Here is a 57,671-nt window from a genome sequence, read left to right on the forward strand (position 1 = left end):
TTTCTTCGCCGGCACCGTTAGCGTTGCCGAATACGACCTCTTCCACCGTCCCGGGGTCAATCTTCGATCGTTTCACCACTTCGCTGATGACGAGTGCCGCGAGGTCGTCGGGACGAACGCTCGCGAGTGCACCGCCATACCGGCCAACCGGGGTGCGTACCCCATCAACGATGAATGCCTCGGGCATATGACTACTCCTTTGTGTCTCGATACTGAGCACTACATTACTGCCCATGCGGTCAGGAATCACCCTGCAGTCAGAGAGTGTGCGGGCTTACCACCAACAATGCGGGCCGATGAAGAACGGCCGGACACCATGTGCCCGACCGTTCAGATTCTCGCTGAGTTGCTAGCTCTTTGATTTCGCGCCGCCGCGAGTGATTGCTTCGTAGATCGCGGTGACAATGAGTGCACCGACGAAGGCAAACAACCAGACCCAAATGTTGAAGAAGCCCGAAAGTGCTTCTGGTCCGACAACGAGGCCACCAATCCAGCCGCCGACAATACCGCCGACGATTCCCAAGATTGCGGTCAGCCACAGCGGGTGGCGACGTTTGTCTTTCGTAACCGCTTGGGCAATAAGCCCAACGACAAGTCCAATAATGATCCAACTAATCCAGCTGAGTGACATAACGCCTTCTCCTATGTGATGGAATTTGGAGTCTCAATGCGAGGCTCGCATCAAGTCAAGGCTACCGAATGCGAACAACCACACCTGGCATTGCTACTCAGCCGATTGGGAGCCTGGCGAGGTGCGTGCGGAAGGCTTTCGTCCATGCACAAGGACATACACGAGGGCAATCGCGATGATGAGTCCCACGAGCAGCCCGAATAGCTCACGATAGGCAACCCCGAGCCCGACCACGGTACCGAGCAGAATTGGGCCGATGCCCATGCCGGTATCGAGACCGATATAGAACGTTGAGATGGCCATGGAGGTTCGCGGTGTGGGGGTATCGCGAACGGCGATCGATTGTAGGAGGGAGATCAACAGGCCGTAACCAAAGGCAATCAGCACCGCGCTGGCAAAGAAACCAATAACGCCGAGATCGAGAGCGAGCAGTAATAGTGCCAGCAGATACGGTACGAATGCGGGCAGCACCACCGCGTTGTCGCTATAGCGGTCGAGGAGCGACCCGCCAATTGGTCGACTCACCGCAAGCGACACCGCATAGACAATGAAAAACACACTCGCGAACTCCAGCAACCCCACTTCCGTGGCGTAGCCGTTCATGAACGTGAGAATCCCGGAATACGGCAGCGCCAGCAAGAGCGCAAGGAGGCCCATGGGAAGGGCGTTCGGCTCCAAGATCCGATCCAAGCGCCAGCTGCGCAGGTGAATCTGCTGCGTTTCGCTCACGGTCACCTCTTGCGTGGGGAGCAAGAATGAGACCAGTGCAGCAATCAGCGACAGGCCCACCCCGAAGGCAAATACCGCGTTGTGATCGCCCGCAGTCACAAGCCAAAGGCCGAGAGCCGGGCCGAGCGCCTGCCCCAACGTGAGCGAAAGCGTAAACCAGCCGGTCCCCTCGCCGCGTCGACTCGCGGGGATCATGCTCATCGCCATAGTGTTGACCAGGTTGCTCACCGAGCCGAACGCCGCTCCCTGCATGATTCGCACGACGAGCAATAAGACAAAGTGGTTTGCAAAAAAGTAACCGATCGACCCGAGAAGCAGGATGCTTACCGAGATCACCAGCATTCGCTTGCGACCGATGACATCGGTGTACTTGCCAACAAACACACGGGCAATCAGCGCCCCAAACACAAACACACCGGCGGCCAGCCCGGCTTCTGCCTCACCGACCCCGAATCGGTTGACGGCGTATCCCGTCATGTAGGTCATGAGCAGCAGAAAGTTCAACGCAATAGCGGCGTTCACCACCATCACGCCGATAAACGGTCCCGTCCACAACCTTGGTTGCGGGGTCTCCTGGCTAACCTGCAAAATGACGGCCCTCTTCAACCGCCTTCTTCCATCCTGCGGAGTAGCGGGGCATGATCACGGCGAATGAGAAGAACAGGCCTAGGAAAAAGGTCCACGCGAGCATTGCGAAGAGATTCTCCATGAGGATCATCGGGACAAAACCAATCGCGTACCCGCCGCAGGTACTCGCCAGCGACTCGGCGAGGGCAAGCCGGAGCACCTCGCGTTCTTCATACGGTCGTTGTCCCTGCGACAGGCTGCGAAGGATTGCGTAGCCAATCCCGTATCCCAAGCACACCAGGGCGGCGACGAACAACCAGCTGAAAAACAGGCTGAGGAAGCTGCTCGCCTCGAGTTGTTGCCTGCCGAGGTCGCTGCCGTAGGTGAATAAGAAAAACGAAGCGACCCAGGCGAGAAACGTCACGCCAACGATCGCGAAACCCGTTTGCCGAGCCGGAGTCCTAAACTCCCACGCGACTACCTGCGTGCCGGGTTCACGGGAATCACGACGTTTGGCCATTCCTGAAGTGTAGGCCTATTCGGCAAACCCGGATTCCACGAGAGCTACGAGTGCATCCACGGCTTCCGTTGCCTGTGCACCGCTCGCAACCAGTTCGAGTTCCGTTCCTTTCTTCGCGCCCATCGCCATGATGCCCAGCAGGCTCTTGGCATCCACGCTGTTCACTTTGATCTCGGCGTCAAAGGAGCTTGCGGTCTTCACGAACTCTGCCGCGGGACGGGCGTGGAGTCCGGTCTCGTTGACCAGGGTGACGGTACGGCGGATCTCATCAGACATGTCTATTCCTTAGTGGGTTTGGATGGATCGGGCTGTGGTGTGCGTGGACTATTCGTCCGTGGTGCGTACACGATTCGTTGCGGCCACGAAACGATCGAGTTGCTGTAATGCTGCACCCGAATTGATCGTGCCACGCGCGACCTCAATCTTTTCGATGAGCCGGTCACGAATCGGTCGCTCGATCGTGTCGGAGTCCCTCGCAATGTCATAGGCGACCATGCCGGCAGCGGAATTGAGCAGCACAATGTCTCGGACCGCATCCTTGCCGCCGCCCGCGAGCGTCTCACGCGCAATTGCGGCATTCTCCTCGGGTGTGCCACCGAGTAGTTCTTCCAGCTCGTAAGTGCCCAGACCAAGGTCGCGCGGATGGATATCGTGCTCGGCGACATCTCCGCGTGCCACTTCCCAGATGTGGGAGTAACCGGTCACCGTCAATTCATCGAGCCCATCGTCGCCCCGGAACACGAGTGCGGCAGCGCCTCTAGTGCGAAACACCCCGACAATCAGCGGGATCGCTTCGCGCTTTGCCACTCCCACGGCAGATGCTTCCGCACGCGAGGGGTTCGTCAGCGGACCGAGGTAATTGAATACGGTCGATACCCCCAGTTGCTTCCGCACGCCACCGGCGTGCGCGAATCCGGGGTGGAAGAGCGAAGCATAGAGGAAGGTCATCCCCGTCTCCTCGAAAATCTCCTTTAGCGCCTCGGGCCGGGAACTGTGGTGAGCGCCGAGCGCGGTCAAGACATCGGATGCACCAGATTTTGCGGATGCCGCGCGGCCACCGTGCTTGATTACTGGGACTCCGGAACCCGCAATTACGAAGGAGGACATCGTCGATACATTGACTGTGCCGATCATGTCGCCGCCAGTACCGACGATATCGAGTCCCCAGGGGGTGATATCGATAGGAAGCGCATTGGCGAGCACCGCATCCCGGAACCCCACCAGTTCTTCTACCGTTTCGCCTTTCGCGCGCAAAGCGATCAGCCACGCGGCTAGCTGCGCTTCACTCACTTCCCCCTGCATCACCTGCTGCATCGACCACGTCGCTTGTCGAACCGAAAGATCTTCACCATTGAGCAGTGATTCGAGCATTTGGGGCCAATTCAGCAATTCCGTCATGGCCAGAATTCTAGTCATAGGATGGCCCCACAGTGCCGCGCCGGACGGCAAGTGCAACCTGAAACGCCTATAACGAGACTCGCCAGGCGTTGCAAACTTTGCGAACCTGGGAAATCGGTCATAATGGATGCTGTGACTTCCCTAAATCCTGCATCTTCGGCACCACGCGTGCACCGTCCAAACACCGTAGCCATTGGCACCATCGTGTGGCTTGGCTCGGAAGTGATGTTCTTCGCCGGTCTCTTTGCGATCTACTTCACTCTTCGCGCGATGGCTCCAGAGCAGTTTGCTGCTGGCCACGACATCATGAACATTCCGTTCGCAGCGATCAACACCGCGATCCTGGTGAGCAGCTCCGTGACCTGCCAGCTCGGCGTCATGGCGGCCGAGCGCGGTCAGAAGACTCGCGACGGCAAGCGACTGGGCACCATCGAGTGGTACTACATCTCGGCCATTCTCGGTTCGATCTTTATGGGTGGTCAGGTCTGGGAGTACGCGACACTCGTCAGCGAGGGTTACGTGCTCAACTTGAACTCCTTCACCAGCGCATTCTTTATGGCGACTGGCTTCCACGGTCTCCACGTTCTTGGTGGCATCCTCGCGTTCTTCGTGGTGATTGTGCGCCTCTACGCAGTCAAGAGGATGGGGCAGCGCGAGCAGCAGAGCGCGATGGCCATCTCTTATTACTGGCACTTCGTTGACGTGGTCTGGGTAGGCCTCTTCTTCGTCATTTACATCCTTCCGTTTATCGCTTAGTTGCGCCGTCCCCGTCGAGAGAGTTTTTCCAATGTCACTTGCAACGAAGTCCCGACCGTCCGCGAAGAAGTCACGTAAGCGTTCGCGTCGGACCCCGCTCGCAACTGCCGCACTGCTCGGCGTAGGCCTCCTGCTTTCCGGTGGGGCGTACGGTGCCGTCGATTCACTCGTCGCGAATGCTGCGACGGATGAAACCGCCGAGGTCGACATGACCGCGACGGAGACCATCGCCGAGGGTGAAGCGCTCTTCAACGCAAACTGCGCCACCTGCCACGGTATGGATGCAGTGGGTACTGAAAACGGTCCGACCCTCATCGGTGTGGGTTCCGCTTCGGTTCACTTCCAGGTTGGTACCGGTCGTATGCCCATGCAGATGAACTCGCCACAGGCCCCGGCGAAGCCGAACCAGTTCACTGAGACGCAGACGCTGCAGATGGCGGCATACGTTGCCTCCCTCGCTCCTGGTCCCGCAATCCCCGATGCGCAGTACACGCAAGCCGATGGCGATGCTGCCCACGGCGCTGAACTCTTCCGCATTAACTGCGCGATGTGCCACAACGTGGCTGCCGCCGGTGGTGCGCTGACCGAGGGTAAGTACGCACCCGAGTTGCAGACGGTTGATCCCGTCCACATCTACGAGGCAATGCAGACCGGTCCCCAGAACATGCCCGTCTTCAGCGACACGAACCTGACGCCGCAGGACAAGGCCGACATCATTACCGCAATCACGTGGATGACCGACAACACCAACATGGTTGGCGGTTATAACCTCGGTGGCGTCGGCCCCGTTGCCGAGGGTCTCTTTATCTGGGTGTTCGGAATCGGTGGCGCTGTAGCCTTCGCCATTTGGCTCACCTCCCGACCGAACTAGTTCTTCTCACTTTTAGTTTTTACTCCTCATCTCAACCCAGAAAGGGATAACCATGGCTGAAGACGAACACGGCGGGGAGCTCCGTACCGCTAATTCGTCCGATCGCTCGGGTAACTCCGGAACGGCACTTATCGCCACTGAAAGTTTCGAAGACCCGGGGCATCCGGAACACGGACACCGCGTGACCGACAGCGACCCCAAAAAGGCGAAGGGCGCAGAACGTGTCGTCGTCGTCCTGTTCTGGGTATCGCTCGTGTTCTCGATCTTTGCGATCGCTGCGTATTTCATCTGGCCCATCGACCGAGAAGACATCACCTCAGTCCGTTGGAACAGCCTCTTTGTCGGCTTAGGAATTGCCTTCGGCATGCTCGCGCTTGGCTCGGGAGTCGTCGCCTGGGCGAAGTACCTCATGAAAGACGAAGAATTCGCGGAAGCACGTCACAAGACCGGCGCATCCCCCGCCACCGGCAAACGCGTTGTCGAGATTTTTGCGCAGGCAGATGAGGAGTCCGGCTTCAGCCGCCGCAAGCTTCTGCGTAACTCGCTCATCACCGCGGTGCTCGCTCTCCCTCTGCCGGGAATTGTGCTGCTGCGTGACCTCTACAACGGCAACAACGAGCATCCCGTAGATCTACTGCACGAGACGATGTGGGATGAGGGCGTTCGCCTTGTGCGTGACCCTTCGGGCACACCGATCAAGGCTTCCGACGTCACCATTGGCTCCGCCTTCCACGTTATTCCTGATGGCCTCAACGACCTCGGTCACGACGAGCTGCTGAACGCGAAAGCAAAGGCTGTTGTGTTGCTCATGCGTTTGCCGGAAGAGAAGCTGAACGAACGTCCCGACCGCGAGGGCTGGTCGTACCACGGTATCGTCGCCTATTCGAAGGTCTGCACGCACGTCGGTTGCCCGGTTGCGCTGTACGAACAGCACACGCACCACCTGCTTTGCCCATGCCACCAATCGCAGTTCGACGTGACCAACCACTGTGAGGTCATCTTCGGACCAGCCGGCCGCCCGCTACCGCAGCTGCCAATCGCCGTCGACAACGAGGGTTACCTGGTTGCGCAGAGCGACTTCCTCGAACCTGTTGGCCCGACCTTCTGGGAGCGTCGTAATGACTACAACGTATAAGTCACCTGTCGCAGAGGACAGCGCCATTGCAAAGGCCTCCGTCTGGATTGATGAGCGCACGAGTGTCTCGGGTGCGGTCAAGGAATTCGGTCGGAAGATCTTCCCCGACCACTGGTCGTTCATGCTCGGTGAGGTGGCGCTCTATAGCTTCATCGCAATCCTGCTGTCGGGAACGTTTCTCACATTCTTCTTCGACCCGACCATGACGCACACGACCTACAACGGGCAGTACGTGCCGTTGAAGGGTGTTGGCATGTCCGGCGCAATGGCCTCCACCCTGGACATCTCCTTTGATGTCCGCGGTGGTCTACTGATGCGCCAGGTTCACCACTGGGCTGCGCTCTTGTTCGTGGCATCGATCATGTTGCACATGGCCCGCGTATTCTTCACCGGCGCCTTCCGTAAGCCACGTGAACTGAACTGGCTCATCGGCCTTGTGCTCTGGATCCTCGCAATGCTCGAGGGTTTCTCGGGCTACTCGCTCCCCGACGACCTGCTTTCGGGTAACGGTCTTCGCATCGTGGACGGCATGATCAAGGCGGTTCCACTCGTCGGAACTTGGATTTCGTTCTTGATGTTCGGTGGTGAGTTCCCGGGCACCGACATCGTTGGGCGCCTTTACTCGCTGCACATCATGATTTTGCCCGCGCTGTTGATCGCGTTCCTCGCGCTGCACCTCATCCTGATGGTGGTGCACAAGCACACGCAGTGGCCTGGGCCTGGACGCACTGAAAACAACGTTGTCGGTAACCCGGTGCTGCCAGTCTTCGCTGGTAAGGCCGTTGGCTTCATGTTCCTGATCCTCGGCATGATCTTCTTGATCGCCTCGCTCTTCCAGATCAACCCGGTGTGGAACTACGGCCCGTATGACCCGTCCCCGGTTTCTGCCGGTACGCAGCCTGACTGGTACATCGGATTCGGTGACGGTGCACTCCGCCTGATTCCGCCCGGTTGGGAAATTGCGCTCGGCAACTTCACGCTGTCACCGGCAATTCTGGTGCCGTTCGTGCTCATGGGAATCTTCGTGATCGGGCTGTTTGTCTATCCGTTCCTCGAGTCGTGGGTCACGGGTGACAAGCGTGAGCACCACCTGCTCGACCGCCCCCGTAACGCTCCATTCCGTACCGCACTCGGTGCCGCGTGGATTAGCTTCTACGCCACGATGTGGGGAGCGGCGTCTTCGGACCTCATTGCGACGCACTTCTCGATGGCAATGGAACACGTCATCCACATCCTGCAGTTCTGGTTGATCTTCGGAACGGTCATCGTGTTCTTCATCACACACCGAGCCTGCATTGCGTTGCAGAAACAGGATCGCGCAACTGCGCTGCACGGTCACGAGTCCGGACGCGTCATCCGACTCCCCCACGGTGAGTTCCAGGAGATCCACGTGCCGCTCACTGAAGAAGAGCAGTACGAACTCAACGCATTCGAGACGTATGCGCCGGTCAAGCCTTATGTCGATCCCGAAACGGGTAAGACCAAGGGCAAGCTGCGGGCACGCCTGTCGCGTTGGTTCTTCGCGGACCGCGTCGAGGCCAGCACTCCGGCTGAGGTCGAAGCGGCGAAGCACCACCACGGTGAACTGAACTAGCGACCATCGCTCAAGCGAAAGCGCTGGGGTTCCGAGTATTCGGAACCCCAGCGCTTTTTCGTGTTCTCGGCACTTTTCGAGATCGCGCTTTCCGGATGTCGTTGCACCTAGTCGTTGCACCTAGTCGTTGCACCTAGTCATGGCACGTAGTCATGGCACGTAGTCATGGCACGTAGCGCTCATCATGGTTGAAGTACGACCCATGATGAGCGCTGCCAACCATGATTACGTAAGCTACGAACCATGTTGAGCGCTACGTGCCGCCTACGTGCAAAACGCGGCGACATGACCGGCGAAATCCCTATCGTGGCATTTTTCGGATGGAGCCGGTTACCGGCGATGCGGATACTTCGCGAATTCTCGCTCAAGCGCTGAGCGGACCCGCTTAGATGGTGCTTTCGCGAACGGGACGATCTCGAGCGTCCGATTCCGGCCGCTCCCCTTGCTCGACCACGTGGCGATGAGGCGCCCGTTCGAATACACAACGGGTTTAAAGACGCCGTTGCGTGCCACATCGATCTTCAAGTGATGCTCCTTCGTCACGATCGCTGAGCGGTCTTGGTAACCGAGCAGATACTCGTCAAACGGCGGCAGCAGCCGCGCTCCGGTGATCGCATCCTGCGCTTCTTCCACTGCCGCAGTGAGTCCCGGAGGGCCCCACAGCGGCTCGCCAGCAGCGTCTACACCGTATTGCTCGAGTGAGTCCGTGATCGGGTAGGCGGAAAGCGCGTTGCGGAGCTGCCCAAGCGGCAACTTCGTCCACCAGGCAAAGTCTCGCAGAGATGCGGGCCCGTGCCCCTCGAAATAGCGCCGCAGCCACTCGGCAGTTGCGGCCAAGTCCTCGCCGTTGAATCGCGACACCAGGCTGTTTCCCTCGGGAAGCCACTGCTCCGCCGCCACGACCAGGTGCTCGGCGCCGCGAAGCGGCCCATAGGCGAGCACTCCCGAGGCGATCAAGGTAAAGAGCACGTGATACCGCTGCGGGCCGGAGAGCGGAAATCCCCGTTCTGAGAGCTGCTGGCTGAGCTCCGGACGCGACAGAGCACCATCCTCCGATTCGGATAGGAGGCGGAGAATTTCGTCCGTGACACGGGCCATGAGCGCGTCATCGAGCTCAAGTTCTTCTCGTCGTCGGGCAGCGCCTCGAACGGTCCGGGCACCGGCGAGCTCGGTCATCCACGGCATATCGGCGGCATCGGCCGCGAACACGGTGCCACGCATCGGATAGCCACGCACAATCTGGCCAGTGTTGAATGCATCCTCGACATCGGCGGCCTGACCGGTGCTTCGAAGCGCAAGCGCTGCGATCACCCCACCCAAGTGTTGCCCCTGCACGCAAGAAAGCAGTGCTGCAGCCGCACGCGGTGTTCTGCCGGTATCGACCGGTACGAGCCCTTGGGCTGCGAACCGGTGTGCGGCAATGGCGGCGGATGCAAAAGGGACCTGCTCAGACATGTCGCACAGTGTATGCGACGAGTGAGCAGGTCCCTTGCGGTGTCTGCCGAAATTAGCGTCCCGGTTGACGGAGCGTCAGACCACTAGTGGCCAAACTTGCCACGGTAGGTTTCGAACATCCAGCCAAGCAGACCGATGAGCGCGATTGGTGCAAGCCAGAACGCTGGCCACCAACCGACGGCGATACTCGCGAATACGCCGCCGACGCCGGCTGCCGTCACGAAAGGCCACATCGTAGCGGGCATGAAGAAGCCGAGGTCTTCATCCGCGTCACGGATTTCGGCATCTTCACGGTCTTCAGGAAGCAGCTTCTTGGCGAACGGTTTGTTCTCGAAACCCAGGTAGAAGGCGATGAACCCAGTGAAGAGTGCCATCAAGGCAAAGGCAACGATACCGACCCACTCAGCGTCGTTGTCGAACACTGCCGTCCAGACGGTATACACAACGGCCATGACTGCATAGAACGCAGTCAGTACCCAAAGAACATTTCGGAGTGTCTTCATTCTGAGAAGTCCCTATGCCTTTCCGCTTACGGTCGCCGGTTCATCGTGTGAACCCGGCGCCGAGTACTCAGGGTGGTTAAGGTCGAAGGCCGGGCGTTCCGAACGGATGCGCGGGATCGACGTGAAGTTGTGGCGCGGCGGTGGGCAGCTTGTTGCCCACTCGAGCGAGCCACCGTAACCCCACGGGTCATTCACGGTGACCTTCTTGCCACGGCGGTGCGTGATGAACACGTTCAGGAAGAACGGAATCATCGAAAGCGCGAGCACAATCGCACCGATTGTGGAGACCTGGTTCATCCAAGTGAAGTCGTCCTCGGGCTGGTACGTGTAGTAACGACGGGGCATACCCATGACACCAAGCCAGTGCTGCACAAGGAAGGTCAGGTGGAAGCCGATGAACAGCAACCAGAAGTGGATCTTGCCGAGGCCCTCATTGAGCATCTTGCCGGTCCACTTTGGCCACCAGAAGTAGAAGCCGGCGAACATCGCGAATACCACGGTACCGAAGACCACGTAGTGGAAGTGAGCAACCACGAAGTAGGTGTCAGAGATGTGGAAGTCAAGCATCGGCGACGCGAGAATGACGCCCGTGAGACCACCGAATACGAAGGTCACGATGAAGCCAAGTGACCAAAGCATTGGCGTTTCGAAGGTAATTGATCCTCGCCACATTGTGCCGATCCAGTTGAATATCTTCACGCCCGTCGGCACCGCAATGAGCATCGTCATGAGCGCAAAGAATGGCAGTAGCACGGAGCCGGTGACGTACATGTGGTGTGCCCACACCGATGCCGAAAGTGCGGCAATTGCGATGGTCGCAAGGACCAGTGTCTTGTACCCGAATATCGGTTTTCGACTGAAGACCGGGAAGATCTCAGACACGATGCCGAAGAAGGGCAGTGCAATCACATACACCTCTGGGTGTCCGAAGAACCAGAACAGGTGCTGATACAGAATCGTGCCGCCCGCATCCACGTCATATATGTGCGTCAAGAACACTCTGTCCATCAGCAGTGCGAACCAAGCAACCGTAAGCACGGGGAACGCGAAGAGTACGAGGATCGACGTGATGAGGATGTTCCAGGTGAACACCGGCATGCGCCACATGGTCATACCCGGAGCACGCATCGTAATGATCGTGGTGATGAAGTTCACCGCACCGAAAATGGTGGCGTAACCGGTCATCGCCAACCCGGCTAACCATAAGTGCCCGCCGATACCCGGCGAGAAGGTTGTCAGTGACAGCGGTGTATACGCCGTCCAACCGAAGGAAGCAGCACCCTGCGGGGTAAGGAAGCCCATCACCGCGATGATTGCACCGAAAGAGTACAACCAGTACGCAAACGCGTTGAGTCGAGGGAATGCCACGTCAGCGGTACCGATTTGCAACGGGATCATGATGTTCGCAAAGCCCGAGAAGAGCGGTGTCGCGAACATCAGGAGCATGATCGTGCCGTGCATCGTGAACAGCTGGTTGTACTGTTCCTTGTTCGCGATGAGTTCCATGCCGGGGGCAAAGAGCTGACCGCGAATCAGCAGCGCCATCACGCCACCAATACAGAACCAAACAACCGAGGAGACCAGGTACATGTACCCGATCATCTTGTGGTCGGTGGTCGAGAGCATTTTCAGGATCAGGTTGCCCTTGTTCCCGGTCTTGTTGACTGAGAGATCCTGTTCTGCGGCTGGCTGCTCACCAGCGGCAGCGGGCCTATTCAATGTCGAAGTCATGTTCACCCTGCCCTAGTGCTCGTCTTCATTGTGTTGGATAACCGGCACGCTCGTACCCGGGTTATCGGTGTCACGGTTGTACTCGTCGCCAACCTGGCCTTCGTTGCCGGCTTCGCGGAGCGATTCAATATAAGCGTTGTAATCCTCGGCCGAGACGACCTCGACCTGGAAGAGCATCATCGAGTGGTATTCACCACAAAGCTCGGCGCACTTCCCCATGTAGGTGCCCTCGCGCTCGGCAACGAACGAGAACTGGTTCGTCTTGCCGGGGATGGTGTCTTCCTTGTAGTTGAACTCTGGTACCCAGAAGGAGTGCGCAACGTCGCGCGACTTCAGATCCAGTGTCACGTTTGCGCCTACGGGTACGTACAGCGTCGGGAGCTGGCCGTAGTCAATTTCACCGGTGGTCTTCCCCTCGGCGTCACGGAGTTCAACTGCCTGCACACCCTGGTAGTAGACATCCCCGCCGTACTCGGAACCTTCTACCTCGAGGTAGTTGAAGTCCCAAGCCCACTGCTTGCCGTAGACCTCAATGTGTACGTCCAGCTCCTCTGCCGAGTAGTTCTCCTCGACAATGGCCTGATCGCGTGCCGTAAAGGCGAAGAAACCGCCGACCAGCACCACCGGAATGACCGTGAAGAGGATCTCAATCGGCATGTGGTAGCGCATCTGCACCGGCAGCCCGACGTCATTCTTACGGCGACGGTGAACAACATTGGACCAGATCAGCAGGCCCCACACGAAGAAACCAATAAGGAGCAACACGACCCACGAATTGACCCAGAACGTCGCGGCCATATCGCCGACATCGGTCGTACCCGGAAGACCCGGCATGTAGCCGTTCAATTCCTGAGCCGTGCACCCTGCGAGCACGAGCGTTAGAACAGCGCTCAGCGAGAGCGCTGTCCACTTTTTTCGGTGGTTCTTCCGCACGTTGGACCTTTCGAGAAGACGCATACAGACGATTCCCAGTGTAGCCCCATTCGGGGCCTGCCTTACCAATCGAGGCTCCGCGTGTGGCGTGTTTCATCGGCTTTGAAAAGGTTAACTGAAATAGCGCACGCATCCTGACGGATGCGTGCGCCGAATTCATAGGGGCGTCACTGTAGGGTTCGCGCAATCGAGTTGCGCGTGTTTGGCCTAGTGGAACGAGTCACCGCAGGCGCAACTTCCGCCGGCGTTGGGGTTGTCGATGGCGAAGCCCTGTTTCTCAATCGTGTCCGAGAAGTCAATCGACGCACCGTCGAGATACGGGACGCTCATCTCATCAATGATGAGCTCCACCCCATCGAAGTCGACGCTGGCGTCGTTCTCCAGCTCTCGCTCGTCGAAGTAGAGCTGGTAAATCAGCCCCGAACAGCCGCCTGGCTGTACCGCAACGCGAAGCCGAAGGTCACTGCGGCCCTCTTGGTTCAGTAGCGACTTAACCTTGCCAACAGCGGCCTCGGTCAGCTGCACATTGTGCGAATTTTCGGTGACGGTGATGCCATTCAGCGCGGTCGTCATGCTTCCTCCTGATCACAAACTCCAACGCCCTTTCGCGTCGTGTCATGCTCAACGTAGTGGATCTCGCAATTATTCCACGACTACTCGACATACTTGGCGAGGAATCGAGCTTCCGCTTCGATTGCGCGTCGCAGCACACCGAGATGTTGCGATTCATTCGGCGAGTGCGCGAGCGTAGCCGGGTCTTCCACGCCTGTGACGAGCACCTCAGCGCTTGGGAAACGCTCCATAAGTTCAGAAATCATTGGAATTGATCCGCCAATACCGGTGTGAGCGGTTTCCCTACCCCAGGCTTCACTCAACGCGGCGGTCATTTGCTGGACACCTTCGCCTTCGAGGTTCACGAGGAAGGGGTCGCCGTTGTCAAGCGAATCAATCTCAATTTCGGCGCCGAAGGGTGCGTGTTCGCGGAGGTGTTGCAGGAGCGCATCCGCATACTCGCTCGCGGTTTGGCCGGGTGCCACACGTGCCGAAATCCGTACTCGCACTTCGGGCAGCAGCGTATTGGATGCGTTCGCAACGTTGGGTGCGTCAATTCCGGTGACAGTGATGGCTGGCTGAAACCACGTGCGCGAATGCAGTGGGCCGCGACCGATGAACTGCCCACCGATGACACCCGCTTCGGTGAGCAGCTGCGATTCATCGACTTCGGGCACTCCGGCATCGTGACGGTGCAGTCCCGATACTGCCACGGCACCGTCTTCGTCCCACAGCGTATTGAGCAGTCGAATCGTTGCCAACATCGCGTCGGGGGCAAGGCCCCCGTACATCCCCGAATGCGAGGCATGTTGCAGAGTTCGCACAGTCAGGTTGAACGCGACGTTGCCGCGCAGCGCGACGGTAAGCGAGGGGGTATCGATGGCGGCATTGTCGCTATCGGCCACGATGATGTAGTCCGCGTCGAGTTCGCGGTGATGTTCCTCGAGGAACCGACTGAAGCTGCGTGAGCCATTCTCTTCTTCCCCATCGATCAGTATCGAGATACCAAGTCCGAAGGGCACCTGCCTTGCTTCGAGCACGTCTCGCAACGCTTCGAGCGCTCCGAGGTGCACGAGGATTCCGGCCTTATCGTCGCTTGCCCCGCGACCGTAGAGTCGATCGCCGATCACGGTGGGTTCGAAGATTGGGGTGCGCCACTTTTCGGAGTCGCCCGGTGGCTGTACATCGTGGTGGGCGTACAGCAACACGGTCGGATAGCCCTCGAGCGGTGGTCGATGCGCGATCACCGCTGGCTGACCGAGGCGACCCGACGCATCCTCGTATTGGTGCACATCCACCGTGTCGAACAGGCCCGTCTGCGTAAATAATTCCCGCACGGCTTCGGCACCGCGCTGCACGGGTTCGCGATCAAAGTCATCCCAACTCACCGATGGGATGCGTACGAGGTCGCTGAGTCGTGAGATGACATGCGGCATCCCAAGTTGGACACGATCACGTAGTTGGTCGCCGATCAGGGCGGGTTCAGAAGCACTCATGGCCACAGCCTACGACCGCACGAGATCCTGTGCGCCATCATCCGGACTGTAATAGGCGGCGGAATCGAATGCCGAGCTGAATTCCTCCTCAGTGGATTCATTCGAGTTCACGTCATCAGGCTCGGGTTGGTGCTCGGGCGTGCCCGCCGCTTCCCGAATATTTCGTAGTTCGGTCAGCACGGCACGAGCGACGGAATCCCACTCCCGAAACGCCAGCGCATTGATATTGGGGCGTGAGAAGGCGCCGCCATTTGGTCGGCTGGTTCCGGAGCCAACGCCGAATCGTCGTGGATGCACTCCCCCGCCCGCGCGGATGAGTCGCGCATCCGACTGCCTCACGTCAACGAAGCCCGTGGCGATCGGTCCGAGTTGCTGTTGCCGACCGGCACCGGATTCGATGAGGTCGCGCAGCACAGCCGAGTCGGTGTGTTCGATACTCGCTTCGGGCAACCACGCATCGATCAGTGCGCGCGTTCGCCGCTCGCCCGGAATCGACGCGCTCTTCGCTACAAATTCACCAGTCGAGTTATCGGTGTGTACGAGCAATCCCGCGCCGAGGAACTCGATAATTCCCGCTTCGGACAGCGCGTTGATCTGCTCAAGGCGGTTTGGCGGCGGTCCGGAGGCGATATAGCTAAAGAATTTGTACCAGCGGCGCTGGTACTCCCGTACGAACGAGGTGTCATCCCAATTCCGGTGCGTGGAAATCTCCGAGGCAGCGAGGAAGGCAAAGAGGATGCCGTTAAAGAGAGCCTGCATTTCGGAGTACCGAGAGTTCGTGCTGCGCTCGAGGTTGTGCGCAATATAGCACCGAGTCCACTGCTGTAGTTCCTCGGCAGTATCGAATTGCACGCCGGCAAGCGGTCGATCCAGGAGCGCCATGTCGAGCCGATCGAGCGGATCGGGCACCGCGCGTTCGACAAGGTCGGCATATTCCTCGCCATCGAGATCAAGCTCATCGAGTCCCGCTCGGAATTTATGCCAGGTCAGGGCTACGCGATCGGGCGAGCCGGTGAAGAGCTCGAGGTAGTACGCGTGCAGGATCTCGCGACGAATATGCGGATAGAGGTGGTCGCTGAAATCGAGGCCGGGGGTATTGTCGGCGATCTGCTTCGCGATTTCCGCGTTGAAGTACCGCGGCACGTAGGTGTCCCCACGTGGTGTGGACGAGACTTTGGAGCGATAGGGCACCCCTCGTCGGGAGCCAAGTAAGAGCCTCGGTTCGTGTCCCGAAGGGTGGTAGACGAGGCGGCCATCCTCACGCAAAAATTTGCCACCGCGGCCCTCACTAAGCAGCACCAGGAGGTCCACGGCAGCGAGTCCGAGTCCGCGCACAATGACCTCTTCGCCCGGTTCGAAGGCACCAAGATCCGCATCGGCGGTATAGGACGGGCCGAGGTATTTCGAGCCCTTGAACGCGGCGAAATCGGTGAAATAGCGTGCTTCCCCGGTCAACTCACTACCGAGATGCCCAAAGGAATAGATCACGAGGTCGGTCGTAAGCTGGTCGCCGCCGGCGAGGGTGACGATCTGTGCCCCGGTGTTGTCATCGGCGACACTCACGACCTCGTCGCGGTGCCACATCACTTTAGAACCCGGGCTGAGCCCATCCACGGCTTGCTCGAGGAACCACGTCATGTAGCGCTCGTGAAGTCGACGAGTCGGGAAGGATGCTGGCCCAAGTGTGTTGATTTCCTGCGCGAGTTCGGGATCAGCCCGGGGGTCAATATCAATGTCACGAATGCGGCCCTCGCGCACCTCAATCGCCCACTCGTCGAGCGTCGGCCCCGGAGATATCGGCCCCTCTATCGTGCAGGAGCTATCGGTAAACATCGTGATGTCACAGGCCATTGAGTTCAGCGTCAGCAGTCCCGATTGGGAGTCGCGCCAGATCCGACCGGCACCGGGAGGGTACGGGTCAATGAGGTGCAGGATCAGGGGACGGTCATCGATTTCCGCCTGATTTGCGATGAGGCGCTCGACGATCCCGGCGGTCCGAGGGCCGGCACCGACGAATGTGATGCAGCGTGAAGCGAGGTGCCCGTCATGGTCGACCAGCCGCGCCGCTCTCCGGGTGGAGCCACTCATACTTGCCCGCTCACTTGCGCCGGTTCAGTCTGCAGCGGCGCCGCCTTCGAATCGAGCAGCTCTCGAAGTCCCGCGCCCTCGGGGTACGCAGTGCGATAGGCCCCGCGCTCCTGCAGGATCGGAATCACTCGCTCTGCAAACTCCTGCAGGCCGTCGGGCACCAGATGACCGACGAGCGTGAAGCCGTCGGCCACGCCGGCATCCACGACTCGGATAATCTCGTCAGCGATCTGCTCGGGAGTACCGAGAATTTCAGCGCGACTGTACTCGCGGATCGCAATATCGCGAATCGAGAGATTCTCACGTGCGGCGAGTTCACGCCACTGTGCCGCACGCTCGTGACGGTCATCATAGGTATTGACCCAGCCCGCCGCCGCAAGACTATCGGTCGGGTCAAAGCTCGGTAGCGGTCCGTCCGGATCGTGGTCGGAGAGGTCGCGTCCCCACACCTGCTCAATAAATGAAATCGCGGTCTGTGGGCTCACCTGGGCGCGGCGGATTGCAAGGGATCGTTCGCGGGCCTCTTCTTCGGTATCGCCAATGACCATCGACATTGCCGGCAGCACCTTGAGGTCATCCGGGTTTCGCCCCTTCGATACCAGACGATTCGATACATCCGAGCGGAATTCTTTGCCCTGCTCAAAATTCGCGTAGTGGGAGAAGATGACATCCGAGTTATGAGCGGCGAAGTCGCGTCCCTGCGGTGACATCCCTGCCTGCACGAGGACGGGATTGTCGCCAGCGGCGTTCGGCACGGTGCCGCTCGTACGGATATCGAAATACTCATCGCGCACCTCGACCGCATTCTCGCTATCGCCGGGTGTCGTTGCCCAAATGCGGCGAACGGTGTCGACAAACGACTGCGCGCGCGGGTAGCGCTCGTCGAGTGGCACGAAGAACCCCTTACGGAAGTTGGCACCCGTGAATTCATTCGAGGTGGTGACCACATTCCAGCCAGCGCGGCCATTCGAGAGCACGTGCAGGCTCTGCAGTTGACGAGCGAGGTCTGCCGGCTCGTTAAATGTGGCCGAGAGCGTCCCGACCAGACCAATGTGTTCGGTTACCGCGGCAAGTGCCGCGAGAACGCCGACCGTGTTGGGCCTGCCCGCGACATCGAGTTCGTGGAGCTTGCCGTTTTGCTCGCGCAGGCGCAGGCCTTCCGCGAGGAAGATGTAGTCCATCAGGCCGCGTTCGGCGATTTCGGCGAAGCGCTTGAAGGAGTCGAAATCAATCTGGCTGCCCGACTCAGGAGCCGACCAGACGGTTTGCTGGTTTACGCCCGGGAAGTGAGCGGCAAAGTGGACTTGACGGTGGCTGGTCATGCGAGTGCCTCCTCGGCGGCGCGGAAGTCGGCAGTAAACGGAGCGCTGCCGGTGAAACGATTCTGAGCAATCGGAAGGCCAAGTCGCTCACGGAGTGTGGTGACATCGGGCCCGGCCGGAGCGATACCGGCGCGCTGCAGTTGTGGCAGCACCTCCTCGGCGAGGCTCTGGAGATCGGCACTCGTGCTCAAAGGACGAAGCCGTGCACCCTGAAGTCCCGCTTCATGCCAAGAGACCACCAGGTCAACGAGTTCCTCGGCCGTTCCGGCGAAAATCCCGGTATCGGTCTCCCATTCCGAACCCGATGCGTCATTGAGCGCCGCCAGTCGCGACTTGCCCTCGGCACCCACGGACACGGCAATATCGGGCCAAATCTGCAGCGGAGTCCCCTCACGATTAACCCGGCCGGATGCGGCCTCGGCACCGGCGCGGCGTTCGCCGAGGTCGGATTCGCTAAATGGCGTGATGAACACCACATCCGAGGTGGCCGCCGCAAAGTCATAGGGAATGGTTTGGTGTGCGAGCGCGAACACCGGGGGCTGGCCCTGCGGCGACCGCGGCGTAATCGAGGCACCGTGAACCGAGAGGGACCTCCCCTTGAACTCCGGATTGTGGATGCGATCCGCGTCAAGGAATCGACCGGTGGCGACATCTCGAATCTCTGCGTCGTCTTGCCAGGAGTCCCAGAGGAGTCGAACAATCTGTGCGAACTCCCAGCCCTCATCGAACGAGGTGCTGAGCAGGTCGCTTTGCCCCGAACTCACGAGCGCAATGATTTCTTCGAGCGTGCCGTAGCCCTCACGTCCGGCCGCGGCAAACTCTTCGGGCCTCAGGCCCACGCGCAACCGAAGTCCCGCGCGCCCAAGCGACGCAAAATCGAGGGTCTGTGTCGCGGTGGCGACATGGAACGGTTCCTGAAGTGAGGTGGTTCCTGCGGGGACCAGACCAATCTTGCCCGATTGAGGTGCGAGCCAGCTACTCAGTGTGAAGGAGTCAAGACGCGCGGAGTGGCCACCGTCTTCGGGAAGGCCAAGCGCATCCTCGAAGGTGATCAGGTCGAAACCTGCGGCCTCGGCCTGCTTCACGGTGCGCGACCAGAATGCACCGTCCGCGGGGCGTGAGTCGGGGTTCAATTTTTCAGCCGCAGGATGCCAACCGACGCCGTCCACGCCGAGTCCGATGGCAAATGGAGCGTGAGTCATCTGTTGTTCTCCTCAGTCTCTGTATGTAGGCGGCCACCCGGAATCGCGTCGACGAGGGCCTGGGTATAAGGATGTTGGGGGTTCGCAAACACCGCATCGGTGCTCCCTGTTTCAACGAGCTTCCCCTGCCTTAACACACCGACGCGGTGCGATATTTCACGCACAACTCCGAGGTCGTGGCTAATGAAGAGGTACGCAACACCGGTCTCCCGCTGCAGTCGCGCCAGCAACTCGAGCACCTGTGCCTGTACCGACACGTCCAGTGCGGACACGGCTTCGTCGAGGACGATGCATTCGGGCTTGGTGGCCAATGCCCGGGCGATCGCGACGCGCTGACGCTGCCCACCCGAAAGCTCCCCCGGTCGGCGACGCGCATAGTCGGTCGGCAATGCCACTGCTTCGAGCAGTTCCGCTACGCGGTCGCGCTGCTGTGTTTTGGTGCCGATCTTGAACGAGCGCAGCGGCTCGCGAATGATCTCGCCGATTCGCATGCGCGGATCGAGCGAGGCATAGGGGCTCTGGTGCACGAGCTGGAACCGTCGACGCATTTGCCGCAGCCGTTCGCCGCGGTAGTCAGTGACATCCTCGCCGGCAAATTCGATAGTGCCCTCGGTTGCCCGCTCGAGATGGAGCGCGACCCTCGCGGTCGTGGATTTGCCCGAACCCGATTCCCCCACAAGCCCGTAGGTTTCGCCACTTCGAATCTCGAAGGACACCTGATCCACCGCGGTGACTGTCTCACTGCTGCCGCGGATGTTGAATTCCTTACGCAAGTCGGTCACACGCAACAGTGGTGCCGCCTTCGCTTCCGGCTCTGGAGTGCGTTCAACCACCCGAGCGGATCCGAGCCCCGGAACTGCGGCCACGAGGCGGCGTGTGTACTCGTGCTTCGGGTTCGCGAGCACCTGCTTCGCGGAGCCAGACTCAACCACCCTGCCGTGCTGCATCACGATCACCCGATCAGCGCGATCGGCCGCTACACCCAGATCGTGGGTGATGAGGAGCACCGCGATGCCGCGTTCACTGCGTAGCTGCTCAAGTCGGTCGAGGATCTGCCGCTGCACGGTGACGTCCAGCGCCGAAGTCGGCTCATCGGCAACCAGCAGTCGCGGGTCTGCAGCAAGTGCTGAGGCGATGAGCGCACGCTGCCGCATCCCACCGGAGAACTCGGAGGGGAGCTGCCCCGCGCGTTCTTCCGCATCGGGGATACCTGCCTCGGTCAGCAGTGCGACGGCGCGGTCGTGTGCTTCCTGTTTCTTAGCCAGGTTGTGGATGCGAATGGTCTCGGCGACCTGCTCGCCCACCGGCAGGAGCGGGTCAAGCGACAGGGTCGGATCCTGCGGGACGAGGGCGATCTCGGCGCCTCGAATGCTTCGCCAGCCGCGTCGACCCAGTTTCGTGAGCTCTCGACCGTCGAATTGCATCCGGTCGGCGTGCACTCGACCGTTCTCTGCAAGGAGGTGCAGGATGGCTCGAGCGAAGGTGGACTTACCGGAACCCGATTCGCCCACAATTGCGACGATCTCCCCCGGGAACATCTTGAGATCGATACCGCGAACCGCAGCGACCTCCTCGCCGCGGACCACGTAGTTGACGTGGAGTCCCTGCACGTCCAGCAGTGCGTGCTCACTCATCGGCCACTCCCCCGTCGGCTCAGTCTGTTGGAAATGACACTCGCCGAAAGCACAACGGCCACGATGACAAGACCGGGGAACGTGGTGAGCCATCCCGCCGTCGCAATATAGTCACGTCCGAGCGAGACCTGTGAACCCCATTCCGGGACATCCGGTGGTGCCCCGAAACCGAGGTAGCTGAGGGCAGAAATCGCCAGCAGCGCGGTGCCAAATTCCAGCGCAGCCATGGCGAGCACCGGGGTAATTGAGTTCGGCAGGACGTGACGACCAATCACGCTGTACCAGCGCGCACCGCTCATTCGCGCGGCCTCGACGTAAACAGCTTCCGCGCCGCGCAACGTTGCCGAGCGCATCACGCGCGCGAAGGCGGCGGTGGAGGTAATTCCCACGGCGATCGCCAGATTCACAATGCCGAAGCCCAGCGACGCGACAATCGCGAGGGAGAGCAGAATGGCTGGAATCGCGAGCAGCACGTCGACGATGCGCATGAGCACCTCATCGACCCAGCCGCGCAGGTAGCCTGCGAGCAGGCCGATGAGGCTACCGATGACGAAGCCACCGAGGACGGCGAGCGCTGCGGCGGTGACCGAGGTGTAGGTGCCGTGCACCATCCTCGAGTAGACGTCTTGGCTCAGGTTGTCGGTGCCAAATGGATGCTCGAGCGAGGGCGGCAGCAGACGACCGTTTGGGATGGGCTCGGTTGGTCCGTACTTCGCAAAAACCTCCGGCCAGGTTGCCCAGGCCACCACGATGGCCAGGATTGCAATGGCGATACCGAGACCGAGATTGCGAAACACGGTCCGTACTTTGCCGCCGGGCTTGAACCGTTTTGCGGTTGGTGGGGTTTGTGGTCCCGCGGTGCTTTGCTCGGTTGGAGCGGGGACGACGATGTTTTCAGTCACAGATTCGCTCCTTCCTTAGGCGGTTGCTCGCTGCGAGCGGATCAGAATTCTTCGGTCAATCAGTGGGGTCAATAAGTCAACCAGGAGCGTGGTAATCACGAAGGCGACCGCAGCCAAGACGACTACGCCAAGCACCACCGGAATCTCCTGATTCGTGACTGCCTCGAGCAGAACTCGGCCGAGCCCGTCGCGCGAAAACACCGTTTCGGTGACCACGGTGCCGCCGAGCAGCCCGCCCACGAGCACTCCGGCAATGTTGAGTCCCGGCAGTGACGCGTTCCGAAACGCGTGTCGAAACACGAGGTAACTGCGCGAGGCACCCTTGGAGCGGGCTTGTTCAATGTATGCCGAATCCATTTCCGTGCGCAGGCTCGAGATCAGCACCTGCGCGAGGTAGGAACCGGTAAAGAGCCCGAGCGTCAGTGCTGGCAGCACCAGGGACGCAAAGTCATTTCGGTCGAAGGCGGGAAACCACCCCAGCCCGAACGAGAACACCTGGAGCAAGACGATACCGAGCCAAAAGGATGGAATCGCCACGGCAATTGGCGGCAGTCCCGCGAGAAATTGGCGCAGCCATTCCGTCCGCGGCAGCGTCGCAATGAGTGCGAACCCCACCCCGATCACTACGGTGAACACGAGTCCCAAACCCGCCAGTTGCAGGGTATTGGGCAGTGCCCGCACAATGATGTCGATGGCCGGTTCCCCGGTACCGATCGTGGTGCCAAAACTACCGCTCAGTGCCGCGAGCAGGGCTGAAAAATACTGTTCATACCAGGGTCGGTTGAAGCCGAGCTCTTCCCGTTTCTGCTCGATCACATCCGCCCCACCGACTCCGGATGCGCCGACCGCAGCAGCCACCGGGTCACCCGGGAGGAGGTAGAGAATGAAGTAGACGATCGTAAATGCAGCCCAGACTACGAAGAGTCCGAACCCCAGTCGTCGCAGGAGATACGCGGGCAAAGCGTTACTCCGTCCAGGCGCTCTGGAACTCCAAACGGCTCGAACCGTCGAAGGTAATTCCGTGCGTTGTCGGTGTGGTCACGATGGTGGTGGACAGTTGGAATACCGGCACAACCGCGGCGTCTTCGAGCAGCGCCTGCACAGTTGCGTCCACCTCAACCTGGCGTTCTGCCTCTTCAAGAATCGTTGCTTGCAGTTGCAGGTGTTCGTCGGCTTCCGGAGTGTCGCGGTTGCTCGCGTACAGTCCAGTTGGGCCGAGCGCCGAGCGGAGGACGTCGGCATCAGCGCGGGTGAGGTTCGACCACTGTCCGGTATTACCCTCGTCGTTGAGCGAGGCGAACATGTCAGCGACCGTGGTCTGCTCCAGTTGGATGTCGATGCCCACGGCACGCAGCTGCTGTTGCATGAGCTGCAGTTGGTCGGTGGTGGGCTGCCAGTACTTGATGGCAAAGCTCAGGGTCTCGCCATCACGCTCACGAATTCCGTCACTGCCCTCAATCCAGCCAGCATCCTCGAGTACCTGCTTGGCGTGCTCGGGGTCGTAGTTCATGAGCGCAGACTGATCGCTGTAGTTCGGGGTCGTGTCGGAGAGTATCGACGTCGCGGGGCGGTCAAACTCAGTCAATAGGTCGGCGATTGCCTGGCGGTCCAGCGCGTGGTTCATGGCTTCTCGCACCGCGGGGTCGCCCGCGACCGGGTGATCGTGGTTGGGCTGCCAGGCGTAGACCATACCGGGGTTGGCGCGGTTTTCCAGACCGAAGCCGGCGTCACCGAGCACCTGTTGGTCGAGAGGTGAGATATTGGCGGATGCTTGGATCTGGTCGGACTGCAGCGCACCGGTCAGCGTCGAGGACTCGGGAATCACGGTGAATTGGAGGGTGTCGAGGTAGGGAGCACCCTGGTTCTCGGCGTATTCGGGTGCCCACGCGTAGTCGGTGCGCGCAGCGAGTTCCGCCGAAGTGGATGGCGTGTAATTCGTGACCGTGAACGGTCCGGAACCAATGAAGTCACCCGCGCAGCGCTCTTCCTGGCTGAGGCCGGTCGATTCGGTGGAGATTAGTCCCAAGGCATGTGTTGAGGTTGCCTGCAAGAATTGGGCGGATGGCTCGGTGAACGTGATCGAGACGGTGGTGGGGTCGACCGCGGTGACGGCGTCAAGGCTCGCCAGGTACCCGGAACCAAGCGGGGCTACCGCACCGAGTTCGACGATGGCGTCGAGGTTTGCTTTGACCGCCTCCGCGTCAATGGGAGTGTCGTCCGAGAAAGTGATGTCCTCACGCAGTGTGAAGGTGAACTCGGTCGCGTCATCGCTCACGGTCCACTCGGATGCGAGCCAGGGCACAATCTCACCGGTCTCTGGGTCCTGAGCAGTCAGCGAGGCAACCGTTTGCTTGGCAATGTTGATGTTGTCGTTGCTTGAGACCTGCTGCGGGTCGATGCAGCCCATGTCGTCGGGAATTCCGAACGCGAGGGTGCCGCCCTGGATTGGTTCACCGGATTCCCCGGTCGATGCTCCGCCACCACCAGCGCAACCGGCCAGAAGCAGGGCGGCCACCGAGGTGGTCGCAAGTGTGCTGAGGATGCGCGTGCGTCTGGTCATCTGGGGCCTCCGATGCGCCGACGCTGGAGTCGACGTTAAAGCTGCAAATAAAAATGGGGACCTACGAAGGCTAGAAACCTCTGGGCTTCCTCGCTGAATTGTTACGTCACCCGTTGACGTACTGAGTCATATTTCGTAATGTTGCCCGAGTTTCGTCACAATTCTTGACTTTCTTGACACCAGCCGAGTCGCTGGCATTTATTTCACTTGGCAATCGCTATTAGCGCAACGGCCACGGCACGGCACGGTTCCCCTTAAGCTTGAGGGATACGCATTCAGCGCACACCCCGTATGAAGGACAACATGGCCAAGCAGAACCCTGCCAGTGAGGACAGCACCCCTACCGAGTCAAAGCCGACGCAGGGCAAAAAGGGACCGACTCCTCGCCGCAGCGAAGCACAGGCTTCCAATTTCCGACCCCTGGTACCGGAGGATCGGAAAGAAGCCAAGCGCCAGGCCCAGGAACGACTTCGTGCCAACCAAGCGGAGGCTCGCGCGGGTATGGCGCGTGGCGATGACCGCTATCTTCGCGAGAATGAACGGGGCCCGCAGAAGCGTTTCCTCCGCGACTACATCGATTCTCGGTTCACCCTGGGTGAATTGCTCGTGCCCATGATGTTCCTGGTCATTTTTGCAACGTTCTTCCCGTCAACCTCGGCTGCGTTCTGGGCTATGGGCTTTATTTGGCTCTACCTCGCGATCTGCATTCTTGAAGGGATCCTCTACGGCAGAATCGTTCGCAAGAAGATTGCGGATGTGCTCGGCGCCGACAAGCTCCAAAAGGGCTTCTATTTCCAGGCCGTTGGCCGCTCAATGCAGATGCGATTTCTCCGGATGCCGAAGCCGCAGGTCAAGCGCTTCACCAAGGTGGAGTTCACCGGTAAGTAGGTCGCTCGCGATCTGACCTGTCCCTAAGCCTTTGCCGCGGCTTTCGCGCGCTTGGCGTCCAGCTTCGTGGTGCCGTCGTAGTCGGGCGCCACCAGCCCCTGATTGATCCCGGCGACCCACAGCGGACCCTCGTAGAGGAACGCCGTATAACCCTGCACGAGCGTTGCACCCGCGTTGAGTCGATCCCGCACATCGTGCGCGTCGCTCACACCGCCGACCGAGATGACGCACATTTGCTCGGGCAGCGCATCCCGAACGATGCGCAGCACTTCCAGCGCACGTGGCCCAACCGGCTTCCCCGAAAGCCCACCGGCACCATATGCCTCGACCACGCGCTTACTGGTCGAAAGCGGCGAGCGCGCAATCGTCGTATTGGTGGCCACCACGCCCGCGAGGCCGACCTCGGCTGCCAGCGCACAAATGTGTCGAATCGCGTCTTCATCCAGGTCTGGTGCGATCTTGACCAGCAGCGGAGTATTGCCAGTCACGGACTTGGTCTCTCGCAGGATGGGCTCGAGGGAATTGAGTTCTTGCAGCCCGCGCAGGCCCGGAGTATTTGGGGATGACACGTTGATCACGAGGTAGTCGGCGTAGTTCAGAACCGACCTGGCCGCCTTCACGTAGTCATCCACGGCACGTTCGGCTGGGGTGTCCTTATTCTTGCCAATATTCACCCCGACGATGGCGTCGCGAGTGCGCCGCGTGGCGATTCGCTGTGCCGCGGGATCCGCTCCCCCGTTATTGAATCCCATCCGGTTAATGAGCCCCCGGTCTTTGGGTAAGCGGTACATGCGCGGCTTCGGATTACCCGGCTGGGCAAGTGGCGTCACCGTGCCAACTTCAACGTGACCGAACCCGAGTGCGGTGAGGCCATCAATCATTTCCGCGTTCTTGTCAAAGCCCGCGGCGAGTCCAAACGGTGAGGGAAACTCGAGCCCCATGGCCGTGACTGCGAGCGATGAGTCCGGCTTGCAGTAGCGATACGCGAGTCGCTGTAGTGGCGCGATCTTTCCCAGGGATCTGATCACCGAGGCCCCGACACCGTGAGCCTTCTCAGCATCCATTGGTCGGAAGACAGTGTTGAACACCGCTCCGTACACGCATCGAGCGAGGCGAGTAATCACAGGCAATTCCTTTGGTCAGTCGGTGGTTGATTCGAGGAAAGCCTCACCGTCGGCATCCTCATTGCTGTATTTTGCCGTGACGCCATCCGATTTGAGCCGCGTGATGGCGAGTTCGAAGTCCTCCGCGGACGCGAACCCCTGGTACACGCTTGCGAAGCGAAGATAGGCAACGTCGTCGAGTTCGCGAAGGAACGGCAGGATCGCAAGACCGATGTCATTTGCTTCCACCTGAGAAGTCCCGGATGCGCGAATTGTCTCCTCAACCTTTTGTGCCAGTTGCGCGAGATCCGCGTCCGTGACCGGTCGTCCCTGGCATGCCTTGCGCACACCGGAGACAATCTTGTCGCGGGAAAACGGCTCGGCCACCCCGGCGCGTTTAATGACGCTCAGGCTCGCGGTCTCGAGCGTGGAAAAGCGCTTGGAACAGTTGGGGCATTGACGTCGGCGACGAATCGCGAAGCCATCATCGGTGGTTCTTGAATCGACAACGCGAGAATCATCGTGTCGACAAAATGGACAGTGCATGCGCGCTCCTACTCGCCGGTTTCGGCAGCGAACCGCGCCTCGACGGCCTCACTGTGTGCCGGGAGGTCTTCATCCACCGCGATTGCGCGTAGCCGCGACCGCACCTCATCGAGGGCATTTCGGTCATAGCGAATGATCTGCTGTGCCCGCAAGAATGTGTAGGCGCCGAGACCCGAAGAGTGCACCGCCTGGCCGCCCGTCGGCAGCACGTGGTTTGAGCCAGCCATGTAATCACCGAGCGGCACCGGCGCGAAAGGGCCCATAAAGATTGCGCCCGCATTTGAAATCAGCTTGAGCGTCGCGTCATCGTCCGCGGTTTGAATCTGCAGGTGTTCCGGCCCGTAGGCGTTCGAGACCCGGGCTGCCTCGGCGATGCTGTCCACCAGCACAATTGCGGATTGCTGACCCCGCAGCGCAGTTTCGGCGCGTTCGGAGTGCTTCGTCGCCACGGTGCGGCGCGCCGCGGCCGCGCTCGCCCGTTCCGCAAGCTGCTGACTGTCAGTCACCAACACTGCGGAAGCGAGCTCATCGTGCTCGGCCTGACCGAGGAGGTCAGCACCGAGGAGTTCGGGGTCCGCGGTGTCGTCCGCGATGATCAGTACTTCCGTGGGGCCGGCTTCAGCGTCAATGCCAACCACGGAAGTCACCGCGCGTTTTGCGGCTGCAACCCAGACGTTTCCGGGACCGGTGATCACATCGACCGGTTCGAGTTCCAGCGTCGGCACACCGTAGGCGAGCGCACCAATCGCCCCCGCACCGCCCATTGCATACACCTCGTCGATGCCGAGCAGACCCGCCGCCCCCAAGATCGTGGGGTGTATCGCACCGTCGAAGTCGGCTTGTGGCGGGGAGGCAATCGCAATCGAACGCACGCCCGCGACCTGCGCGGGAACGACGTTCATGACCACGCTGGAGGGGTACACCGCTTTGCCACCGGGAACGTAGAGGCCCACACGCGCCACCGGTTCCCAACGCTGTTCGACAATTGCTCCGGAGGCAAGTTCCGTCCGAGATCCAGCGGGAACCTGCGCTTCGGAAGCGAGCCGCACTCGACGAATCATCTCTTCGAGCGCAGCGCGAACCTCCGAGTCGAGCCCCGCGACAGCTGCCGCAATGGCAGACTTCGTGGCCCGGATTGCTTCCGGACGCACCCGGTCAAATCGCTCCGCCTGTTCGAGCAACGCATCCTCACCATGGTCGCGAACCTGCTGGATGAGGTCGGTCGCTCCGTCGAGGGCTTCCGTGACGTCGAGTTCGGGTCGAGGGAGGGCTGTGCGCAGCTGGCTAGATGAAAGCTCACGGCCACGCAGATCAATCGTCTGCATCATGATCTGTTCATTCTAGTTCAGGGCGGTGCCCGACCTGGCCGCCACCCGCTTGGAGACTATTCAACACTCCCTGGTCCGAGCAGTGCTGCGAGCTCCGAGTACAGCACCGATCCACTCTCAACGCGGTGCGGCAACTCAAATTTTCGGATGGCCTGCTGCGTGAGCAGTCGCAGGCGCACCTCGGATTCCCCCGCGTTTCGCCGCAAGAGCTGATCTAGCTTGTCCACGAGCGCTTCGGTCGCGAGGGTATCCGGGATGGTCAGGGTTACGGGTCGATCCTCCCCCACCGACAGGCGTGGAATGGTAAGCCCTTGCGCGGTGATGTTGATGCCGTCATCCCGATGCTGCGCACGCCCCCGGACGACCGCGATCGTGTCACTCACCAGCTCAGACTGATATTCAAGATAGGTCTTGCCGAGGAACATCACGGTGATTTCACCGCCGAAGTCCTCAACCGAAACGAGCGCGTAGGGATTACCCGAGTTTCGTGCGATGCGGTGCTGCACCGTGGTGATGAGGCCCGCAATCTGAATCTGCTCACCATCTTTGACGTTCGTGTCACCAATGAGGTTCAGGATGGGCGTCGCGCTGAGTTTCGACAGCTCGACTTCGAGCCCCTTGAGTGGGTGATCAGACACGTAGAGACCCAGCATGTCGCGCTCGAATGCGAGCTTGTCTCGCCGGGTGAACTCCGGGCGTTCGGGAACGACAGAGTCCTCTTCCTCGAAGTCCATGAGTCCGGCGAAGAGATCCACCTGCCCGTGTGCTTCATTGCGCTTGCGCGAGACCGACGCATCAATCGCATCCTCGTGAATATCAACCAGGGCACGACGGGTATAGCCCATTGAATCGAAAGCGCCGGCCTTGATCAACGACTCGATGGTGCGCCGATTGAGGACGTTGAGGCTTACCCGCTTCAGGAAATCATGGAAGGAGGTGAAGTGGCCGTTCTCTTCGCGCTCCCGGACGATATCGGCAACAACCTGCGCCCCAACGTTTCGCACCGCGCCCATCCCGAAACGGATATCGCTACCCACAGCGCGGAATCGCAGCGTGGATTCGTTGACGTCGGGCTGCAGCACCGCAATTCCCATGTGTCGGCACTCGTTGAGGTATTCGGCGAGTTTGTCTCTCGAATCACCGACCGAGGTGAGCAGTGCAGCCATGTACTCCGGTGCGAAGTGGCACTTGAGGTAGCCGGTCCAATAGGACACGACCCCGTAGGACGCCGAGTGCGCCTTGTTGAATGCGTAGTCCGAGAAGGGCAACAGGATGTCCCACAGAGCCTTGACGGCTTCCTTCGAGAAGCCGTTGTCCGCCATTCCCTCGGAGAATGCACCGAACTGTTTGTCCAGCTCCGCTTTCTTCTTCTTACCCATGGCACGGCGCAACAAGTCGGCTTGACCAAGGGTGTACCCCGCGACCTTCTGGGCGATGGCCATCACCTGCTCCTGGTAGATGATGAGACCGTAGGACTCACCCAGGATGTCTTGCAGCGGCTCCTCGAGCTCGGGGTGGATCGGCGTGATTGGCTGCTGGCCGTTCTTTCGCATCGCGTAGTTGACGTGCGAGTTTGCGCCCATGGGGCCCGGTCGATACAGCGCGATCGTTGCCGAGACGTCTTCGAAGCTGTCGGGCTTCATCATTCGCAGGAGGCTGCGCAAGCCATCACCATCGAGCTGGAACACCCCGAGGGTGTCACCACGACTTAATAGTTTGTAGGTCTCGGCGTCATCAAGTTCAAGCCGCTCCAGGTCGATCGTCTCGCCACGGTTGGACTCAATATTGTCGAGCGCGTCGGAAAGGATCGTGAGGTTACGCAAGCCCAAGAAGTCCATCTTGATGAGTCCGAGCGACTCACAGGCTGGATAGTCAAACTGGGTGACGATCTGCCCATCCTGCTCGCGTTTCATGAGCGGAATCACGTCAATAATGGGCTCCGAGGACATGATCACGCCAGCGGCGTGCACACCCCACTGCCGTTTCAGGCCTTCAAGTCCCGACGCGGTCTCAAACACCTTTTGGAAGTCCGGGTTTGCGTCGATAATCGTCCGCATTTCGCCCGCTTCTTTATAGCGTTCGTGCTCGGGGTTATAGACGCCCGAGAGCGGGATGTCCTTTCCCATGACCGCGGCCGGCATCGCCTTAGTGAGTTGGTCACCGACGGAGAAGGGGAAGCCGAGGACGCGCGAAGCATCCTTCAGAGCCTGCTTTGATTTGATCGTGCCGTAGGTCACAATCTGTGCGACCCGCTCTTGGCCGTATTTCTCGGTGACGTATTTGACCACTTCAAGGCGGCGACGATCGTCAAAGTCAATATCGAAGTCGGGCATCGAGACGCGATCTGGGTTGAGGAAGCGCTCGAAGATGAGGCCGTGCTCGAGTGGGTCCAGGTCAGTAATGCGCAGCGCGTAGGCGATCATCGAGCCCGCACCGGAACCGCGTCCCGGTCCAACCCGGATCCCGTTCTCTTTCGCCCACTTGATGTAGTCGGCGACCACGAGGAAGTACCCCGGGAAGCCCATTTGGGTGATGATGCCGAGTTCGTACTGTGCGCGCTCGCGCACATTCTCAGGGATCACCTCGCCGTAGCGATAGTGCAGGCCCCGATCGATTTCTTTCGCAAACCAGGTGGCTTCCGTTTCACCTTCGGGCACCGGGAACACCGGCATGAAGTTGGCCGACTCGTCGAACTCTGCGGTGCAGCGCTCGGCGATCATCAGCGTGTTATCGAGCCCCTCTTGAAAGTCGGAAAACTCGTGGCGCATCTGTTCGGGCGACTTGAGGTAGTAGCCCTCACCGTCGAACTTGAAGCGATCCGGGTCGTTCAGCGTTGAACCCGACTGCACACACAGCAGCGCTTCCTGGTGCACAGCATCCTCTTTGTGCGTGTAGTGCAGGTCGTTCGTGATGAGGTGCGGGATATTGAGCTGCTGGCCAAGCTTCAATAGGTCATCGCGAACACGACGCTCGATGCTAATGCCGTGATCCATGATCTCGAGGAAGAAGTTGTCTTTCCCGAAGATGTCTTGGAATTCGCCCGCCGCTTTGGCCGCGAGGTCGTACTGTCCCAGTCGCAGCCGAGTCTGGATCTCCCCCGATGGGCACCCCGTCGTGGCGATTACTCCCTTCGCATACCGCTGCAGGAGCTCGCGGTCCATACGAGGCTTGAAATACTGACCTTCGATCGAGGCGTAGCTCGAAAGCCGGAAGAGGTTGTGCATCCCCTCGCTGGTTTCAGAGAGCATCGTCATGTGCGTGTAGGCACCACCGCCCGACACGTCATCACCACCGCCGTTGCCCCATTGCACGCGAGACTTATCGGTGCGGTGCGTGTCCGGAGTGAGGTAGGCCTCCGTGCCGATGATCGGCTTGATGTCGTATTTCTTGGCCGTGCGATAGAACTCGTAGGCCGAAAACATATTGCCGTGGTCGGTGGTCGCGATCGCGGGCATGCCCATTTCGGCGGCAGCTTTGATCAGTTCTTCGATCTTCGCCGCACCGTCGAGCATTGAGTACTCGGTGTGATTGTGCAGGTGTACGAATGAGTCGGTAGCGCCCAAGAAATTCCTCCAAGCCGAAGCGAAGTACCCATCCTAATGAGGAGGAGTGCTTAGACGCTGCCAGTACGCAGCATGTCGAGAGCCCGTTGGAGGTCGGGCGGATAGTGCGAGCTGAACTCAACCCACGCACCCGTATTTGGATGTGTGAATCCCAACCCCATGGCATGGAGCCACTGTCGGTCTAAGCCAAGCGCCGCAGCCAGCTTCGGGTCGGACCCGTAGAGGGGATCGCCCATACACGGATGGTGTTGCGCCGACATGTGCACCCGAATTTGATGGGTCCGCCCGGTCTCCAGGTGAATTTCCACCAGCGAACCGCGCCGAAACGCTTCGAGAGTTTCGTAATGCGTCACGGAGTGTTTGCCACCGTTGACGACCGCAAATTTCCAGCTTGATCCGGGGGCACGGCCAATAGGCGCATCGATCGTACCCTCCAACGGGTCGAGCAGGCCCTGCACTACCGCGTGGTACACCTTCTTCACCGTCCGGTCACGGAATGCCTGTTTCAGCACCGAATATGATCGCTCCATTTTTGCGACAACCATGAGCCCGGAGGTGCCCACGTCGAGCCGGTGCACGATCCCCTGCCGTTCGGGCTGGCCAGAGGTAGAAATTCGGAAACCTGCGGCGGCGAGGGCGCCAAGGACGGTCGGCCCGGTCCAGCCGACCGATGGATGCGCGGCCACTCCGACCGGTTTCATCACCACAACGAAGGCCGGCTCATCGTGCACAATCTCCAGTTCGGGGACGGCAATTGGTTCGATCGCGAGCGGACGCTCCGGTTCCCACTCGACCTCGAGCATTGCTCCGCCAACCAGCCGCTCTGATTTTCCAACGACGAGACCGTTGAGCCGAATATTTCCGTCTTCCGCAATCTGCGCGACCCGAGACCTGCTGAAACCGAGCAGTTTCGAGACCCCCGCATCCACTCTCGAACCGTCGAGGCCGTCCGGGACCGGCAGCATTTTCGACTCGGTCATACCGAATCATCCTTGTTCTCTACCGAGGTCGCGTCAGCAGCACCCGGTGCATCAGCGCTGTCGCCCTGATCTGCCGGTGCGGCAGGAGCAGAATCCGCCTCGGATGCGTCCTGCCCATCCGCCGACTCCGCGGCGGATGCCTCGGAGTCATCCTTCTTCCGACTGGGGCGAGTGCCGTCAAGCTGAATATCAAAAATGGTGAGCAGCACGAAACAGATCATGCCCCCGACAATCGCCATATCGGCAATGTTGTAGATCGCGGGGATGAGCCAGGGCGTCGAAATGTAGTCGATGACGTGACCCTGAAAGAAACTGGGCTCGCGGAAAAGACGATCGAAGAGGTTCCCGAGCGCGCCACCAATCACGAGTCCAAACACCGCTGCCCAGCGAGCAGAACGAATTCTGCGCGCGAGGATAGCTACGGCGACGATGACGCCGACCGCGACGAGTGAGAGAACCCAGGTTTGTCCGGATGCCATCGAAAACGCGGCACCGGGGTTGCGCACGAAGTACCACTGCAGCACGCCATCGATGACTTCGATGATCTCGCCTTCACGCATGTTGGTCACGACGAGTTGCTTGACGATTTGGTCGGCAGCAAAAATAACGACCGCGACCGCCGCGAGCAGGCCAACAGTTGGCGCGTGCAGCGGCGACCGCGGTCGCTTAGATTCAGTTGAGACGGTCACTCGTGATTAGCGAGTTCCCTCAGCACCATCAAACTCAGTGTTCGATACGTTGAGATCGTTGAGCTGACCCTCGATGTAGCTGCGCAGGTTGGTGCGGTAATCGCGTTCGAATACTCGGAGTTCTTCGATGCGCTCTTCCAGCTTGGCCTTGCTTGTCTCAAGCGAGGTGGTGATTTCGCGTTCCTTGGTTTCGGCGTCGCCGACAACCTTCTGCGCGTGCTGTTCCGCCTCGCTCACGATCTGCTGAGCGCGAGTCTCGGACTCTTCCTGAACACGGCGCGATTCGCTCTCGGCGTCGCTCACGAGCTTGCTTGCGCGTGCTTCCGCGTCACCAATGAGCTGGTCACGCTTGCGGGTACCTTCCGCTACGTGCTCGTCATGCAGACGACGAGCGAGCACGAGCAGTGAGGAGGAGCTTTCTGCCTCGTCGCCGCCAGCCAGATCCGCATCCTGCACCGGCGCTGCTGCCGCAACCGGCTCTGCGGCGGTTTCGGGCTGCTGCGCGAATGCCGCGGGCTCTGGAGTGGGTTCAGGCTCGACCGCTGCCGGAGCCGGTGCTGCCGCCGTACCAGCGTTAGCGCGGAGTTCATCGTTTTCTGCGCGAAGCTGTTCGTTCTCTGCAGTGAGTCGGCGAAGTTCTTCTACGACCTCATCGAGGAAGTCATCGACTTCATCCTGGTCATAGCCTTCCCGGAACTTAGTCTGTTGAAAGCGCTTGTTGACAACGTCTTCCGGAGTCAGTGCCATGGCGGCCCTTTCTTTGCGGCTTGCGGTCAGTGTTCAAACCCTATCGCGAGAATTCCGTGTAGGGCGTTGTAACAGGCGAGTTTCGCCAAGTACGTTTCAGTTACATTACGGCACAATTGCCACGTGCGTCACATTTGCCACTGTGATGTTACCTGCATCACGCGAGTGAGAAGAAGATCACCCGCACCACCATTGACAGAACCGTCAGGCTGATCAGCAGGACAATCCACGCTAAGTCGAGTGCGATCTGACCAATGCGAAGCGGTTTGATCCACCGTCGAATGAATTTAAGCGGTGGGTCAGTCACCGTATAAATAATCTCGGCAAGCACCAAGATCGGCCCCTTGGGGCGGAACGACGGCACGAGCACCATTGCCCAGTCCAAAATAAGCCGACCCCACATCACCAACGTATAGAGGTTGATGAGAAACAGTAGCGAGTGGCCGATGAGGATCAACGTGTGCGGTCTTTCTATACGGGTGACACCGAACGAGAATGTTCGTATCGGCTGGAACTATTCTTCCAGCCAGAGACTGATCTTACGCAATCAAAATCACGCCGAGAGCGTATCCAAAGATACGCTCTCGGCGTGAGCGCACACTCTCGTTTCGGTGCTATGCGAAGAAGGTGGGGTCTTCGTTCTGTGCGCCGGTGTCCTCACCGTGGACGTTCACGTGCTCGGGAGTGAGCAGGAAGACGCGATTCGTGACACGTTCAATCTTGCCGAGCAATCCCTGCGTGAGCCCGGATGCAAAGTCAATAATGCGTCGCGCGTCGGAGTCCGTCATTTGCGAGAGGTTCATGATCACCGGAACGCCATCACGGAAAGACTCCGCAATGAGCTGCGCGTCCTTGTCATAGGCCTTCGGGTGGACGGTCAGGATTTCGTTCATCGCTCCAACTGCGCTGGGAGTAGGGGTGGGCTTGGGCTGAGGGGTCGGCTTTGGCGTGACGTGCTCTGCCGCAGCTCGATTAATTGGCGTGACCGGTGCGGGACGTTCTTGCCGCGGCGCAGGTTCCACATTTTCGGTGGGGATGGCCTGTTGGCGCTCGCGAGTGTCCGGGACCGACTGGTTCTCGTCGTCATCTTCTGCGAGTCCGAGATAAACCATGGCGTTGCGAAGTGGATTACCCATTCTGCTGCCTCCTTGAGATACGTGTGCGGTGTCCCTTACGTTACGGCCGGTCGGGCCGTAATCCGGTGATTGCCGCGCCGATTCGGAGGTGTGTCGCTCCCTGTGAAATTGCTGAGCGGAAATCGTGACTCATCCCGGTCGAGATCCAGTCGGCACCGGGAACGACTGTTTGAATCCGTGTCGAGACTTCGCGCACCTCGGCAAACGCCGCATCCGGATCCGCGGAAATTGGCGCCACCGCCATAACCCCTCGTAGTCGAAGTGTTGGCGTCGCAGCAATCTGTTCGGCCAATCCCTCAGCATCCGCCAACGGCACGCCACCGCGAGAGGTGTCGCCGTCGAGAGAAAGTTGGATGGTCACATCGAGCGGCTCCTGTGAGTCACGCTCGAGGGTTGCGAGCGCCGCGACGAGTTCTTCGCGATCGATGGACTGGATGCAGTCCGCATAGCGACCCACCTGCCGTGCCTTATTTCGCTGGAGCTGACCAATAAAGTGCAGTCGCGCATCCTGATGGCGCTCGTGCAGGTGGTTTGCTTTATCTCGGGATTCCGGGTGTCGGTTTTCGCCGAAGTCACGCACGCCCAGGGCATAGAGCGAATCCAGCACCGCAACGGGGTGAAACTTCGTGACCGCAATGAGAGTAATTTCCTCAGGATTGCGACCGGCCGCATTCGCCGCAGCGGCGATTTCCTCTCGAGTCGAAGCCAGGCGCATCCCAAGCTCAGCATTGGGATACGCCTGGTCGGACTTGATCTCACTCAAGACCGTGTCACCGTCCTATCGGAGGAACTCTGGGATGTCGAGGTCAGAGTCCTCATCGGAATACCGTGGTTCGCCGCTTCGTGGCGAAATGGTGGGCGCCTCCGCCGTAGACCACGCGGGAGTCTGGCCGAGTCGTGGCGGGGTCTCCTCCGCAGCGGATGGAACCGGCTGCGATTCCGGCTCCGGCTTGGACTCTTCGACGCGCGGCGCGGCCTGGTGTCGCTCCGACTGGCTTGGTGCGGCATTCGGTTGGTTACGAGCGGTGGCCTCTTCGAGCGAAGGCAGGTCGGGCTTGCCCGCGTTCGCCCCGAGGGTGTCCTGCAGGGTTGCGGCTACCGTTTCTTCCTCACGTGCCTTGGGTTCGCCACCGTCAAAGCCTGCGGCAATCACCGTGACGCGAACCTCGTCGCCGAGGGTGTCGTCCACCGCGGTACCGAGGATGATATTTGCGCCCTCGTGGACCGCGTCGCGAACCAGCTGGGCAGCTTCGGCAACTTCGAACATTCCAAGATTGGAACCACCCTGCACGGAAAGGAGCACGCCGTGGGCCCCTTCAATTGAGGATTCAAGCAGTGGCGAGGCGACGGCGAGTTCCGCAGCCTTGACGGATCTGTCGGCGCCGCGAGAGGTACCAATACCCATCAGCGCCGAACCCGCGGCTTGCATGACCGACTTCACGTCGGCGAAGTCGACGTTGATAACACCCGGGTTGGTGATGAGGTCGGTAATACCTTGCACACCGGCAAGGAGGACCTGGTCCGCCGTGGAGAATGCCTCCAACATGGAGATACCGCGATCGCTGATCGCGAGCAGGCGGTCGTTGGGGACAACGATGAGTGCGTCGACCTGCTCCTTCAGCGCGGCTACGCCCTGTTCAGCCTGGTCCATGCGGCGACGTCCCTCGAAACTGAAGGGCTTGGTGACCACACCGATGGTGAGCGCGCCAATGGACTTCGCGATACGCGCGACAACCGGCGCGCCGCCGGTACCGGTACCGCCACCCTCACCGGCAGTCACGAACACCATGTCCGCACCAGCGAGTGCCTCTTCAATTTCTTCCACGTGGTCTTCGGCAGCGCGGCGGCCAATTTCAGGGTCGGCACCGGCGCCGAGTCCCTTCGTGAGTTCGCGGCCCACGTCGAGCTTGACGTCGGCATCCGACATCAGCAGCGCCTGCGCATCGGTGTTGATGGCGATGAACTCCACGCCACGCAGACCGATCTCAATCATTCGGTTTACGGCGTTGACACCGCCACCACCGACACCGACAACTTTAATGACGGCTAGGTAGTTGTTGGTTTGTGAGGTGTTATTCGACACGTGACAGTCCCCTTGTCGTGGTCGGTAACTCTGCCAAGTCCGCCCCGGATTATTTGCATCGTGCACTTGCGTCAGCTTGCAAACCTTCAAGTTGCGGTTTAAGGTTAGAGTCTTCGGTCGGGTGGTGTTGTGCTCGCAACGCTATGGCCGAAACCGTGACGACCGCTGTCGAATGCAGGCGTGTTGCTTGACTCGGAGAGATCGTTTCAAGTTGGGGTTGAGACTTTTAGCTCCGACGCTAGCGGGTAACGGGCCGTTCTGGGCTCGAGACGTCATACATCGTGAAGCCCTGCCCTTCCGTCGCTGTTGTCAGCGCGTCCAGCACCGCGGCCTTCCGATCGCTATCGTCTGCGCTTCCCCACAACACCTGCGTGCCGTCTCGGAGGGTGAGCTGGACGTCCTCGGCCGATTGCGCCGTGACGGTGTCGACTTCACTTCGGAGCTCATCCGGTAGCGCGAGGGACACCATCGCAGCTCCCTCGAAGGCCGTTGAGCTGGTATCCCCTGGCACCACAATCTTCGGCAAGGTTTCCGCTGCTGCCGGGTCGCTCCACAGCGAGACACCGGCCGCATCCACAACGGTCACCTCGTCATCGGTCACGACCACCCCCACAGGTATCCGCTCCACGACTTCAACCACCAACGAGGACGGTGGCTGCCGCTGTACGGAATAGCTCTGCACCAGTACGAATTCTTCGAGTTTTTCGCCCACGTCATCGGCGGTGAGCTGCGCGAGCGGTTCTCCCTGAAGCTCGGCGAGCGCCTCGGCGATCGCCGCGCTATCCAGTCGTTCGGCACCCTCAATCCGGATCTCTCGCACCGACATGATCGGAGAAAAAAGTGCCACTGCGACAAAGGTCGCGAGAAATACCACGGTGCCGCCGGCAATCAGCCAGGCGGTGAGTGCTTTGCGGCGGCCACGCGTGAATCGACGCACTTCTTGACGTTCAACACGACGGCGTGCGGCGCTCGCCCGCCACAGTCCGAACGGTCTCGAGCCTTCGTCGGGATCCTTTTCGTCCTCCGCCACGTGACTAAGCGTCTTCCCCTAGTGCCTCGTCGAGGGCTTCGAGGAGCTGGGGCACGATGCGATACACGTTGCCGCAGCCGAGCGTGATGATGAAGTCGCCCGGCTTTGCCCAGCTTGCTGCCGCGGCAGCGGCATCCGCCCAGTCCGGCTGATACTCGACCCGCGACGGATCTTTGAACTCGCGGGTGACGTATTCACCGGTGACCCCCGGTACCGGATCCTCACGAGCGCCATCCACGTCCAGCACAACGGTGTGATCGGCAAGCCGTTCGTACACCTCGGCGAAGACATCGCTCATTGCTTGGGTGCGTGAATAGAGGTGCGGCTGGTGCACGGCAATGATGCGTCCCTCACCGACGACGGTTCGGGCTGCCGAAAGCGCGGCTTCCACCTCTGCCGGGTGGTGCGCATAGTCGTCGTATACCGACACGCCCTCCACAACACCCTGCAAATCAAACCGTCGCTTCGTACCGGCAAAGGCCCGCAGCGAAGCCACCGCGGCCTCGAGCGGGTGCCCGAGTTGCAGCATCACTGCCACCGCGCCCGCGGCATTCAGTGCATTGTGGTGCCCCGGCACACTGAGTTCGCCCGCTGCACTCGCACCGTCCGCAGTGATGGTGAATCGCACACCGGTCCCGGTGGGTTCGATATTGCCTACCCGTACATCGGCTGATTCTGCCTCGCCAAAGGTCCGCACGTGCGCGTGCGTCAAGGTGGGAGTAAGCGCCACCGCCTGCTCGTCATCGGCAGAAATAATGACCGCTTCGGTGGCACGATCGGCAAAGCTACGGAATGCTGCGTCGAATGCTTCGGGTGTTCCGTAGTGGTCGAGGTGGTCATTGTCGATGTTGGTAATCAGCGCGATCGCGGTGTCGTAGAAGAGGAAGGAACCGTCAGATTCGTCTGCCTCCACGATGAATTCCGAGTCCGTACCGTCGTGTTCATTTGAACCAGTCGGCTGGATCACCCCGCCATTGACGAAGCTGGGGTCGGCACCGAGCTCGAGCAGGGCGCTGGCAATCATGCCGGTGGAGGTGGTTTTTCCGTGTGCGCCAGCGACTGCGACCACGCGGGAGTCTCGCGAGAGCCAGACCAGCGCTTGGGATCGGTGCAGGATGTTCAGCCCTCGCTCTTTCGCGAGGACCAGCTCTGGATTGTCTGGCCACAGGGCGGAGGTAACGATGACCGTGTCGACGTCCTCGGCGAGGTTCGCGGCGGCGTGCCCGATGTTCACATCGGCACCGAGCTGTTCGAGTTCTTCGGTGGCGTAGTTCGCGGAACGGTCGGATCCGCTCACACGTACCCCCTGACCGATGAACATGCGCGCTATGCCGCTCATCCCCGAACCACCGATGCCAATGAAATGGGCCTTGGTGATCGACTCTGGGATCTGTGCGTTTGCGTCAGGACTAATCAAGTCGATGCTCCTCAGTTAGTGCGCTCGATTGCGCAGCGATCAAGCTTAGCGCCACGCTAGGCAAGTGTCCCGTCAATGAGTTCGACCATGCGCTCAGCGGCATCGCGAATCCCCTGCTTCCCTGCGCGGGTGGCCATTTCGGTTCGCGCCGCGTCGTTTTGCAAGAGCGGCAGGATGGTGTTGGCCGCGTTAGTGGGCGTGAATTCAGCGTCATTCATGGACAGGGCGGCGTTGTCTGCTTTGAGGGTCGCGATGTTCTTCGCCTGTTCGCCATTGCCCACGGCGTAGGGAACGTAGAGCGCGGGCAGGCCGACAGCCGCAAGCTCCGACACGGTAGAGGCACCGGCTCGCGAAATTATGAAATCCGCTGCGGCCAGTGCAAGATCCATGCGGTCGCAGTATTCGAGCACGTGGTAGTGATCGATTTTTGGGTCTTCGAAGGGTGAGAGACGGCCGACGATGTGCAAAATTTGCCATTCGTGATCCCCCTGCCCAGTACCCACGATGCGTGGCGCCAGATCGCGGATGGTGTCATTGATCCGCTTCGCGCCCTGGGAACCGCCGGTAACGACGAGCGTTTTTCGGTTGGGGTCGAGCCCAAAATACGCGGTGGCTTCTTGCCGTGCGGCCTCCCGATCCAGGTCGGCGATCTCTCGACGAAGGGGCATACCGATCAATTGGCCACCGTTCAGTGGCGTATTCGGAAACACAATCGCGCTCGCAGCCGCCCAGCGCGCACCAAGCTTATTGGCGAGCCCGGGCACCGAGTTGGCCTCATGCACAATCACCGGCACCCGCTTTCGCGCAGCGACATACGCCGGGGTTGAGGCGAACCCGCCGAACCCGACCACAACATCCACCCCACGCTCGTCGATAAGGCGACGGACCTGACGGACGGCCTTGCGGAATCGATTAGGGAATTTCACCGCTGCGCCGTTGATGCGTCGAGGAAACGGCACTTTATCGATTTTGATGAGCTCATAGCCGCGTTCCGGTACCAGACGAGTTTCCAGCCCCTCTTTGGTTCCGAGCACGATTACTTCAGCGTCGGGATGCTGTAAACGGATCGCGTCCGCAGTCGCCAGCAAGGGGTTGACGTGGCCCGCCGTGCCGCCGCCAGCGAGGAGATACGTGGTCATGCGTTGGCCCGCTTTCTCGAAGTTCGTTTCGCGCCCATTTTGTTCTCGCGCGCCGAATCGTTCGATTGAGTTGATGAATTGCTTTTCGATTCTCTCGCAGCGTTATCTCGCGTGACTGCGAGGACGAGTCCGACCGCCGCGAGTGTGGTCACCAGCGCGGATCCTCCCGAGGAGACAAACGGTAATGGCACACCGAGTACCGGCAACAGACCAATTACGACCGCGATGTTGACGAATGCTTGGAAGATGAACCAGGTGAAGACGCCACCGACAATGACGCGGCCGCCGCGGTCGGTTGTCTGCCGCCAGATCCGCAGCAGCACGATTCCCAGCAGGGCAAAAATCAGGATCACCGCTACGCCACCGACAAGACCGAATTCCTCGCCGATGATCGCGAAAATATAGTCGTTATCCGCTTCTGGAAGCCAGGACCATTTCGCGGTGGAGTTACCGAGTCCGACGCCGAACACTCCGCCGCGGGCGAGCGCAAAGAATCCGTGCGAGGTCTGCCAGCACAGACCCTCGTAATCGCAGTCACCGGTGAAGAAGCTGGTGATGCGAGCGACTCGGTTGGGCGAAATGATGGCCATAATGATGGCGCCCGCGACGGCGCCGAGCGCGGCGACAATGAGGTAGCCGATCTTCATACCGCCGAACCACAGGGCTCCGAGCACCACGGCGCCGAGCACGATCACGGTACCGAGGTCCTTACCGAGCAGTGCCAGCGCCAGCACCGCAATCACTGGAAGGCCGAGCGGGATGACCATTTGCTTCCAGTTGTCCAGCCGAGGCCCGAGCCGAATCACCATCATGGCGAGCCACATGCAGAGTGCGAGTTTCGCGAATTCCGCTGGCTGCACCGTGGTGAATCCGAAGTCGAGCCATGCTCGGTTGCCATTGATCTCGATGCCGAGCGGCGTGAAAACCAGCGCCTGCAGTATGAGCACCCCGGCCAGCGCCACCCAGGCCAGGTTGCCGGTGAGATACCGCAGCGGAATTCGTGACACAAGAAACATGACGCCGATGCCCACCACGGCGAAGATCAGCTGCCGCAAAAACTTCGTGGAGAATGCTCGACCGGCCGCGAATTCCTCAACCGCGGAACTCGAGAGCACCATGATGAGGCCGAAGCCGACGAGCACCACCACCACTGCAAGCAGCAGTGTGCCGTTGAGGCTCGCGGGTGATTCGCCCCTGGGGAGCCTTATCCGAAAGGCTCTTCCCGAGGTTTCAGCTTTCCGAGGGGTCTTCGTCGGGGTGGTCTGCATTTGCATCCACTCCCTTCTGAGACGCCTCTCGGACTGCTTCTTGGAATTTATTGCCGCGGTCTGAATAGCTTTCGAACTGATCCATTGACGCGGCGGCGGGGGCAAGTAACACCGTATCCCCGGAGGTAGCAAGTGTTTTTGCCTCAGCCACTACGCGCGGCATTACCGGTTCAGTTTCGCGCACATCGACCTCGATGACCGGGACCGCGGGCGCGTGTTGCTTGAACGCCTCAACAAGTGGCTCCCGGTCGATGCCGATGAGAATTGCGGCCTTGATTCGGTCGGCATGTTCAGCGATGAGGGTTGAAATATCGACACCCTTGAGCAGCCCACCGAGCACCCAGACCACCGAACGGTAGGCGCGCAGGGAAGCGTCGGCGGCGTGCGCGTTGGTTGCCTTGGAGTCGTCAATCCAGAGCACCTCGTGCTCATCAAGGACGAGTTGGTTTCGATGCTCATCGGGTGAAAAACTCAGAATCGCACGCTGAATCGCGGCGGGCGACACGTCAATCGAGCGCGCCAGCGCAGCAGCGGCCAACACATCCTCGACAAGGTGGCGTGCCCCCATGCCTCGGCTTCGAAGATCTTCGAGCGTCCCGAGCTCAAGCGCAGCATTTGCGCGGTCTTCGAGAAATGCACGGTCCGCAAGGATCCCGTCGACCACACCGAAGTTACTCCGCGCGGGCACATCGACACCAAAGCCGATTGCCCGGGCGCCATCGACTACATCGGCGTTCTCGACGAGACGCTCGGTTTCCGGGTCGGCAAGGTTATAAATACACGCGCGCTGTGTGCGATCGTAGGCACGGCCTTTGGCCGCGCGATAGGCATCGAATGACCCGTGCCAGTCGAGATGGTCACGTGCGATATTGAGCACGACGGATGCGACCGGCGAAACAGTGTGGGTGTAGTGCAGTTGATAGCTGGAAATCTCCACGACGAGAACGTCGAATCCTTCCGGATCGCGGACCGCGTCCAATACGGGGATCCCAATATTTCCCGAGGGCGCAACTCTCACTCCACCCTGCGCGATCATGTGCGCCGCAAGCTGCGTCGTGGTCGTCTTGCCGTTTGTCCCGGTGACCAGCAGCCAGTCGGATGCTTTGCCCACCTTGTCGCGCAAACGCCAGGCGAGTTCAATATCGCCCCAGATTTCGAGACCCTCGGCATCCGCCCATTTGAGCAGCGGATGATGAGGCGGATACCCAGGCGAGGTGACCACAAGATCGGCGGCGAACTCCCGCAGCCGCTGGGGCACATCATCCTGCGACTCGGTGATGACTACGGGCACATTGAGCACCTGCAGGATGCGCTCGCGATCGTGGTCCGGAGCGCCTGCGACGACGAGCACCTCGGCGCCAAGTTCGGCGAGCGTGTCGGCGACGGAGAAGCCGGTCATGCCGAGTCCGAATACGGCTACCTTCAAGCCGTTCCAGTCGCTGTGCCAGCTTGTTAGAGAATCAAGACGGTGTGTCACTAGGTCAGCACTCCACTCAGCAGCGACCATTCGGCGTAGAACAACGCGATACCGATCACTGCGAAGAGTCCGCCGACGATCCAGAAGCGGACCACTACGGTTTGTTCGGCCCAACCCTTGAGCTCATAGTGATGGTGAATCGGGCTCATGAGGAAGATACGTTTCCCCTTGGTGATCTTGAAGTATGCGCGCTGCACGATGACCGAGCCGGTGTCGATCACGAAGAGACCGGCGATAACCACGAGCAACAGTTCGGTACGCGTGAGGATGGCAAATGCGGCGAGTGCGCCACCGAGTGCGAGCGATCCGGTGTCGCCCATGAATATCTGCGCCGGCGAGGTGTTCCACCAGAGGAATCCGATCAGTGCACCGACAATGGCCGCCGCGATGATCGCGAGGTCGAGGGGTGCGTATACCTCGTAACAGGCTTGCACCACCGAGCTATTCACGCGCTCGGTGCCACAGGCCTGATTGAACTGCCAGTACCCGATCACCCCGTAGGAGCCGATCGCAAAAATGGATGCGCCGGTTGCGAGGCCGTCCAGACCATCGGTGACGTTTACTGCGTTTGAAGTTGCCGTGGTGATGAGCACAATCCAAATGACGACGAGGATCGTGCCGGCGATTGCGCCGAACATCATGAAGTCAAAGGAGGTGTCGCGGATCACCGAGATTGAACTCGAGACCAGCGGGATCCCCTGCTCGTTCACGAATTGCAGGCCGATCAGCGCGAAGATCGACGAGACGATGACCTGTCCGAGAATCTTCTGCCAGCCACCGAGCCCGAGTGACTGGTGCTTGCGGACCTTCAGGAAGTCATCAATGAAGCCGATGACCGCGTGGCCGAGCATCATGAAGATCACGATCAGCCCGGCAGCAGTCGGTCGTTCGCCAGAAATCAGTGTGGCGAGAAAGTACGCCACAACCGAGCCAAGTACGAAGACGATGCCACCCATCGTGGGTGTGCCTCGCTTGGCGTAGTGCTCCTTGGGGCCATCCTCGCGGATGTATTGGCCCCAGCGAAGCTTCAAAAAGAATTTGATGAATACGGGGGTCAGCAGGAGCGTAAACAGCAGGCCTATCGCGCCAGCAATGAGGATTGCAATCAAGCGAGGAGTCCCTTCACATATTCACCGAGTCGGTCACCAAGCGTACGCAAGCCTGCCGAGTTTGACGATTTCACGAGTACCAGGTCACCGGGCTGTAGGAATCCGCATAAGAACTCGTACGCTTCGTCCACATCCTCGGTAAAGGTCGCCTCATTGTCCCAGCTGCCCTGCGCAACTGCGGCGAGGTACAGCGGCCTGGCGCCACGCCCAATTACAACGGTTTGGGAAACACCCAATCGTACGGCGAGCTCACCAATCTTGTCGTGTTCCTCGATTGATTGCTCACCGAGCTCTGACATTTGGCCCAGCACCGCAACGGTGCGCTGTCCGGGATGTGCAATCTGGGCGAGTGTGCGAAGCGCGGCAGCCATCGAATTGGGGTTGGCGTTATAGGCATCATTAATCACGGTGATGGGTTCGCGCGTGAGCACCTCCATGCGCCAGCGCTCCGCTCGGGTCACCTGCGTCAGTGTCTCGACAACATCGGGCACGCTAATTCCTGCGGCGAATGCGGCTGCCGTGGCCGCCAGTGCGTTCATCACGTGGTGCTCACCAATGACCTGAAAGTGCACCTCGAGTGGATCATTGTCGGGAGTGTGCAGCGTAAACCGGGTGCCGTCCTGTGACACGGCCACGTCGGTGGCACGAATTTGGGCGCCCTCGCCGCGGCCAAACCACAGCACCTCGCCCGGAGCCTTCGCGGCCATCCGCGCGACACGAGGGTCGTCGGCGTTGAGCACGGCGATGCCGTCCTCCCCCAGTGCCTCGACCATTTCCGATTTCGCTTTTTCGATCATGTCGATGCCACCGAACTCGCCAGCGTGAGCAAGCCCGACCATCAGCACGATGCCGATATCGGGTCGGGCCATGGAAGTCAGGTGCCGAATTCGGCCGACCTTGCTCGCGCCGATTTCGGCGATGAGCGTATCGGTTTCTTCCGTGACGCGCAGGAAGGTCGTTGGCGCGCCCACTTCGTTATTGAACGAGGCGATCGGCGCCACCATATTGCCGTGACGCTCGAAAATAGCCTTCATAAAGTTCTTGGTAGTCGTCTTACCGTTCGATCCCGTGACCGCGACCACGCGCATCCTGCCCAGAGAGCGCACGCGCTCAACCACTTCTGTCGCGAGTTCGCCCAGTGCTGTCACGACGTCCGGCACCACGATCTGCGGAATGGTGAGTTCGAGTTCCCGCTCAACGATTGCCAGCGCAGCGCCCTGTTCCGCGGCTTTGGGCGCGAAAAGATGACCGTCGGTGTGTTCGCCGGGCTTCGCGAAAAAGATATCGCCCGGACCGATTTTTCTGGAGTCGGTATCGCTGACACCACTCACCAGATCGCCTTCCTGTGCGGTACCTGCGAGCACGAGCCGCCCCGTGAGGCGGTCGGCAATCTCTCGCAGTGACATTGGAATCATGAGTTATCGTCCAGCTTTCTGTTCGCCCTGGTCAGTCTCTGCCGACTCAAGCTGAATTCCATCGACTCGATCAAGCGCATCCTGAATTTGTTCCACGTCCCAACCGGCACCATCGATCATAAGGATTGCCATCGCCGCGTTGATCGCGGCACGGTCACCCTGCTCTGAGGTCCAGGTTCGAAGCGTGCGGTCATCCGGACCCCGCAGCGAAAATTTGGTGCCGTATTTGCGGGGTTTGGCCTTGACCCACCAGTCTGCACCGACTCCCTCGTGCGCGGAAATGGTTGTCACTGGGATGCGCGTCTCTTCGACGAGTCGGCGTCCCGTTTCGGTGTCGATATTAATGACGCCACGACGAGCGTGCTCAGGCGAGAACAACTGCACGAGGGCAGCAACGGCCTCTGTGTCGGTGGCAGTTTCACCGTGATCTGCGTCGAGCACGTGGAAACCAGCAACGTCAAAGTAGAGGCCCGCAATGTCGTGTCCGGTAACCGCTTCTGTGGTGAGTTCGGCACTGGCAACCGACACGCTCACTTCGCGCATGCGGGCAAGCATCGCATGCAGTTCATCCGCCTTCGCTGCTTCACCATTTGCGCTGACCCACTCATCATCGACGTGACGACCGAGATTCGTCGACATCCCTGTCTTCACACCGAGGGTCTTCAGTAAGTGGTCGAGCAAGTACACCACTGAGGTCTTGCCGTGCGATCCCGTCACCCCAAGCAGCTTGGGAGAATCCGGGTCGGTTTGAAACACCCACTGCCCGATATGCCCGAGCGCCAGGCTGGAATCTTCCACCACGAGCACCGGGACCTCCGCGTCATTGAGAAACGAGGCACCTTGGGGGTCGGTGAGGATGCAGCACGCGCCGCGATCGATGGCGAGCGCGAATTCTGCCGCGGGATTGTCGAGCCACCTGCTGGCGGTCACGAATACATCGCCTTCCTCGACTCGGCCGGCGTCACTCACCACTCCCGTAACTTCAATTTGTTCGGTGTCATAGTCATCCTGTTCGGGTTCTAAGCCGAACTCGGCGCACATCTCTGAAAGGATGCGCGCCCTGGGATGGTGTGGGCGAAGGCTAGTTTCGGGCATTGTTTCCTGCGGTAGTTACGGTTTCACTGTGATGTCAGGCCAGGGCTGTGGCGAGGGTGCCACATCGTTGGCAGCAAGTACGTACGACATCGCCTGCTGCCAGGCCGTTGCGGTTGAACCGCTCCCAGTGATCTTAACCGGGTTCGCCAAGGTCACGAGCACTACGTACTGAGGATCATCAATCGGAGCTACTCCCGCCATTGAGGTGATATAGCTATCTTCCTCGTACAGTCCGGTCTCCGGATTGACCACCTGGGCCGTACCCGTCTTGATCCCCACACGGTACCCCGGCACGGCAACACGATCCGCCACGCTGCTATTCAGCGCGGTTGCTTCCAAGGATTCAAGAGTGAGAGCGGCAGCTTCTTCGGAGACGACCTGAGTGCTGTTCGTCTCAGGCGCATCGGTCAGTTCGCCATCTTCCTGCAGGCAACCCTTGACGAGCTGCAGGGATTCCTTCACACCGCCGTTACCAATGGTCTGAAAAGCGCTTGCCATCTGCGCCACTGTCGTAGAGACACCCTGACCAAACATCACACTGAGGTTCGTGTGGGAGTCAGTATCGGCAGGATTGTGCAGGAGGCCAGTTTCTTCCCCGATAAAGCCAACATCGGTGGTTTGGCCAAAACCAAAGTCCTGCATGTACTGGTAGCGGGTTGCCGCATCCAACCGTTGCCCATAGAGCGCAATGCCGACATTCGAAGAGTCGGTGATGACACCGTTCATATTCATGTCTTGATCCGGGTGCGGCACACTGTCCCCGAAATTGGCTTCCGGGCCCTGCCAGCTATCGGGCACATTAATCGTCTCGTTCGGGTCCACCACACCCGTGTCGTACAGCATGGCCGCGGTAATCGGCTTCATCGTCGAGCCGGGCTCGTATGGGGCGGTAAAGGTCATCGAGCCGCGGAATTCTGGGTCGACTGCAGAGGGATCGTTGGGGTCGACCGACGGATACTCGGCAGCTGAAACGATTTCGCCGGTGTCGATCTCCACAACCGTGAGGGTGCCGTATTTGGCATCCATTTCTTCGACAGTTTCGGCGAGGATCTGACGCATCCGCCAGTCGGTGTCGAGCTCGAGCGTTGTCTGCAGCGAGCCCCCGTCGGTTGGCTCTGTGAGTGTCACGATTGACCCGGGAATGGCCACACCGTCACGTGACCGGATGTAGGTTTCTTCGCCATCCGTACCGGCGAGGCACTGGTCATATTGCAATTCCAGACCGGCCAGCGGCGTGCCGTCACTCCCGAGGAATCCGGTCACGCTGCCGCCGACGGTGCCATTCGGGTACACCCGCTCAGGGTGTCGTTCGAAGTACACCCAGGGGATGCGCAGCTCGCGCACCTTTTGGTACTCCTCGAGCGTGACCATCTTCGCCAAATATCCGAAGTTGGCTTCGGGGTCCGCCGCAATAATCGCATCCACACTGGTACGCAGCTCAGCCGGATCCTGACCGGTAATCTCGGCAATCTGCTGGAGCGACTCTTCGACTGTGACGGTAATCTCTTCGTCGGTTTCCTGATCGATTACCGGAAAATCGCTCATGTTTACCGGTGCAAACGTGATGTCAAAGCGGTCCACCGAGGTGGCAAACGGTTCACCATTCGTATCCACGATTGATCCTCGAGTCCCCCAGAGCGTTTCGACCACACCGCGACGGCCGTCCGCCTCGGAGTTAATCTCAGCGGCCTCGACGACCTGAAGATTTACCAATCGCAAGGAAAAAACCAGGACCACGAGTCCGAGGGCGATGATCGGCAGCCCCGCACGTGCGTCAAACTTCCTGCGCTTGGCCAAACCATCTCCCTTCGAATAGCCGTCGACGCCTCACTGATACCAATCAGCGCGTGCTCGGCGAGCTCATTTCAAACTCAGAAGGTACGGCAGGTTCGGGCGTTTGGTCGGCTGACTCACCGTTCTGCTGCGGGTCTTCAGCTTCCACCGGCGGGTTCACGATTGCGTTCGGTACCAGGGAGGGGTCGACTTCTTCGAGCGGTGCAACCGATCCCTCACCCTCCACGACAGTCGCGCTGTCCATATTCAGAAAGACACTGCCACCTGCGGGAACCATTCCGAGGTCGGTGGCTTCTTGCGCGAGGTTCTGTGGTGACTCTTGCGCATCCGTTTTCTCAAGAGCGGCGGTGTGCTCACGTTCGAGTTCGAGGTGCTGCTGTTCAAGTTCATCCGTCCGATACGCATCTTCAACGATCACCGTGGTGAGAAAGAGCTGCACGGCAAAGGCGAGGACCACGATGATCACGGCGAACCAGATACCCCGTGAGGAAATCTTGGAGGCGTTTTTCAGCCCCGCGATTAGTCGCAGTCGTGGACCGACCTGTGTGGACTGTGGAGTTCGAGGGGCTTTGCTCGGTGAGGTGTGTGTTGCGGCGCTCATGCGGGTGACTTCCGAATCCGTTCAACGGCCCGTAAACGCACGGGCTTGGCGCGTGGATTGAGTTCGGCTTCGGCAGCCGGGGCCTGTTCCGCTCCTCGAGTGAGGAGCTGGAACTCGGGTTGCATGTTTTCGGGGATGAAGGGCAGGTCGCGTGGGGCGGAGGATTCCGTTTCTTCAGCGAATGTGCGCTTCACGAATCGGTCTTCAAGCGACTGGTAGGCCTCGACCACAACTCGTCCGCCGAGCCGCGTTCGTTTCAGCGCCTGCGGTAATGCGGATTCGAGGGCATCAAGTTCGCCGTTCACACGAATGCGCAGGGCTTGAAACACTCGCTTGGCCGGATGCCCCGCATTGCGTTTTGCCGCCGGTGTCGCGGCTTGCAAAATATCCACGAGGGCACCGGTCGTTTCGATATTCGCTTGCTGTCGCGCCGCGACAATCGCGCGTGCGTATCTGGGTGCGAGTTTCTCGTCGCCATAGCGATAGAAGAGGTCTCGAAGTTCGTGTTCGGAAAGTTCCGCCAACAGATCTGCGGCGGTAATCCCTTCAACGCGGTTCATTCGCATATCCAGTGGGGCGTCCTGCATATAGGAGAAGCCTCGTTCGGCTTCATCCAACTGGAGCGACGAGACCCCGAGATCGAAAAACACCGCATCCACCTCTCCGACTTCGAGGTCGTCTAGGCGTTCTTCGAACTCGTCGTAGACCGCGTGCACCGTTTGCACACGGTCGCCGAACTCGCGGAGTCGTTCGGTTGCAATTGCAATTGCTTCCGAGTCTCGATCAAAACCGATCAATCGAGCGTTTGGGCAGGACCGCAACACCGCGGCGGCGTGGCCACCCATACCAAGCGTGGCGTCGACGTAGATCGCATCTTTCGCCTGCAGGGCAGGGCGCAGCAACGCAACCACGCGATCGACCATCACGGGTGTGTGAATTTCGTTGATGTCTCTTGAGTCAGTCATATTGTTTCGGGCAGTTCCGCTGTTCCCAGAACCCGAGCCATTTCGGCCCGTACCGCGAGGGGCAGGGTGTTCGATCTGCTGCTGGGGAAGGTGCCTCAGAGCGAGAAACGGCTTGGGTTCTCAGAACAGGGCTACAAAAGGCCCGGGATCACCTCCTCGGCGGTCTCAGAGAAGGCCGCTTCATTGGCCTCCACGTACGTGTTCCATGCGGTGGCATCCCAGATCTCGGCACGGGTTCCCGCTCCGATCACCGCGAGTTCTCGATCGAGCCCGGCGTAGGTCCGCAGCTGTCCGGGAATCGTGACGCGCCCCTGTTTGTCAGGGGTCTCAGCGTGCGCCCCGGAGAGCAGCAGACGCAGATAATCGCGTGCCTGCTTGCTCGTCACCGGAGCCTGCCGAATTTGCGCGTGAAACCCCTCGAATTCGGCCGTCGAGAAGACATAGATGCACCGTTCCTGCCCGCGCGTTAGCACCACGCCTTCGGCAAGGTCGTCGCGAAACTTCGCTGGCAGGATCAGTCGCCCCTTGTCGTCGAGCTTGGGCGAATACGTGCCTAGGAACATCGTGCTCGCCCTCCTCTCGTCTCCCCGGGTGACCACCTTCCCCCACTTTACTCCACAACACCCCACTGACTAGTGGTATCTGCCCTTTTGGCCATGGAACTTCCTGGCAATCCCTTGAAAACACTGGCCTTCGAAGGATGGAGGGATGTGGAGGGAAAATGGCTCATTTGGTGCCTACACCGGCCGTGGTGGGGAAAATTGGCGCGAAAAAACGCCTCTGGGTCGATCTTTCGATCGACCCAGAGGCGTTGGGGAGGAAAGTGGGGACGCGCGCGAGGGACTGCGCTAACCCGTTGACATCACATCAACGGCTGCCCCGATCGATGTCAGAGTTCGCCGTCTTGGCGACGCTCCCATCGATCCTCAAATCGGTCCATGAACGAACCGCCAGTCTTTTGTTTACCGCTCCCGCTGGCACCCTTGCCCGGTGCGGATGCTTTGGGTGTCTGCGTCTCGGTACCGCTTGCGGACGACGGGCCATTATTTGAACCGCGAATGGCCCACACGATTCCCGCGATCATGACAACGAAACCGATGAGGCCGATCCAGATATAGCTCGTCGCCATGCCAGCGACGACAATTCCAAGCCCGACGACAACAGAAAGAACGATGATTGTGATCGCCTTGGCGGAGACCACGGGGCCTTCTTTGGGCGTAGTTGACATCACGTCTGCATCGTTTTGATAGAGGCTCCGCTCCATCTCATCCAGCAAACGTTGTTCCTGTTCTGACAGTGCCATGATTCCCTCGCACTCTGCGGGACCAGCCCGCGCTATTTGCCTGACTCACTATTGTAGGCCGCTTCCCTTATAAGGTTAGGAGTGTGCCTGAAAGTCTTCCCCTCGTAGAGTCAATTTCCGCCCGATTAGACGCGTTGTTCGCTCAACGCAAACCTCTGCTCGAGTCGCTCAACCCCGAACTGGGCCCGCTTATCGACCAACTCATCGCATTTACCACCGGTGGGAAGCGCACCCGCGCACGCTTTTTGGCCGCCGGTGCGCGTATGCCGCAGGTCGCACCGGATTCGGAAATCGGCTCGGCTGTCGTCGCCGCAGCAACTTCGGTGGAGCTCTTTCACGCGGCGGCGCTGGTGCACGATGACATCCTTGATCGCTCCGACACCCGCCGCGGGCTGCCCTCGACGCACCGCGTATTCGAATCCCTCCACCGACAACGAGGCTGGGTGGGCGAGGCTGAGCACTTCGGCGTCTCTGCCGCAATCCTCGCGGGCGACCTGCTGTTGATGTGGAGTGACGACCTCAAGCTCGAGGCGAGCGCGCACGTTCGCCCGAGTCGAGGCATTGCGGCAATGAGCGAATTCGGCCGGATGCGCACCGAGGTAACGGCTGGTCAATACCTTGACATTGCCGCCGAAGTGTCCTGGCAGGCGATCCCTCGAGAAGAACGCGCTGAGCGGGCCATTGCGGTGGCGACCTCAAAATCTGCTCGTTACTCCGTGGAGGCACCGCTGGTGATCGGCGCCAGGCTTGCCGGGGCCGATCACCAACTTGTTGAACGCATCCGAGCTATGGGACTCCCCCTCGGGCTCGCTTTTCAGCTCCGCGACGATGTGCTCGGGGTCTTTGGCGACGAAACGGTCACCGGTAAACCAAGCGGTGACGACCTTCGCGAAGGGAAGCGAACCCTGCTCGTGGCGGAAGTCGACACGCTCGCGGATGCGGACACTCGGCAGTTTTTCGATGCACGACTCGGTTCCCCCGATCTCGCTGATGATGAGATCCGTCGAATGCAGACCGCAATTCGTGATTGCGGAGCACTCGACGCCGTGGAAGGGAAAATCCAGCAGTGGCTCGACGAGGCACTTACCGCAATGGATCGCATCGCGCTCGATGAGGAAACCCGCACACACTTCAGCAAGCTCGCGACTGAGGCTGCTCGCCGTGAATACTGATCGCTAAATCGCGAGCAGCTGCACCGAACGACGAACCGAAGACTTTCGGCCTTCCTGAAGCGCCTTCGTGGGGGAAACACCGAGGACTTCATCCTCGGCGAGGAGCCACTCCATCGCTTCGTGATTCACCACGCCGTGGTCGGCAAGTAGCGTAAGGGTGCCTCGAAGGCCAGCAAGGGGTTGGCCGTCGATGATGAAGTCCTTGGGGATACGCGGTTCACCATCGTGCTTCACGGCAAGCAAGTAGCGTTCTTCGATAAGCCGATTGAGTCGCCCCGAAGAGACACCCAGCTCCTTCGCTGCTTCAGAGAGAGAAAACCATTCAAATGACGAGTATTGCGTTGACACACCTCAATATTCGCAGAGATCCTGGATCTGTGCGGCCAGTTTCGGAGTTTCAGCCCAATATTCAAGATGAAGCCGACTAACCTGCCATCCGTGAGCCCTGCCAACCCGGACACTTTAATCGGACGTCTAATCGACGGCCGCTATCAAGTGCGCTCGCTCATCGCACGTGGCGGGATGGCAACCGTCTATGTTGCCACCGACCTCCGCCTCGAGCGTCGTGTAGCAATCAAAGTCATGCACGATCACCTCGCTGCAGACGACGCGTTCCGGGAACGATTCATTCGTGAGGCCCGCGCTTCTGCGCGACTGGCGCATCCCAACCTCGTTAATGTCTACGACCAGGGTGAAGATGAGGGGCTCGCCTACATCGTCATGGAATACGTGCCCGGCATCACCCTGCGTGACCTGCTGCACGATCACCACCGGCTGACAGTCGAGCAGACCATCGACATCATGGATGCGCTCTTAGCCGGCCTGCAGGTGGCCCACCGACAGGGCATCATCCACCGCGACATCAAGCCCGAGAACGTCCTCCTCGCAGACGACGGGCGCATAAAGCTCTCCGACTTCGGCCTCGCGCGAGCGGCCACCTCGAACACGGCATCGGGTTCCGTATTACTCGGCACGATTGCCTACCTCGCGCCTGAACTCGTCACCAAGGGCACCGCCGATGTCCGTAGTGACATCTACTCTGCCGGCATCATGATGTACGAGATGCTTGTGGGCGAGCAGCCGTACCGTGGCGATGAACCCGTGAACATTGCGTTCCGGCACGCGAACGATAATGTGCCGCCACCGAGTGAAAAGCAGCCTGAGTTGCCCCGAGAACTCGATGACTTGGTCGTGTGGTCAACGGAGCGGGATGCGGAGGATCGCCCGGCCGACGCCGGTGCAATGCTCGCCGCACTCCGCCAGGCTGAGCGAGATATCGCTTCCTCAGACGGCGTCACGGCTGCGCCGGCGACAGTATTTGCTCCGGTGGAGCAGGATGCGGGCACGCAGCTGCTTGCGCAGACGCACGAGGAATCGGACCCCAATTCGGATTGGGACAATCTCACGACTCCTACCGACCCGTCGACTGTTGAGGAAGCGCTTGGCGCGGGAGGGGTCGCGGCCGTCCGGCACGGCGCTTCGGGGTCAAGGCCGTCTTCAGCCGCAGTCTCGGCGTCGGCGAAAGACACCCCACTCGCGGCGGTGCGGTTGGAGAAAATCAATCGTCAGAAGCGTCGCTCGGGCCTTGTCGCCGCCGTAGTCGTGGTGCTCCTAGTGTTGTTTGCCGCCGGGATTGGCTGGTGGCAGGGATTCGGACCGGGCTCCTGGCAGGCAGCACCTGAGGTGGCCGGTGAAACCGAGGCACAGGCTGCCGAACTAATCGCGGCACAGGGCTTTGGCATCGGCGAAACTTCCTATGAGAACTCCTTGGAAGTGCCGGAAGGCACCGTTATTTCGATGGATCCGGGGCCCGGATCCCGACTCGAACCAGACTCGGTGATTGATCTGGTGGTCTCCGCTGGCCCCGCGATCCTCACGGTCCCCCGGCTCGATGGGTTGCCGCGCGACGAGGCTGTTGAAGCGATTGAGCACGCCGGGTTCGTGTACAGCGAAGAAACCGATGTACTGGAGTTCAGTTCCTCAACTGAAGCCGGGACTGTGCTCTATGGCACGAATGAATCCGGCGAGGCGTTGCCCACGGAGATGGCCGAGCAGGAACCAATCCGTCTCGTGGTGTCTGCCGGTGCCGTCCCAGAGGTCTCGGGGATGGGCCAATCTGACGCCATCGCAGCCCTCGAAGAGGTGGGACTCGAAGGCACCGTGGCCTATTCGGAATACTCATCCTCTACGCCCGCGGGTGCGGTGCTCCGACAATCCACGACCACCGACCCGGTCAGGCCGGGCGACACCGTGGAGCTGGTAACCTCGCTCGGTCCAGACCTCGTCGAGGTCCCCAATGTGGTGGGTTCCACTGCCACCGACGCGATTGCTGCGCTCGAGGGTGCCGGATTCTCGGTGAGTCACACAATCCCCGGGCCACTGCAGGAGTCCGCCACTGTTACCTCGCAGAGCCCGGGCGCTGGTGAGAGTGTCGTGCGCGGCTCCACCATCTCCATCGAGGCCTCCTACATCTTCTCTGACGAGCCCTAGGTCTGTCGCCGAAGCGAAGAAAACCACCCCGCAGATCGGTAATTCCTGACCGATCTGCGGGGTGGTTAGCGTATTGAGTTACTGCGAGTGCCTACCAGTTGTCCTGGCCAGTAACCTCGGCGGTTGGGAAGTCCTGCAGGAGCTCCGCCACAAGAAACGCGAGCTCGAGCGACTGCATGTGGTTGAGTCGGGGGTCGCACAGCGACTCGTAGCGAGTCTCGAGCGCCGCCTCATCAATCGCATCCGAACCGCCGAGGCACTCGGTGACATCGTCACCGGTGAGCTCGACATGGATGCCACCCGGGTGTGTGCCCGCTTCCTTGTGCGCGGTGAAGAAGCCCTTGACTTCGGTGACAACGTCATCAAAGCGACGGGTCTTGAACCCGCGTTCCGTGGTGAAGCCGTTGCCGTGCATGGGATCGGTGATCCACAGCGGCGTCGCGTCTTCGGACTTTATGGTTTCGAGCAGGCCCGGGAGCACATCCCCGATCTTCTCCGCGCCCATGCGTGTGATGAACGTCAATCGACCCGGCTCACGTTCAGGGTCGAGCTTTTCGATAATGCGCTTCATGGTGTCGGAGTCGGTCGTCGGTCCGAGCTTGACGCCAATGGGGTTCCGGACCCGCGCGAAGAAGTCCATGTGGGCTTCTTCGAGGTCGCGGGTGCGCTCACCAATCCAGATGAAGTGTGCCGAAGTGTCGTAGGGCAGCTGGGTGCGCGAGTCGATCCGGGTAAGGGCACGCTCGTATTCGAGCAGCAGCCCCTCGTGACCGATGTAGAACTCAACTTCCTTGAGCGCTTCGAAGTCGGCACCGGTCGCAGCCATGAACTTCAGCGCGCGGTCGATTTCGCGGGCCATGAGGTCGTAGCGCGCATTAGCGGGGTTCGAGGCGAAGCCCTTGTTCCACGAGTGCACCTCGCGCATGTCTGCGAAGCCACCGGTCGTGAAGGCACGAATGAGGTTCAGCGTGGATGCGGAGACGTGGTAGCCGTCCATCATGCGCTGTGGGTTCGGGGTGCGTGATTCTTCGGTGAACGCGAAGTCGTTCACGATGTCACCGCGGTAGGCGGGCAGGGTGACACCGTCGCGTGTTTCGGTGTCCTTGGAGCGAGGCTTGGCGAATTGGCCCGCCATGCGGCCCATTTTCACAACGGGCATCTCGGCGCCGTAAGTGAGCACGAGTGCCATTTGCAGGATGGTCGATACGCGGCCGCGAATCTTGTCGGCATTGGCACCGGCGAAGGTTTCGGCGCAGTCACCGCCCTGAAGTACGAAAGCGTTGCCGGCAGCGGCCTGGCCCAGTCGATCCTTAAGGCGATCCACCTCACCGGCAAACACCAACGGTGGACGCTGTGAAAGCTCGTCGAGCACATACTTTGCAGCCTCAGCATCGGGCCAGGTCGGCTGCTGGCGGATCGGCAGATTGCGCCAGTTGTCGAGACCTGCTGCCGCACTCACCTGTTGCTGGAGCTGCTGGGTAATAGTCATATCTCTCGTACTTTTCGTTGTTGATGTGTTGGGTGATGGATGAACGCACAGGTATTCGGCGTTCCTCGCAGTAACGCCGTTTTCGAGGAGTCTATTCCTCTGCCCTATTGCGTAAGGGCGGGCGACGCATTGCGAAGCTTGGAAGCATACACGTCTGCATAGTCTTGGTCGGACAAGCCGGCGATCTCGGTCATGATTTCATCCGTAACGGAACGCAGGATGAACCGGCTGGAATGCATTCCCCGATATCGAGAAAAGTCGAGCG

52 protein-coding genes and 1 pseudogene (1 of these 53 running past the window's edge) are annotated in these 57,671 nt (G+C 60.2%); 7 read left to right on the forward strand and 46 right to left on the reverse strand.

Annotation, left to right across the window (positions count from 1 at the left end):
- The 6 genes and pseudogenes from ACTHXA_RS07345 to trpD form a co-directional block, all read right to left on the reverse strand.
- Nucleotides 1-187, reverse strand: a pseudogene (locus ACTHXA_RS07345) (3-oxoadipyl-CoA thiolase); the annotation flags it as partial.
- 162 nt (nucleotides 188-349) lie between these two features.
- Nucleotides 350-631: a GlsB/YeaQ/YmgE family stress response membrane protein gene (locus tag ACTHXA_RS07350; protein WP_441670895.1), complete on the reverse strand. Its 282-nt coding sequence runs from the start codon at nucleotides 629-631 to the stop codon at nucleotides 350-352.
- Between the two features lie 93 nt (nucleotides 632-724).
- Nucleotides 725-1,948 carry an MFS transporter gene (locus ACTHXA_RS07355; RefSeq protein WP_441670897.1) on the reverse strand — a complete coding sequence of 408 codons (1,224 nt, stop codon included), beginning with the start codon at nucleotides 1,946-1,948 and terminating at the stop codon, nucleotides 725-727.
- Nucleotides 1,938-2,447, reverse strand: coding sequence for a hypothetical protein (locus ACTHXA_RS07360; protein WP_441670899.1), 510 nt, complete (start codon nucleotides 2,445-2,447; stop codon nucleotides 1,938-1,940). Before ACTHXA_RS07360 ends, ACTHXA_RS07355 begins: the two co-directional genes overlap by 11 nt.
- A gap of 15 nt (nucleotides 2,448-2,462) precedes the next feature.
- Nucleotides 2,463-2,723 (reverse strand): HPr family phosphocarrier protein, encoded by a 261-nt coding sequence (locus ACTHXA_RS07365; protein WP_441670901.1) that lies wholly within the window; start codon nucleotides 2,721-2,723, stop codon nucleotides 2,463-2,465.
- A 48-nt stretch (nucleotides 2,724-2,771) separates the two neighbouring features.
- Entirely contained in the window at nucleotides 2,772-3,845 is a 1,074-nt protein-coding gene (gene trpD / locus ACTHXA_RS07370; RefSeq protein ID WP_441670903.1) for an anthranilate phosphoribosyltransferase, read from the reverse strand.
- A 123-nt stretch (nucleotides 3,846-3,968) separates the two neighbouring features.
- On the opposite strand from trpD, the gene ctaE reads away from it, so the two are divergent.
- From ctaE to qcrB, 4 genes are read left to right on the forward strand one after another with little or no spacing between them, the layout of a single operon-like run.
- Nucleotides 3,969-4,601 carry an aa3-type cytochrome oxidase subunit III gene (gene ctaE / locus ACTHXA_RS07375; protein WP_441670905.1) on the forward strand — a complete coding sequence of 211 codons (633 nt, stop codon included), beginning with the start codon at nucleotides 3,969-3,971 and terminating at the stop codon, nucleotides 4,599-4,601.
- Nucleotides 4,602-4,632: 31 nt separating this feature from the next.
- A complete protein-coding gene (qcrC, locus tag ACTHXA_RS07380; RefSeq protein ID WP_441670907.1) occupies nucleotides 4,633-5,472 on the forward strand; it encodes a cytochrome bc1 complex diheme cytochrome c subunit in 840 nt (279 codons plus the stop codon).
- 52 nt (nucleotides 5,473-5,524) lie between these two features.
- Nucleotides 5,525-6,607, forward strand: a complete 1,083-nt coding sequence (qcrA, locus tag ACTHXA_RS07385; RefSeq protein WP_441670908.1) for a cytochrome bc1 complex Rieske iron-sulfur subunit — start codon at nucleotides 5,525-5,527, stop codon at nucleotides 6,605-6,607.
- Nucleotides 6,591-8,201, forward strand: coding sequence for a cytochrome bc1 complex cytochrome b subunit (qcrB, locus tag ACTHXA_RS07390; RefSeq protein ID WP_441670910.1), 1,611 nt, complete (start codon nucleotides 6,591-6,593; stop codon nucleotides 8,199-8,201). Before qcrA ends, qcrB begins: the two co-directional genes overlap by 17 nt.
- A gap of 330 nt (nucleotides 8,202-8,531) precedes the next feature.
- Here the strand turns inward: qcrB and ACTHXA_RS07395 are convergent, their stop codons facing one another.
- The 13 genes from ACTHXA_RS07395 to ACTHXA_RS07455 all read right to left on the reverse strand — a co-directional run bounded on the left by ACTHXA_RS07395 (nucleotide 8,532) and on the right by ACTHXA_RS07455 (nucleotide 24,579).
- Entirely contained in the window at nucleotides 8,532-9,656 is a 1,125-nt protein-coding gene (locus ACTHXA_RS07395; RefSeq protein WP_441670912.1) for a winged helix DNA-binding domain-containing protein, read from the reverse strand.
- Between the two features lie 83 nt (nucleotides 9,657-9,739).
- Entirely contained in the window at nucleotides 9,740-10,159 is a 420-nt protein-coding gene (gene ctaF, locus ACTHXA_RS07400) for an aa3-type cytochrome oxidase subunit IV (RefSeq protein WP_441670914.1), read from the reverse strand.
- Between the two features lie 12 nt (nucleotides 10,160-10,171).
- Nucleotides 10,172-11,785 (reverse strand): aa3-type cytochrome oxidase subunit I, encoded by a 1,614-nt coding sequence (gene ctaD, locus ACTHXA_RS07405; RefSeq protein ID WP_441671137.1) that lies wholly within the window; start codon nucleotides 11,783-11,785, stop codon nucleotides 10,172-10,174.
- Between the two features lie 117 nt (nucleotides 11,786-11,902).
- The gene (ctaC, locus tag ACTHXA_RS07410) at nucleotides 11,903-12,847 is read right to left on the reverse strand and encodes an aa3-type cytochrome oxidase subunit II (protein ID WP_441670916.1); all 945 of its coding nucleotides are present in this window, start codon (nucleotides 12,845-12,847) and stop codon (nucleotides 11,903-11,905) included.
- A 183-nt stretch (nucleotides 12,848-13,030) separates the two neighbouring features.
- Nucleotides 13,031-13,396 (reverse strand): iron-sulfur cluster insertion protein ErpA, encoded by a 366-nt coding sequence (gene erpA, locus ACTHXA_RS07415; protein ID WP_441670918.1) that lies wholly within the window; start codon nucleotides 13,394-13,396, stop codon nucleotides 13,031-13,033.
- Nucleotides 13,397-13,476: 80 nt separating this feature from the next.
- Nucleotides 13,477-14,871, reverse strand: a complete 1,395-nt coding sequence (locus tag ACTHXA_RS07420; RefSeq protein WP_441670920.1) for a dipeptidase — start codon at nucleotides 14,869-14,871, stop codon at nucleotides 13,477-13,479.
- Between the two features lie 9 nt (nucleotides 14,872-14,880).
- On the reverse strand, nucleotides 14,881-16,959 hold the full coding sequence (locus ACTHXA_RS07425) for an FAD/NAD(P)-binding protein (protein WP_441670922.1): 2,079 nt from the start codon (nucleotides 16,957-16,959) through the stop codon (nucleotides 14,881-14,883).
- Entirely contained in the window at nucleotides 16,956-18,281 is a 1,326-nt protein-coding gene (locus ACTHXA_RS07430; protein WP_441670924.1) for an NtaA/DmoA family FMN-dependent monooxygenase, read from the reverse strand. Before ACTHXA_RS07430 ends, ACTHXA_RS07425 begins: the two co-directional genes overlap by 4 nt.
- On the reverse strand, nucleotides 18,278-19,483 hold the full coding sequence (locus ACTHXA_RS07435) for an LLM class flavin-dependent oxidoreductase (protein ID WP_441670926.1): 1,206 nt from the start codon (nucleotides 19,481-19,483) through the stop codon (nucleotides 18,278-18,280). The genes ACTHXA_RS07430 and ACTHXA_RS07435 overlap by 4 nt, the downstream gene beginning before the upstream one ends.
- A complete protein-coding gene (locus ACTHXA_RS07440; protein ID WP_441670928.1) occupies nucleotides 19,480-21,117 on the reverse strand; it encodes a dipeptide ABC transporter ATP-binding protein in 1,638 nt (545 codons plus the stop codon). The genes ACTHXA_RS07435 and ACTHXA_RS07440 overlap by 4 nt, the downstream gene beginning before the upstream one ends.
- Nucleotides 21,114-22,019, reverse strand: coding sequence for an ABC transporter permease (locus tag ACTHXA_RS07445; protein ID WP_441670930.1), 906 nt, complete (start codon nucleotides 22,017-22,019; stop codon nucleotides 21,114-21,116). Before ACTHXA_RS07445 ends, ACTHXA_RS07440 begins: the two co-directional genes overlap by 4 nt.
- A gap of 15 nt (nucleotides 22,020-22,034) precedes the next feature.
- The gene (locus ACTHXA_RS07450; protein WP_441670932.1) at nucleotides 22,035-22,979 is read right to left on the reverse strand and encodes an ABC transporter permease; all 945 of its coding nucleotides are present in this window, start codon (nucleotides 22,977-22,979) and stop codon (nucleotides 22,035-22,037) included.
- Nucleotides 22,980-22,983: 4 nt separating this feature from the next.
- On the reverse strand, nucleotides 22,984-24,579 hold the full coding sequence (locus ACTHXA_RS07455) for an ABC transporter substrate-binding protein (RefSeq protein WP_441670934.1): 1,596 nt from the start codon (nucleotides 24,577-24,579) through the stop codon (nucleotides 22,984-22,986).
- A 303-nt stretch (nucleotides 24,580-24,882) separates the two neighbouring features.
- Between ACTHXA_RS07455 and ACTHXA_RS07460 the strand changes: the two genes are divergently transcribed.
- A complete protein-coding gene (locus tag ACTHXA_RS07460; protein WP_441670936.1) occupies nucleotides 24,883-25,467 on the forward strand; it encodes a DUF3043 domain-containing protein in 585 nt (194 codons plus the stop codon).
- Between the two features lie 23 nt (nucleotides 25,468-25,490).
- Here the strand turns inward: ACTHXA_RS07460 and ACTHXA_RS07465 are convergent, their stop codons facing one another.
- The 24 genes from ACTHXA_RS07465 to ACTHXA_RS07580 all read right to left on the reverse strand — a co-directional run bounded on the left by ACTHXA_RS07465 (nucleotide 25,491) and on the right by ACTHXA_RS07580 (nucleotide 52,255).
- Nucleotides 25,491-26,567 carry a quinone-dependent dihydroorotate dehydrogenase gene (locus tag ACTHXA_RS07465; protein ID WP_441671139.1) on the reverse strand — a complete coding sequence of 359 codons (1,077 nt, stop codon included), beginning with the start codon at nucleotides 26,565-26,567 and terminating at the stop codon, nucleotides 25,491-25,493.
- A 39-nt stretch (nucleotides 26,568-26,606) separates the two neighbouring features.
- Entirely contained in the window at nucleotides 26,607-27,116 is a 510-nt protein-coding gene (gene nrdR / locus ACTHXA_RS07470; protein ID WP_441670938.1) for a transcriptional regulator NrdR, read from the reverse strand.
- Between the two features lie 8 nt (nucleotides 27,117-27,124).
- Nucleotides 27,125-28,441, reverse strand: a complete 1,317-nt coding sequence (gene hisD, locus ACTHXA_RS07475; RefSeq protein WP_441671141.1) for a histidinol dehydrogenase — start codon at nucleotides 28,439-28,441, stop codon at nucleotides 27,125-27,127.
- 59 nt (nucleotides 28,442-28,500) lie between these two features.
- Nucleotides 28,501-32,007: a DNA polymerase III subunit alpha gene (gene dnaE, locus ACTHXA_RS07480; RefSeq protein WP_441670940.1), complete on the reverse strand. Its 3,507-nt coding sequence runs from the start codon at nucleotides 32,005-32,007 to the stop codon at nucleotides 28,501-28,503.
- A 50-nt stretch (nucleotides 32,008-32,057) separates the two neighbouring features.
- A complete protein-coding gene (locus ACTHXA_RS07485; protein ID WP_441670942.1) occupies nucleotides 32,058-32,987 on the reverse strand; it encodes an RluA family pseudouridine synthase in 930 nt (309 codons plus the stop codon).
- The gene (lspA, locus tag ACTHXA_RS07490) at nucleotides 32,984-33,676 is read right to left on the reverse strand and encodes a signal peptidase II (RefSeq protein WP_441670944.1); all 693 of its coding nucleotides are present in this window, start codon (nucleotides 33,674-33,676) and stop codon (nucleotides 32,984-32,986) included. Before lspA ends, ACTHXA_RS07485 begins: the two co-directional genes overlap by 4 nt.
- A 6-nt stretch (nucleotides 33,677-33,682) precedes the next feature.
- Nucleotides 33,683-34,423: a DivIVA domain-containing protein gene (locus ACTHXA_RS07495; RefSeq protein ID WP_441670946.1), complete on the reverse strand. Its 741-nt coding sequence runs from the start codon at nucleotides 34,421-34,423 to the stop codon at nucleotides 33,683-33,685.
- A gap of 157 nt (nucleotides 34,424-34,580) precedes the next feature.
- Entirely contained in the window at nucleotides 34,581-34,880 is a 300-nt protein-coding gene (locus ACTHXA_RS07500) for a YggT family protein (RefSeq protein ID WP_441670948.1), read from the reverse strand.
- Nucleotides 34,881-35,037: 157 nt separating this feature from the next.
- The gene (locus ACTHXA_RS07505) at nucleotides 35,038-35,559 is read right to left on the reverse strand and encodes a cell division protein SepF (RefSeq protein ID WP_441670950.1); all 522 of its coding nucleotides are present in this window, start codon (nucleotides 35,557-35,559) and stop codon (nucleotides 35,038-35,040) included.
- Nucleotides 35,560-35,599: 40 nt separating this feature from the next.
- Nucleotides 35,600-36,322, reverse strand: coding sequence for a YggS family pyridoxal phosphate-dependent enzyme (locus ACTHXA_RS07510; RefSeq protein ID WP_441670952.1), 723 nt, complete (start codon nucleotides 36,320-36,322; stop codon nucleotides 35,600-35,602).
- Between the two features lie 15 nt (nucleotides 36,323-36,337).
- The gene (gene ftsZ / locus ACTHXA_RS07515) at nucleotides 36,338-37,642 is read right to left on the reverse strand and encodes a cell division protein FtsZ (RefSeq protein ID WP_441670954.1); all 1,305 of its coding nucleotides are present in this window, start codon (nucleotides 37,640-37,642) and stop codon (nucleotides 36,338-36,340) included.
- Between the two features lie 238 nt (nucleotides 37,643-37,880).
- On the reverse strand, nucleotides 37,881-38,672 hold the full coding sequence (locus ACTHXA_RS07520; protein ID WP_441670956.1) for an FtsQ-type POTRA domain-containing protein: 792 nt from the start codon (nucleotides 38,670-38,672) through the stop codon (nucleotides 37,881-37,883).
- Between the two features lie 4 nt (nucleotides 38,673-38,676).
- Nucleotides 38,677-40,089, reverse strand: a complete 1,413-nt coding sequence (gene murC / locus ACTHXA_RS07525) for a UDP-N-acetylmuramate--L-alanine ligase (RefSeq protein WP_441670958.1) — start codon at nucleotides 40,087-40,089, stop codon at nucleotides 38,677-38,679.
- Between the two features lie 56 nt (nucleotides 40,090-40,145).
- Nucleotides 40,146-41,228 carry an undecaprenyldiphospho-muramoylpentapeptide beta-N-acetylglucosaminyltransferase gene (gene murG, locus ACTHXA_RS07530; protein WP_441670960.1) on the reverse strand — a complete coding sequence of 361 codons (1,083 nt, stop codon included), beginning with the start codon at nucleotides 41,226-41,228 and terminating at the stop codon, nucleotides 40,146-40,148.
- The gene (gene ftsW / locus ACTHXA_RS07535) at nucleotides 41,225-42,496 is read right to left on the reverse strand and encodes a putative lipid II flippase FtsW (protein WP_441670962.1); all 1,272 of its coding nucleotides are present in this window, start codon (nucleotides 42,494-42,496) and stop codon (nucleotides 41,225-41,227) included. Before ftsW ends, murG begins: the two co-directional genes overlap by 4 nt.
- A complete protein-coding gene (murD, locus tag ACTHXA_RS07540; RefSeq protein WP_441670964.1) occupies nucleotides 42,459-44,003 on the reverse strand; it encodes a UDP-N-acetylmuramoyl-L-alanine--D-glutamate ligase in 1,545 nt (514 codons plus the stop codon). Before murD ends, ftsW begins: the two co-directional genes overlap by 38 nt.
- Complete coding sequence (gene mraY, locus ACTHXA_RS07545; protein WP_441670966.1) at nucleotides 43,973-45,082, reverse strand: phospho-N-acetylmuramoyl-pentapeptide-transferase; 1,110 nt, start codon at nucleotides 45,080-45,082, stop codon at nucleotides 43,973-43,975. Before mraY ends, murD begins: the two co-directional genes overlap by 31 nt.
- On the reverse strand, nucleotides 45,079-46,497 hold the full coding sequence (locus tag ACTHXA_RS07550) for a UDP-N-acetylmuramoyl-tripeptide--D-alanyl-D-alanine ligase (protein ID WP_441670968.1): 1,419 nt from the start codon (nucleotides 46,495-46,497) through the stop codon (nucleotides 45,079-45,081). Before ACTHXA_RS07550 ends, mraY begins: the two co-directional genes overlap by 4 nt.
- Before the next feature lie 3 nt (nucleotides 46,498-46,500).
- A complete protein-coding gene (locus ACTHXA_RS07555) occupies nucleotides 46,501-47,592 on the reverse strand; it encodes a Mur ligase family protein (protein WP_441670969.1) in 1,092 nt (363 codons plus the stop codon).
- A gap of 15 nt (nucleotides 47,593-47,607) precedes the next feature.
- Complete coding sequence (locus ACTHXA_RS07560; RefSeq protein WP_441670971.1) at nucleotides 47,608-49,389, reverse strand: peptidoglycan D,D-transpeptidase FtsI family protein; 1,782 nt, start codon at nucleotides 49,387-49,389, stop codon at nucleotides 47,608-47,610.
- A 43-nt stretch (nucleotides 49,390-49,432) separates the two neighbouring features.
- Nucleotides 49,433-49,987: a hypothetical protein gene (locus tag ACTHXA_RS07565; protein ID WP_441670973.1), complete on the reverse strand. Its 555-nt coding sequence runs from the start codon at nucleotides 49,985-49,987 to the stop codon at nucleotides 49,433-49,435.
- The gene (rsmH, locus tag ACTHXA_RS07570; protein ID WP_441670975.1) at nucleotides 49,984-50,952 is read right to left on the reverse strand and encodes a 16S rRNA (cytosine(1402)-N(4))-methyltransferase RsmH; all 969 of its coding nucleotides are present in this window, start codon (nucleotides 50,950-50,952) and stop codon (nucleotides 49,984-49,986) included. Before rsmH ends, ACTHXA_RS07565 begins: the two co-directional genes overlap by 4 nt.
- A 131-nt stretch (nucleotides 50,953-51,083) precedes the next feature.
- Nucleotides 51,084-51,515, reverse strand: coding sequence for a division/cell wall cluster transcriptional repressor MraZ (gene mraZ / locus ACTHXA_RS07575; protein WP_441670977.1), 432 nt, complete (start codon nucleotides 51,513-51,515; stop codon nucleotides 51,084-51,086).
- Nucleotides 51,516-51,841: 326 nt separating this feature from the next.
- Entirely contained in the window at nucleotides 51,842-52,255 is a 414-nt protein-coding gene (locus tag ACTHXA_RS07580) for a DUF3040 domain-containing protein (RefSeq protein ID WP_441670979.1), read from the reverse strand.
- 83 nt (nucleotides 52,256-52,338) lie between these two features.
- Here ACTHXA_RS07580 and ACTHXA_RS07585 point away from each other — a divergent pair, with 83 nt between their 5' ends.
- Entirely contained in the window at nucleotides 52,339-53,427 is a 1,089-nt protein-coding gene (locus ACTHXA_RS07585) for a polyprenyl synthetase family protein (RefSeq protein WP_441670981.1), read from the forward strand.
- Between the two features lie 3 nt (nucleotides 53,428-53,430).
- Here the strand turns inward: ACTHXA_RS07585 and ACTHXA_RS07590 are convergent, their stop codons facing one another.
- Nucleotides 53,431-53,775, reverse strand: coding sequence for an Rv2175c family DNA-binding protein (locus ACTHXA_RS07590; RefSeq protein ID WP_441670983.1), 345 nt, complete (start codon nucleotides 53,773-53,775; stop codon nucleotides 53,431-53,433).
- Nucleotides 53,776-53,949: 174 nt separating this feature from the next.
- Here ACTHXA_RS07590 and pknB point away from each other — a divergent pair, with 174 nt between their 5' ends.
- Nucleotides 53,950-55,917, forward strand: coding sequence for a Stk1 family PASTA domain-containing Ser/Thr kinase (pknB, locus tag ACTHXA_RS07595; RefSeq protein WP_441671143.1), 1,968 nt, complete (start codon nucleotides 53,950-53,952; stop codon nucleotides 55,915-55,917).
- Nucleotides 55,918-56,008: 91 nt separating this feature from the next.
- On the opposite strand, the gene ACTHXA_RS07600 is transcribed toward pknB, so the two are convergent.
- Nucleotides 56,009-57,406, reverse strand: coding sequence for a class II 3-deoxy-7-phosphoheptulonate synthase (locus ACTHXA_RS07600; protein ID WP_441670985.1), 1,398 nt, complete (start codon nucleotides 57,404-57,406; stop codon nucleotides 56,009-56,011).
- A gap of 104 nt (nucleotides 57,407-57,510) precedes the next feature.
- Nucleotides 57,511-57,671, reverse strand: the 3' end of a protein-coding gene (locus tag ACTHXA_RS07605) for a lysophospholipid acyltransferase family protein (protein ID WP_441670987.1). It continues 535 nt past the right edge of the window; only the last 161 of its 696 coding nucleotides appear in the window; its start codon lies beyond the right edge, outside the window; it ends in the stop codon at nucleotides 57,511-57,513.

Origin of the sequence: Gulosibacter sp. (assembly GCF_052090685.1) — a bacterium.
Taxonomy (GTDB): Bacteria; Actinomycetota; Actinomycetes; order Actinomycetales; family Microbacteriaceae; genus Gulosibacter.

Coding starts and splice junctions, on each gene's coding strand:
- hisD (WP_441671141.1), bottom strand. CDS start 28,441: ATGCAGACGATTGATCTGCGTGGCCGTGAGCTTTCATCTAGCCAGCTG.
- ACTHXA_RS07435 (WP_441670926.1), bottom strand. CDS start 19,483: ATGACTCACGCTCCATTTGCCATCGGACTCGGCGTGGACGGCGTCGGT.
- qcrA (WP_441670908.1), top strand. CDS start 5,525: ATGGCTGAAGACGAACACGGCGGGGAGCTCCGTACCGCTAATTCGTCC.
- ACTHXA_RS07485 (WP_441670942.1), bottom strand. CDS start 32,987: ATGACCGAGTCGAAAATGCTGCCGGTCCCGGACGGCCTCGACGGTTCG.
- ACTHXA_RS07495 (WP_441670946.1), bottom strand. CDS start 34,423: ATGGCACTGACTCCGGAAGACGTTGTCAACAAGCGCTTTCAACAGACT.
- ACTHXA_RS07425 (WP_441670922.1), bottom strand. CDS start 16,959: ATGAGTGGCTCCACCCGGAGAGCGGCGCGGCTGGTCGACCATGACGGG.
- ACTHXA_RS07365 (WP_441670901.1), bottom strand. CDS start 2,723: ATGTCTGATGAGATCCGCCGTACCGTCACCCTGGTCAACGAGACCGGA.
- trpD (WP_441670903.1), bottom strand. CDS start 3,845: ATGACGGAATTGCTGAATTGGCCCCAAATGCTCGAATCACTGCTCAAT.
- nrdR (WP_441670938.1), bottom strand. CDS start 27,116: ATGCACTGTCCATTTTGTCGACACGATGATTCTCGCGTTGTCGATTCA.
- ctaF (WP_441670914.1), bottom strand. CDS start 10,159: ATGAAGACACTCCGAAATGTTCTTTGGGTACTGACTGCGTTCTATGCA.
- mraZ (WP_441670977.1), bottom strand. CDS start 51,515: ATGTTCCTAGGCACGTATTCGCCCAAGCTCGACGACAAGGGGCGACTG.
- ftsW (WP_441670962.1), bottom strand. CDS start 42,496: ATGCAGACCACCCCGACGAAGACCCCTCGGAAAGCTGAAACCTCGGGA.
- ACTHXA_RS07395 (WP_441670912.1), bottom strand. CDS start 9,656: ATGTCTGAGCAGGTCCCTTTTGCATCCGCCGCCATTGCCGCACACCGG.
- ACTHXA_RS07555 (WP_441670969.1), bottom strand. CDS start 47,592: ATGCCCGAAACTAGCCTTCGCCCACACCATCCCAGGGCGCGCATCCTT.
- ctaE (WP_441670905.1), top strand. CDS start 3,969: ATGGATGCTGTGACTTCCCTAAATCCTGCATCTTCGGCACCACGCGTG.
- murG (WP_441670960.1), bottom strand. CDS start 41,228: ATGACCACGTATCTCCTCGCTGGCGGCGGCACGGCGGGCCACGTCAAC.
- ACTHXA_RS07360 (WP_441670899.1), bottom strand. CDS start 2,447: ATGGCCAAACGTCGTGATTCCCGTGAACCCGGCACGCAGGTAGTCGCG.
- ACTHXA_RS07460 (WP_441670936.1), top strand. CDS start 24,883: ATGGCCAAGCAGAACCCTGCCAGTGAGGACAGCACCCCTACCGAGTCA.
- ACTHXA_RS07600 (WP_441670985.1), bottom strand. CDS start 57,406: ATGACTATTACCCAGCAGCTCCAGCAACAGGTGAGTGCGGCAGCAGGT.
- ACTHXA_RS07430 (WP_441670924.1), bottom strand. CDS start 18,281: ATGACCAGCCACCGTCAAGTCCACTTTGCCGCTCACTTCCCGGGCGTA.
- ACTHXA_RS07580 (WP_441670979.1), bottom strand. CDS start 52,255: ATGGCACTGTCAGAACAGGAACAACGTTTGCTGGATGAGATGGAGCGG.
- murD (WP_441670964.1), bottom strand. CDS start 44,003: ATGGTCGCTGCTGAGTGGAGTGCTGACCTAGTGACACACCGTCTTGAT.
- ACTHXA_RS07455 (WP_441670934.1), bottom strand. CDS start 24,579: ATGACCAGACGCACGCGCATCCTCAGCACACTTGCGACCACCTCGGTG.
- erpA (WP_441670918.1), bottom strand. CDS start 13,396: ATGACGACCGCGCTGAATGGCATCACCGTCACCGAAAATTCGCACAAT.
- ctaC (WP_441670916.1), bottom strand. CDS start 12,847: ATGCGTCTTCTCGAAAGGTCCAACGTGCGGAAGAACCACCGAAAAAAG.
- ACTHXA_RS07505 (WP_441670950.1), bottom strand. CDS start 35,559: ATGGGTAATCCACTTCGCAACGCCATGGTTTATCTCGGACTCGCAGAA.
- qcrB (WP_441670910.1), top strand. CDS start 6,591: ATGACTACAACGTATAAGTCACCTGTCGCAGAGGACAGCGCCATTGCA.
- qcrC (WP_441670907.1), top strand. CDS start 4,633: ATGTCACTTGCAACGAAGTCCCGACCGTCCGCGAAGAAGTCACGTAAG.
- ACTHXA_RS07440 (WP_441670928.1), bottom strand. CDS start 21,117: ATGAGTGAGCACGCACTGCTGGACGTGCAGGGACTCCACGTCAACTAC.
- rsmH (WP_441670975.1), bottom strand. CDS start 50,952: ATGACTGACTCAAGAGACATCAACGAAATTCACACACCCGTGATGGTC.
- ACTHXA_RS07565 (WP_441670973.1), bottom strand. CDS start 49,987: ATGAGCGCCGCAACACACACCTCACCGAGCAAAGCCCCTCGAACTCCA.
- ACTHXA_RS07420 (WP_441670920.1), bottom strand. CDS start 14,871: ATGAGTGCTTCTGAACCCGCCCTGATCGGCGACCAACTACGTGATCGT.
- ctaD (WP_441671137.1), bottom strand. CDS start 11,785: ATGCTCTCGACCACCGACCACAAGATGATCGGGTACATGTACCTGGTC.
- ACTHXA_RS07550 (WP_441670968.1), bottom strand. CDS start 46,497: ATGATTCCAATGTCACTGCGAGAGATTGCCGACCGCCTCACGGGGCGG.
- ACTHXA_RS07350 (WP_441670895.1), bottom strand. CDS start 631: ATGTCACTCAGCTGGATTAGTTGGATCATTATTGGACTTGTCGTTGGG.
- pknB (WP_441671143.1), top strand. CDS start 53,950: ATGGCAACCGTCTATGTTGCCACCGACCTCCGCCTCGAGCGTCGTGTA.